Here is a 56,581-nt window from a genome sequence, read left to right as displayed (position 1 = left end):
GGCCAGAAGCCGATGAACTGCACGCCCAGCGGCGCGATGTGATCGTGCAGCATACCCAGCGCGTCGAGGAACCACTCGCCGTAACCGAGCTGATCGCCCATGCCGTACATGGCGACGATCTTGCCTTTCAGATCCAGCGCCGGCAGCTGCGGCCAGATCGCTTCCCAGTCTTCCTGCAGTTCGCCGAAATCCCAGGTCGGGATGCCGAGGATGAGAATGGAATAGTCCTCCATCAGCTTGGGCGAGACGTCTTTCAGGTTGTGCAGGTCGACCAGGTCTTCACCCAGAATCTCACGGATTTTTTCTGCCGCCATCTCGGTGTAGCAGGTGCTGGAGCCGTAAAACAGACCAATCTTCATGTGTAAACCGTTACGTTGCTGTTTAGAGAATTGCAGCGAGTATACCTGATTTGCGTCGGCTTAAGGCATAATGGCGCGGGTGGAAATGCAACGAAGAGAGGACCGCGTGCAACAGCAAGACAATGCGCTGATTGAACAATTCCTGGATGCGCTGTGGCTTGAGCGCAATCTGGCGGAAAATACGCTGGCCTCCTACCGGCTGGATTTGCAGGCCCTGGGCGCCTGGCTTGGCCAGCAAAACACCGATTTGCTGCAGGCTCAGGCCTTGGATCTGCAGGCGTTTCTCGCCGAGCGGGTGGACGGTGGCTACAAGGCCACCAGCTCTGCGCGCTTGCTGAGCGCCATGCGTCGCCTGTTTCAGTATCTGTACCGCGAAAAGCTGCGCGCCGACGATCCCACCGCACAGCTGGCTTCCCCGAAGCTGCCGCAGCGTTTGCCGAAGGATCTGAGCGAGGCGCAGGTCGATGCGCTGTTGCAGGCGCCCTGCGTCGATCAGCCGCTGGAGCTGCGCGACAAGGCAATGCTCGAGGTGTTGTACGCGACCGGGCTGCGGGTCTCTGAGCTGGTGGGGTTGAACATCAGCGATGTCAGCCTGCGTCAGGGCGTGGTGCGGGTGATCGGCAAGGGCAACAAGGAGCGGCTGGTGCCGCTGGGCGAAGAAGCGGTCTACTGGATCGAAAATTATCTGGAGCACGGGCGCCCGTGGCTGGTCAACGGCCAGACGCTGGATGTGCTGTTCCCCAGCAACCGGTGTCAGCAAATGACCCGACAGACGTTCTGGCATCGCATCAAACACTATGCCATCCTTGCGGGCATCGACAGCGAGCGTCTGTCGCCGCACGTGTTGCGGCACGCGTTCGCCACCCATTTGCTGAACCATGGGGCCGATCTCCGTGTCGTACAGATGTTGTTAGGCCACAGCGATCTCTCGACCACGCAAATTTATACTCATGTAGCGACCGAACGACTGAAACAGCTACATCAACAGCATCACCCGCGCGCCTGAGCGGCGGGTTCGAAAGGATTGGAACAATGAAAAAAGGTTTAATGCTGCTCTCTCTGCTGGTGGCTTCGGTGGCCGGCGCCGCCCATGCCGATGACGCGGCGATCAAAAAAGCGCTCGCCAGCCTGGGCATTCAGCAGGCGGACGTGCAGCCTTCGCCGGTCAACGGCCTGAAAACCGTGCTGACCGACAGCGGCGTGCTGTACGCCTCCGAAGACGGCAAGCACATCCTGCAGGGCCCGCTGTTCGACGTCAGCGGCAAAGAGCCGGTCAACGTGACCAACCAACTGCTGAGCACCAAGATGGAAGCGCTGAAAGATCAGATGATCGTTTACAAAGCGCCGAAAGAGAAACACGTGATCACCGTGTTCACCGATATCACCTGCGGTTACTGTCACAAACTGCATCAGCAGATGAAAGAGTACAACGATCTGGGCATTACCGTGCGTTACCTGGCGTTCCCGCGCCAGGGGCTGGCTTCCCAGGCTGAAAAAGACATGCAGTCGATCTGGTGCACCGCCGACAAGGCCAAGGCGTTCGACGCCGCCATGAAGGGCGACGCCGTTTCTCCGGCGACCTGCAAAACCGACATCAGCAAGCATTACGAGCTGGGCGTGCAGTTCGGCATTCAGGGCACGCCGGCCATCATCCTGGAAAACGGCATGATGATCCCGGGCTATCAGGGGCCGAAAGAGATGGCCGCCATGCTGGACGCGCATCAGGCCGCCACCAAAGCCGGTGGTTAATCGCCGGTGAGTATCAAAACGCAACTACGCCGCCGCCCGACGGCGGACGACACGCATCTGCCTGCCAGTTTGCCGCCGCTTCTGCGTCGGCTTTACGCCCTGCGCGGCGTGCAGGCTGAGCAAGAGCTGGAGCGCGGCGTCAAAGGCATGCTGCCCTGGCAACAGCTGGACGGCATCGACGACGCCGTCAGCCTGTTGCAGCAAGCGCTGGCCGACGGTCGCCGAATCATGGTGGTGGGCGATTTCGACGCCGACGGCGCCACCAGCACCGCGCTGACGGTGCTGGCGCTGCGCAGCATGGGCGGCGCAGCCGTCGATTATCTGGTGCCTAACCGTTTCGAAGACGGTTACGGCCTGAGCCCCGAAGTGGTGGAGCAGGCGGCGGCGCGCGGTGCAGAACTCATTGTTACCGTCGATAACGGCATCTCCTCCCACGCCGGCGTCGACGTGGCGCACGCCAAAGGCATGCAGGTGCTGGTGACCGATCACCACCTGCCGGGCGAGACCCTGCCGGCGGCTGAAGCGATCGTTAACCCCAACCTGCGCGGCTGCGCCTTCCCGTCCAAATCGCTGGCGGGGGTAGGCGTGGCGTTCTACCTGATGCTGGCGCTGCGCGCCCGGCTGCGGGACAGCGGCTGGTTCGAGCAGCGCGCGCTGGCGATGCCGAATCTGGCGGAACTGCTGGATCTGGTGGCGCTCGGCACCGTGGCCGACGTGGTGCCGCTGGACGCCAACAACCGCATTCTGGTGTATCAGGGATTAAACCGCATCCGTGCCAGCAAATGCCGACCGGGCATCCGCGCGCTGCTCGAAGTGGCCAACCGCGACGCCCGCCAACTGGCGGCCAACGATCTCGGTTTCGCCCTCGGCCCGCGGCTCAACGCCGCCGGCAGGCTGGACGACATGTCGATCGGTGTGGCGCTGCTGCTGAGCGACGACATCGCCCAGGCGCGCATGCTGGCCAACGATCTCGATGCGCTGAACCAGACGCGACGCGAGATAGAGCAGGGCATGCAGGTGGAAGCCCTGCAGCTGTGCGATCAGCTGGAGCGCACCAGCACCGAGCTGCCTTACGGGTTGGCGATGTATCATCCGGAATGGCATCAGGGCGTGGTGGGCATCCTCGCTTCGCGCATCAAAGAGCGTTTCCACCGTCCGGTGATCGCTTTCGCGCCGGCGGGCGACGGCATCCTGAAAGGCTCCGGCCGTTCGGTGCCCGGCTTGCACATGCGCGACGCGCTGGAGCGGCTGGATATGCTGAACCCCGGGCTGATGATGAAGTTCGGCGGTCACGCGATGGCGGCCGGGCTGTCGCTGGAAGAGGCTAAATTCGACGAGTTCCGCCAGCGTTTCGGCGAGCTGGTGGGCGAATGGCTCGATCCGGCGATGTTGGAAGGGGTGATCTGGTCCGATGGCGAACTGGCGATGCAGGAGCTGTCGTTGACGACGGCGGAGCTGCTGCGCGAGGGCGGCCCGTGGGGCCAGGCGTTCCCGGAACCGACCTTCGACGGCAAGTTCCGCATCCTGCAGCAGCGGCTGGTGGGTGAGAAACACCTGAAGCTGATGGTGGAACCGCTTGGCGGCGGCCCGTTGCTCGACGGCATCGCGTTCAACGTGGACACCACGCTGTGGCCGGACAGCAGCGTGCGCGAAGTGGAACTGGCCTACAAACTCGACGTCAACGAGTTTCGCGGCAACCGCAACGTGCAACTGCTGATCCAGCACCTTTGGCCGCGCTGAGGCGAAACTGAACACAACTCGGGGATTGGGCTCTCCAATCCCCGGCATCCTTCCCGATCGCCACAAAAACTGACCAACTCGCTATAAACTGCCGCCCGGATCCGTTAGAATTAGCGGTTCCAATGGCATTCCGCCATCGACGACATCAACGTAAAAGAACGCAAAACCATGTTTGAAATTAACCCGGTAAAAAACCGAATTCAGGACCTGTCCGAGCGGACTGCGGTTCTTAGGGGGTATCTTTGACTATGATGCCAAGAAGGAACGCCTAGAAGAAGTCAACGCCGAGCTGGAGCAGCCGGACGTTTGGAACGAACCGGAGCGCGCACAGGCGCTCGGCAAAGAGCGCGCCGCGCTGGAAGCCATCGTTGAAACCATCGATCACCTGCAGCAGGGCAGCGAAGACGTCAGCGGTCTGCTGGAGCTGGCGGTGGAAGCCGACGATGAAGAGACCTTCAACGAAGCGGTCGCCGAACTCGATCAACTGATCGCCAAGCTCGAGCAGCTGGAATTCCGCCGCATGTTCTCTGGCGAATACGACAGCGCCGACTGCTATCTGGACATTCAGGCCGGCTCCGGCGGCACCGAAGCGCAAGACTGGGCCAGCATGCTGCTGCGCATGTACCTGCGCTGGGCCGAAGCCAAGGGCTTCAAGACCGAAGTGATCGAAGAGTCCGACGGCGACGTTGCGGGCCTGAAATCGGCCACCATCAAGATCATCGGCGACTACGCGTTCGGCTGGTTGCGCACTGAAACCGGCGTTCACCGCCTGGTGCGCAAGAGCCCGTTCGACTCCGGCGGCCGTCGCCACACCTCGTTCAGTTCGGTGTTCATCTACCCGGAAGTGGACGACGATATCGACATAGATATCAACCCGGCGGATCTGCGCATCGACGTGTACCGCGCCTCCGGTGCGGGCGGTCAGCACGTCAACAAAACCGAATCCGCCGTACGTATTACTCACCTGCCAACCAACATCGTGGTGCAGTGCCAGAACGATCGTTCTCAGCATAAGAACAAGGATCAAGCGTTTAAACAGCTGCGAGCCAAGCTGTACGAGTTTGAGATGCAAAAGAAAAATGCTGATAAACAGGCGATGGAAGACAACAAGTCCGACATCGGCTGGGGCAGCCAAATCCGTTCTTACGTGCTGGATGACTCCCGCATCAAGGATTTGCGCACCAACGTCGAAACGCGTAACACGCAGGCCGTACTGGATGGCGACCTGGATAAATTCATTGAGGCAAGTTTGAAAGCCGGGTTATGAGGAATAGAAATGTCTGAACAACAAGTACAGGGCGCCGATCAGGCGCTGGATCTCAATAACGAGCTGCAGTCCCGCCGCGAGAAACTGGCCGGCCTGCGTGAGAACGGCATTGCGTTCCCGAACGACTTCCGTCGCGACTCCACCTCCGACAAACTGCACGCCGCGTACGGCGATAAAGACAACGAAGAGCTGGAAGCGCTGGGCGTAGAAGTGACCGTCGCCGGCCGCATGATGACCCGCCGCATTATGGGCAAGGCATCCTTCGTTACGCTGCAGGACGTGGGCGGCCGCATTCAGCTGTACGTCGCGCGCGACGATCTGGCTGAAGGCGTGTACAACGAGCAGTTCAAGAAGTGGGACCTGGGCGATATCCTCGGCGCGCGCGGCAAGCTGTTCAAAACCAAGACCGGCGAACTGTCGATCCACTGCACCGAACTGCGTCTGCTGACCAAAGCGTTGCGTCCGCTGCCGGACAAATTCCACGGCCTGGCGGATCAGGAAACCCGTTACCGCCAGCGTTACCTGGATCTGATCGCCAACGAAGAGTCGCGCAACACCTTCAAGGTGCGTTCTCAGGTGATGTCGGCTATCCGTAACTTCATGGTGGAACGCGGCTTCATGGAAGTCGAAACCCCGATGATGCAGGTGATCCCGGGCGGCGCGTCGGCGCGTCCGTTCATCACCCACCACAATGCGCTGGATATCGACATGTACCTGCGCATTGCGCCGGAACTGTATCTGAAGCGTCTGGTGGTCGGCGGCTTTGAGCGCGTGTTCGAAATCAACCGCAACTTCCGCAACGAAGGCGTTTCTCCGCGTCATAATCCAGAGTTCACCATGATGGAACTCTATATGGCTTACGCGGATTACAAAGACCTGATCGAGCTGACCGAGACGCTGTTCCGCACCTTGACCGAGAAAGTGCTGGGCACCTCTCAGGTGCAGTACGGCGACGAAGTGTTCGACTTCGGCAAGCCGTTCGAGAAGCTGACCATGACCGAGGCGATCAAGAAATACCGTCCGGAAACCGATCTGGCTGACCTGGCCGACATGGGCAAAGCGGTGGCCATCGCGGAATCCATCGGCATCAAGGTTGAGAAGAGCTGGGGCCTGGGCCGCGTCGTGACCGAGATCTTCGAAGAAGTGGCGGAAAGCCATCTGATTCAGCCGACCTTCATCACCGAGTACCCGGCTGAAGTGTCGCCGCTGGCGCGCCGCAACGACGTGAACCCGGAAATCACCGACCGCTTCGAGTTCTTCATCGGCGGCCGTGAAATCGGCAACGGCTTCTCCGAGCTGAACGACGCCGAAGACCAGGCGCAGCGCTTCGCCGATCAGGTGAACGCCAAAGACGCCGGCGACGACGAAGCGATGTTCTACGACGAAGACTACGTCACCGCGCTGGAGCACGGCCTGCCGCCGACCGCCGGTCTGGGCATCGGCATCGACCGCATGGTGATGCTGTTCACCAACAGCCACACCATCCGCGACGTGATTCTGTTCCCGGCGATGCGCCCGCAGAAATAATCGCGTTTAGCGTGCAACAACCGGTGCGGGCAACTGCGCCGGTTTTTTTTCGTCTGCAGGACTTAACCGCTTAAAACATCGACAGTTACGCGCCATCTCCGCTTGCCCGCCGCCGATAACCGGTTATAATGCCTGTCGCACACCGATGCGGGTGTAGTTCAATGGTAGAACGGCAGCTTCCCAAGCTGCATACGAGGGTTCGATTCCCTTCACCCGCTCCAGTACCCCCTCATAAAAGCATCCTGATTCTCCAAAACGTTACCCCAACCCAATCCTTTGCACATGTAAGCATTATTTCTGGTCGCCCGCCATCCCACCCGCATCATCAGCGCCGCAGGGAGGAAGGCAGGGCAAAAAAATGCCGCCCCTGGGGACGGCATGTCGGCATTCAGCGCACCAGATGCAAGAAATGCAGATGCTTTTCGTACTGGTCGAGAATATCGTTGATCAACTGCTCCTGATTCCAGCCCATGACATCGTAGTTCTGGCCGCCTTCTTTCAGGTAGATCTCCGCGCGATAATATTTGTGCTGCTCGGCTTGCTGTTCATCATTATCCAGCCCGGCCAGGGCGAAGGTCGGCGAGCTGTAGCCGCGCAGTCTGACTTCATAGATAAAGTTAAGCTCATCGCCTAAATCAACCTCGAAACGAATGCGATCTTCCGCGCCGGTGTTGATACTGCTGAGCGTGCCTTGCTTACTCAGCTCCTCCTGCACCAGCGTCATGGCCGACTGGATGACTTCGTCCATAAAGCGCTTAACCAGCGAGCGCTTTGGCAAATAAGCGATATTACGCAGCCTGCGCTGCCAGGGGATAGGATTGCGGGCGGCGGTAGGGGCGATGGTGGCCATATTCTGGCTGTCGCGCTTGGTCAGATCGCGACGCAGCGCCTTAAGCAAACCGTAAATGGATATCAGCAAGATGGCCGAGAAAGGCAGCGCGCTGGCGATGGTGACGGTTTGCAGCGCGCTGAGCCCCCCGGCGATCAGCAAGGCGATGGCGACGATGCCCATCAGCGACGCCCAGAAAATGCGTTGCCATACCGGCGTGTTGCTGGAGCCGCCCGAAGCCAGCGTATCCACGACCATGGCGCCGGAGTCGGCGGACGTGACAAAAAAGACGATAACCATCGCCATGGCGATAAACGAAAGTACGCTGGAGAATGGGAAATGCTCCAGGAAGTTAAACAACGCCAAGGCCACGTCTTGTTGTACCGTAGCGGCGAGATCTGTCGCGCCCTTTTCCATGATGAGGTAAATGGCGCTGTTGCCGAACACGGTCATCCACATGAGGGTGAAGCCGGCCGGGACGAACAGCACGCCCGTGACAAATTCGCGGATGGTTCGGCCGCGGGAAACCCGTGCGATGAACATCCCGACGAAAGGCGACCAGGAGAGCCACCACCCCCAGTAGAGCAGCGTCCATCCGCCTAGCCAGTTGCTGGATTTGGGTTCATAGGCATACAGGTTGAAGGTTTTGCTGACCAGCTCGGACAGATAGCCGCCGGTATTTTCCACAAAGGATTTCAACAGCAAAACGGTTGGCCCCAACAGCAAGACCAAGGCCAGGAGCAACAGCGCCAGGCTGAGGTTCAGCTCCGACAGAAAGCGTATGCCCTTCTCCAGCCCGGAAACCACGGAAATGGTGGCCAGCCCGGTAATCACCACGATTAATATCACCTGAACGGTTTCGTTGATTGGCACGCCAAACAGGTGGTTAAGCCCGGCGTTGACCTGCAATACGCCATAACCCAGCGAGGTCGCGACCCCGAATACGGTGCCGATGACGGCGAAGATATCGACGGCGTGGCCGATAGGGCCATAAATGCGATCGCCGATGATCGGATAAAGCGCGGAGCGCAGGGTCAACGGCAGGCCATGCCGATAGCTGAAGAAGGCCAGAATCAACGCCACGATGGCGTAGATCGCCCAGGCATGCAGCCCCCAGTGGAAAAAGGTCAGGCGCATGGCCTGTTTGGCCGCCTCGATGCTCTCGGGCGTGCCGACCGGCGGCGAGAGATAGTGCATAACCGGTTCTGCCACGCCGAAGAACATCAGACCAATGCCCATCCCCGCCGAAAACAGCATGGCAAACCAGGAGTGATAGCGAAAATCGGGTTGCGCATGATCGGGGCCAAGTTTGATGTCGCCGTAACGAGAAAGCCCCAGAAACGTCACGCTGAGCAATATGAGCGCCACGGCCAAAATATAAAACCAGCTGGCGTTGGTGAAGATTTGTTGCTGCAGAAGCTTGAAGTTTTTGTCAGCGACGTCGGGGAAAAAGGCGGCGAAGGCGACCAGAAGAAAAATGAGGACTGCAGAGGTGAAGAATACCGCTTTGTTGATATGGCTTTGCGGCTTATTTAAGGAGGTGTCTTTCTCACTCATAAATTGATTTATTCCATTTGTTTGATTATCGCCCTGAATGGAGGAAAGGTGGTGACTGTAATATCGTAGCAAAATAGTCGGGCTGGCGCAGGAGGCCGACGCCGCTCTATAGAGCGGAATTACCGCTGTCTCTACGCGGTAATTCCGAATAATTCACGTTGCCGTTAGTTAAATAAAAAGGCCAATAACCCCGTCACCTTATTCTTATTTTCCCATCCCTCCAATTTCATGCAGGCATTAACGTGTTCTTTTCTGCGCATTTCATTGCGGTCCGAAGGAAAAACGACGCCGTGAGTATTGGGGATATCCGCGCCGTTGATATTCATGGAGGAGAATACAGGCGAGCGGGTGTCTAAAGACAGGCTCACGGGATAGCGTTGTTCGGCTTCTTGTCGGCAGCTTGCTCTGGCGGCTTCAAGGGGTGTCGGAGCCGCCGTTTGCGCTTCCCACTTTTCCGGCGTGGCGCAGGAAGACATCATCAACGCGGCGGTGATAACGGCATATTTTCTCAACGTTAAAATCCCTTTTCAAAAAAATCCCGCCTATTCTACCCAACCCCTCAAACAGGGGGAGCGTTATTCACGTTTAACGCCTCCGGCGAGACGCACGGCTATTCATGCGGTGTGGCCCGCCGGAAAACCGGGCAGGCCGTTATGGCGCATTAACCGAGGGTCTCCTTGGCGAGTATTTCAAACAGCGTATCGATCTCATCAAGGGTGTTGTAGTGCATCATGCCGATGCGCAGCACGCCGCCGTCCTGCAGCCCCAGTTGCTGAATCAGGCCCAGCGCATAGAAATGTCCGCTACCGGCGCAGATGTTGTGGTGCCCCAGCCGTCGGGCGATCGCGTCGGGCGCCTGGCCGCTGAAGGTCAGGGCGAAGGTCGGCGTGCGGCGTGCGCTGTCCGCCTGCGGATTGCCGTAGAGCCGCACGCCGTCGAGTTGCTGCAGCCGTTGCAAAAAGTGGCGGCACAGCGCCTCTTCATGCCGGTGGTAGGCGGCGAAGCTCTCCTGCAAGCGCTGCCTTAACGGCGCGTCGGGCGTGCCCCACTGCGCCAAATACTCGATAGCGGCCGCGACGCCGGCCAGCGCTTCGAAGCTCTGCGTGCCGGTCTCGAAACGGCCGGGGCCGACGTCAGTGGCCGGCTCGACTTTGTACGGCCGCAGGCGCTGCAGCCACTGCGGTGCGATGTAGGCCATGCCGACGTGCGGGCCAAAGAATTTGTAGGCGGAGCACACCAGGAAGTCACATCCCAACGCCTGCACGTCGATCAGGTTATGCGGCGCGTAATGAACGGCGTCGACATACACCTGCGCGCCCACCCGATGCGCGGCTTCAACGATGGTTTTGATATCGACGATGCTGCCGGTGACGTTGGACGCGTAGCTGACCGCCACCAGACGCGTGTTGGCGTTGATGCGCGCGCACACTTTTGCCGCGTCGAGAGAACAATCGGCGCTCTCCAGCGCTATCTGATGCACCACGGCGCCTTTGTCGGCGGCGGCCTGCTGCCAGCTGGAGACGTTGGCGTAGTGATCCAGCGCGGTGACGATGACCTCATCGCCGTCCCGCCAATCGCGACTGATGATGCGGCTGAGATGAAAGGTCAGCGTGGTCATGTTCATGCCGAAGACGATGTTGTCGGGCGACGGCGCATTTAACAAGGCGCGCACCGATTCGCGCGCCTGACTCATCACCTCGCCGGTAACCCGGCTGGAGAAGTAGTGCCCGCCCAGGTTGGCGTTGTACTTCCCCAGGTAGTCGGTCATTTTTTCCAGCACGCCCCGGGAAACTTGCGCACCGCCGGGGCCGTCGAAAAAGATCGCCGGTTTGCCGTCGATCTGCCGGGACAGGGCGCTGAACTGGCGTCGGGCGAGCTCGGGGGTAAAGGTCATGCTTTCTCTCCCCGAGCGGTGAGGACGAAGAGATCCAGATAGCCTTCTTCATTCGGGCTTACGGTATTGATCGGCGTGGCGTTGTGCCACAGTTTACTGTCCGCCAACAGCACGGCTTCACCGTCGGCCAGCGCTTTTTTGAAGAAAGGATCGTGGCGGCTGTCGTCGTACAGCATGATTTCGCCGCCGACGATATTGTGGCGGTGAATGGCGATCATCGCGATATGGTCGAAACCGTCCTGGTGAATGCCTTCCGGCGCCACCAGCGTATCTTTTTGGATGGCGACCACGCGCATCTGGTGGATCTCTATTTCGGCGCCTTCCGGCAGTTCGTTGTTTTCGGCAAACAGGTTGCACATTTCCGCCATGCCGGCGCTCTGCAGCACGGCGCTGTCGATAGGCTCGAAGCGGCGCACCACGTTGCCCTGGAAATGGTTGATCTGATCCGACTGCATGAAGGTGCGCGGCCCTACTTCGGCGATGTTGGGGTTGAGGTATTTCACGACGGAATAACGGCGCAGGCGATATTTGCCGTCGGCATGTTGCGTGTGGGGCAAGGAAGAAAATGAGGGCATCAGCTCTTGGGTGGCTTGCGGGCTTAGTACAGTCATACTTATTACGTTTTCGTGTTTCTGTAACATAATCACCTCTAATAATAATAATTTCTGATGTTGTAGGGGGTAATTCGATTGAATTGTAGACGACTCTATAACCAACGCAATGTGGGGTTGGCGAGGTGTGATGGCGGTCGTAAAGTGGGGTGAACGCGAAGAGATAAAGTGGCGAAAAGTCGGCTGGTGCGGCGGTGAAACGGTGCGGCATCTTGCCCGCACCGGCAGGTATCAAGCGATGGGCGCGCGGCCCTCGTGTTCAGAATGTCTCGAAATAAAGCTCGCGCAACAGCCAGGAGATTTCGTTATTGGTGCGGTTCAGGACGTCTATTCTGTGAACCCCTATCGCTTCTGCGCGCAGGTCGAGCAGCAGGTTGCGAATCTGCCGGAATAACGGAGTTTGCGGGTTGGGTTTGGCCAACTGCTGTCCACACAGTTTGATACCGGCGTCGCAGCCGGTGGCGATGTCCGTCAGGCAGCACGGGCAAGCGGTTTTTTGGCGCGCCATATTGCGGCATTGTTGCCCGATTACCTGGTTGAAGTGGCGTAATTGCAGGCAGACTTCCCGCGAGTTCAACGGTTTGGAATGGGTTGTCATCGGTTTCAGCTCCCTTGTCTTCGCCTATATTGGCACTTACCGATGAAGATAACCACGGACAAGCTGAGGGGGTATCGCCTTGTTTTGTTTGCAAATGGGGAGGGGATGGCGGCCCGCCGTCGGCGGGCCGTTACGATCAGGCGCGTTTAAACAGATTCGCCGCCTGGAACAGGGCAAAGGAACTGACCAGCATCTCGATGCCGACGATCGCCGTCACCAGCGTCACCGACGCCGCCGGGCCTGAGCCGATCAGCATCCAGGCGATGATCAAATCGAGCACGCCGATGACGAACTGCAGCCAGTTGCCCGGCAGGCCGCGGCGCATATAGCCTGCCGCCAGGCGCGCGATGCCGCCGAGCGCAAACAGCACGGCGAGGTAGACGGCCAGCGCCAGAATGCCCGCCAGCGGGCTGGTGATGAACACATAGCCGATAATCAGGTAGGCTACGCCCAGCAAAATGCCGCCGATCATCGGCCAGGTATTCTGCGCCCGGTTGGCTATCATGGCGATAATCAGCCCGGCGCCGCTCAACAGCAGCAGGACGCCCACCACGATGCTCAGCGCTGCGCCGGAGGCGAAAGGATTCACCAGGCACAGTATGCCGCCCGCCAGCAGCAGGAAGGCGATGATCAGCAGGGTGGTGCGTTGCTTTTTGAGCAGCTCTTCGCTCAGGAGGGGCAGATTATTGCGGTCGAGGTTCAACATGACAGTACTCCATTTCGTCGTTGGGTAATTAATCAGTCATCCTTACCTGTTTAGCATAGACCGTCTGGGGGTTTTTGACTGACCCGGCGCAAATGTTACACTGTGCGGCTGACGCGTATCAGAACCGAAAGACGATTGGGGACAGGATTTGAGCACAGGAAGCAAGCTGGCAAGGTGGCGCCGCATCGCGGTGTGTCTGACATTGGGGCTGCTGTTGGCCGGGTGTTCGGGTAAAAACACCTACAACCGCGACTACGACAAACTGCCGAAGGGCAGCTACACCGGCAAGTCCTACACCGTCAAACGGGGCGATACGCTGTACTACATCGCCTGGATCACCGACAGCGAAGTCGGCGATCTGGCCAGAATCAACAAGATACGCCCGCCCTATAATCTGGAAGTGGGGCAAAAACTACGGCTGAGCGGCGGCGCGCCGACCAAAACCGCCGCTACGCGCCGTAAAACATCCTCGTCTTCCGCCGCGATCGCCAAGCAAACGCCGCCGCCGGGCGCCGCACGTTGCTGGCGCTGGCCGACCAGCGGCCGGATCGTGCAGGCGTACTCCAATGCCGATGGCGGTAACAAGGGCATCGACATCGCCGGTAAACGCGGCCAGCCGATCTATGCTTCCGCCAAGGGCAAAGTGGTGTACGTCGGCAACCAACTGCGCGGCTACGGCAACCTGATCATGATTAAGCACGGCGAAGACTTTATTACCGCCTATGCGCACAACGACACCACGCTGGTGCGCAATGGCCAGGATGTGAAAGCGGGGCAGAAGATCGGCACCATGGGCAGCACCGGCACCGATTCTGTGTTCCTGCATTTCCAGATCCGCTACCGCGCCACCGCGCTCGATCCGCAGCGCTATCTGCCGCCGCAGGGATCGTCGCCGTCCTGTTAACGTCAATCCGGCTCCTTGCGGGGCCGGATGTCAGCTATTTCAGCGGCAGATAAAGATCGGTCACCAGTTCATATTCCGCTACCTCGTGCACGAAGTTGTGGTAGTGGAAATAGAGCGGAAAGTCGCGCAGCTCCTCGCCGCTGGCCGGCAACCACTCGCTGTAGAGATAGCGGGCGCTTTCCGAGAGCCCATCCAGCGATCCGAGATGGCGCAGCACCGCGCAGCGTCCGGCCGGCAGCATGCTGTTCACCACGCCGAAGGCGTTGTCCTCCGGGATCGGCGCCGTGACCTCCCCGCAGAGGTAGAAGCGGAAGTCCTGCGCTTCGGTGGTGGCCGGATCGTGCGGCGCGATGCCGTACGTGCGGCTGCTTCTGACCGGCGACAGGCCGCTGGTTTTACGCCACTCGATAAAGCGCGCGGCGGTTTCATTGACCAGCGCGGACGGGCCGCGATGTTCGAGCATCGCCACCGGCGTGGCCGGGCAGTCGACAATGTCTACCTTCATGGGGTGTTTCCTTCTGTGTTTCGGTTCGGGAAAGCGCTGCTGCCAATCGATCCAGGCCGGCTGTTTGCGAAACTGGCTCGGCGTTTGGCTGAACGCCTGTTTGAAGGCGCGGCTGAAGGACTCCGGGTTTTGAAAGCCGGCGTCCAGCGCGATGTCAATCACCGGCTCCAGCGGGTTATACGCCAGGCGGTAAGAGGCGCGTTTAAGCCTCATCCACTGGATATAACGCCACACCGAGATGCCGCAATACGCGCTAAACTGGCGTTGAAAGTGAAAGCGCGAAAAATGGGCCACTTCGCTCAGCTTGTCGACGGTAAGCGCCTCGTCCAGGTGGCGGTCGATATAGTCAAAGACCTGCGCAAAGCGCTTTGCATACGTCTGGGTCATGTGATTGTCTCCTCCATGCCTGAACTTTGCCCGAGTCGCCGCCGCCTCTCCTGACGGATGATGCTGAGTTGCCATCGCAGGAAAACGGAATGGCTGCGGCGTTCGCCGCCGGCCAGGCCAAACTCATAACCCCCGCGCGGCCATGCGCCGCGAGCCCGACCGAGAAGATGAATATTACATGATGGATCGTTCCCGCTTGCTGAAATTCCTGCTGCCCTATCTGTGGCCGAAAGACAACCCGCGGCTGCGGGGGTATCTGGTGGTGGCCTTCGTGTTCATGGTGGCGGCCAAGGTCAGCACCACGCTGGTGCCGCTGGCCTACAAAGCGATGGTCGATGCGCTGAGCGGCGAGACGGCGAAAATGCTGGCGGTGCCGTTGGGGCTGATTATCGCCTACGGCGTGGCGCGGGTGGGCGGCGCGCTGTTTGAGGAGCTGCGCAACGTGATGTTTATCCACGTCAGCCAGAACGCCACGCGCCTGCTGGGCGTGCGGGTGTTCCGCCAGCTGCATGCGCTGAGCCTGCGCTTCCATCTGGAGCGCCAGACCGGCGGGCTGTCGCTATCCATCGAGCGCGGCACCCAGGCGGTGTCCACGGTGCTGTCGCGGCTGCTGTTCTCCATCGTGCCGATCCTGTTCGAACTGACGCTGGTCACGGCAATCATGTGGCATATGTTGAACGGCTGGTTTGCGCTGGCGATCCTGACCACGGTCGGCTGCTACATCCTGTTTACCGTGCTGGCGGTGAGCTGGCGCACCCGTTTTCGCCGCGAGCTCAACAAGGCCAACGCCGACGCCAACAGCAAATCCATCGACAGTCTGCTGAACTATGAGACCGTGAAGTACTTCGGCAATGAAGAGTTCGAGGCCGAGCGTTTCGACCTGTCGCGGCGGCTGTACGAATACGCCGCCATCAAGAACCAATTCAGTTTTACCGCGATCAACCTGGGGCAAACCGCCATTATCTCGATCGGGCTGATCGTGATGATGGCCATGGCGGCGCAAGGCATTACCCAGGGGACGATGACGGTCGGCGACTTCGTGCTGGTTAACGCCTACCTGCTGCAGCTGTATCAGCCGCTGAACTTCTTCGGCTTTATTTATTCCGAGGTGCGCCAGGCGCTGATCGACATGGAGAACATGTTCGATTTGCTGCAGGAAAAGCGTGAGATCGTCGATAGCCCGGATGCGCAGCCGCTGCGCCTCGACCGCGGCGAAGTGCGGTTCGACGCGGTCAGCTTCGGTTACGACACGCGCCGGCCAATCCTCAAGCAGGTGAGCTTTACCATTCCGGCGGGCCACACGGTGGCGGTGGTCGGCGCCTCCGGCGCGGGCAAGTCCACGCTGTCGCGCCTGCTGTTTCGCTTTTACGACGTGCAGGGCGGCGCCATTACCCTCGACGGCCAGGACATTCGCCAACTGACCCAGGCCAGTCTGCGGCAGGCGATCGGCATCGTGCCGCAGGATACGGTGCTGTTCAACGATACGCTGCGTTACAACATCGGTTACGGCAAAACCGGCTCCAGCGATGAAGAAATCGAGCGGGCGGCGCGGCTGGCGCATATCCATGATTTTATCGTCGGTCTGCCTGACGGTTACGACACCCGGGTGGGTGAGCGCGGGCTGAAGCTGTCGGGCGGTGAAAAGCAGCGGGTGGCGATCGCGCGCACCATCCTGAAAAATCCGGCCATCCTGGTGTTCGACGAGGCGACCAGCGCGCTGGATACCCAGACCGAGCGCGAAATCCAGGGGCACCTGCGCGAGGTGAGCCGCAACCACACCACGCTGGTGATCGCCCATCGGCTCTCCACCGTGGTGGACGCCGATGAGATCATCGTGCTGGAGGCGGGGGAGATCGTCGAGCGCGGGGGGCATGAGGCGCTGTTGGCGGTGAACGGCCGCTACGCCGCCATGTGGCAAACCCAGTACAGCGAAGAGCAGGAACCGCGCTGACGCTGCCGTTCACACCATCGATGGCGCGGCCTTGAGCCGTTGTATCACGTAGTCGCAGGCGATGCGGTAATCCTGCTGCAGATCGGTGTCATCCCCGGCCAGGCTGCCGCGCAGCCAGAGCCCATCGATCATCGCCGCTAGCCCGCGCGCCGCGTCGCGCGCCTGCTGCAGCGGCAGCTCGCGGCGGAACTGGCTGCATATATTGGAATAGAGCCGCCGATCGTTGGCGCGCTGCAGGCGGCGCAGCACCGGCTGGTGCATGCTGGCGGCCCAGAAGTCGAGCCAGGCGCGCATGGAAATGGCGTTGGTTTGACTGGGGTGGAAGTTGCCCTGAATGATGGCGCACAGCTGCGACTGGCTGTCGCTCGCCGCCTGAGCGCGGCACTCGGCCACCGCGTCGCGCAGATCGCGCAGGATCTTGCGCATGGTCGCGCTCAACAATCCCTCCTTATCGCCAAAATAGTGGCTGACGATGCCGGTCGACAGCCCGGCTTCTTTCGCCACCTGCGACAGGGTGACGCCGGCCAACCCCACCACGCTGATGGTTTCGAAGGCGGCGTTAATCAACTGCTCCTTGCGCTGCTCAGGAATGTCTCTGCGGTACATATTTTCCCCAACTGATAGGCAAATCACACTTTGAATTTGATTGATTGAACGGTCAATCAATACTCTATATGCTGCGAAAATGTCAAATAAATGACGATAAAATGTTAATTAAAAGTTGCATTTAAATCGTCTGTCTTTCGCATCATGGAAGCCTGCCAATGACAATAAAAACTCCTCCATCGCTTGACGAAGAACCTGTCAGATTGAATGTCCCGGTATTTTTCGGCTCAGCCGCGGTGATCTTGCTGCTGGGGGCGCTGATTGTGCTGTTTCCCGCCGCCAGCAAACAGTGGCTGAATGTCGCGCAAAGTTGGGTGGCCGACGTGTTCGGCTGGTATTACATGCTGTTGATGGTCGCCTGTATGGTGTTCGTGTTCTGGCTGGCGCTGTCGCGCTTTGGCCATATTCGCCTCAGCCAGGATGATGAGCCGCCGCAGTTTAGCTATCCCTCCTGGGTGGCGATGCTGTTCTCGTCGGGCATCGGCATTGCGCTGGTGTATTACGGCGCCTATGAGCCGTTGGATCACTTCCTGTCGCCACCGGAAGGCGACGGCGGCAGCGTACAGGCGGCGCGGCAGGCGATGGCGCTGACCTTTTTACACTGGGGGCTGCACGGTTGGGCGCTGTATGCGTTGATCGCCACCGCGCTTGCCTATTTCGCCTATTGTCGCGGTTTGCCGCTGGCGCTGCGTTCCGCGCTGTACCCGATCTTCGGCGAGCGCATCCACGGCGGCGTCGGCCATCTGGTGGACAGCTTCGGCATTCTGGTGACGGTTATCTCGATGGTGACCAACCTGGGGATCGGCGCGCTGTTGGTGAACTCGGGGCTGTTCTACCTGTTCGATATCCCGCAAAGCACCGGCGTGCTGCTGGCGCTGATCGTGGTGATGATGGTGGTGGCCACGCTGGCGGCGGTCACCGGCGTCGAGAAGGGCATTGCCATGCTGTCGAACATCAACGTCGGCTTCCTGTGCCTGCTGTTGCTGTTCGTGTTTCTGGCCGGCCCGACGCTGAACCTGCTCAACGGCATGTTGCAGAACATTGGGGATTATCTGACCTCGCTCGTCAGTCGCAGCTTCGATATGTATCTGTACGGCAAGGCGCGCCAGTGGCAGGGCGCCTGGACACTGTTCTATTGGGCCTGGTGGGTGGCGTGGGCGCCGTTTGTCGGGCTGTTTATCGCGCGTATTTCCAAAGGCCGTACCATCCGCGAACTGATCTTCGGCGTGTTGTTGATCCCGCTGGGGTTCACGCTGGCTTGGCTGTCGATCTTCGGCAATACCGCCATCAGTCTGGTGCTGGAGGGCGGGCAAGCGATTCTGGGGCAGGTGGCGCAAAGCGATCCGCCGATGGCGGTGTTCAAGCTGTTCGAATACCTGCCCTATACCCAGCTGACCGCCGGTTTTGTGGTGGTGATAAGCTTCGTGCTGTTCCTGACGCCGGTCGATTCCGGCACGCTGATGATAGCGAATCTGTCCTGCCAGGGGGGTTCCGCCCACGATGACGCGCCGGCCTGGCTCCGGGTGTTCTGGGCGGCGGTCACCACGCTGGTGTGCGCCGGGCTGCTGTACGCCGGCAGTTTCAGCGCGATGCAGACTGCCGTGGTGCTGTGCGGCTTGCCTTTCTCGGCGGTGATCGTGCTGTACATGCTCAGCCTGCGCAAGGATCTGCGCGGCTACGCCATGAAGCCGGCGCTCCCCTGAGGCGGCTTATTCGTCCGCGCGCGGCCGATGATGCACGTATTCGATAATCGTGCCATCCGGCAGGCGCGCATTGAAACAGGCGCCGGTGGGCACTTCCACCGGGCCAAAGAAGATATCGGCGCCGGCGGCCTGTAGCCGCTGGTGGTAGGGATAAATGTCATCGACCAGCAACGTGCCGACGGTGCTGCGAAAAGGACGCAGGTTTTCTTCCGAGCCTTCCAGGATCAGAAATGGCCCCACCGCCGCCAGCACCAGCCGATGCTCGGGGAAGTTGAAACGCATATCCGCTTCCACGCCGTGCAGCTGCTCGTAAAACGCGATGGCGCGGTCAATCTCGCCTTCGTTGACGTAGACCCGGATCAGCACGCGCGGCTCGCGCAGCGATGAAGAGTCGGCGGTTTTGCGCCAAAAGCCTGCTTCTGTCAGTTTTGCCGTCATTGCTCATTCCTCATGGTGGCTCGTTTCCTTGTCATCATGCCGCCGTTTGACGGCAGGGATTAGACCGAGTTGTTATGAACCAGCAGCGGCGGAAATAAAAAAGCCCCGGTAACGGGGCAAAGTCCAGCTCAGGTCGGAATAGCGGGCTAAAGCGGGCGTCAGGCGCGATGGAATTCCGGCAACACCAGTTGGCCGATCTCCTGCATCGTCTCTTCCAGCGGCCGCTGGTTGCGGCGAAAATGCAGGCCGATGTGATTGACCCCGGCGTCACGCATGGCGCTCAGTTCCTGAATCAATCCATTGCGGCCGCTCTTGATGCCGAAGCGATGGCGCTGAATCGGCGCGTCGGCGTTATCGGTGAGGTCGAGATGAATAAAGCTGACGTAGGGCTTGTCACCGGCTACGTTGCGCCAGAGTTTGACCCGCGAAACGTGGTCCGCAGGCGTGCCGGGATACGACAGCCAGCCATCCATATTTTTCCCCACCCACTCGGGCGTTTGTTGCGCCAGCCCGGCGACCAGCAGCGGCGGCGGCGGCGTGGCCGGCAGCAGGCGCAGTCCCGGTTGCAGCGCGCTGTCGGCTTCCCCTTTGAGAATGCCGACGCTGGCGCGGAAGCTTTCACCGCGCGCGGCGTAATCGGCGCCGAACAGCGGGTACTCCACGGGGCGATCGCCGCTGGCGACGCCGAGCAACAGACGATCGCCGCTCAGCGTTTGCAGCGTGGAAGCCGCTTTGCGCACCAGCCACGGCTGCCGCAGCGGCAGCACCACGGCCGCGGTACCGAGCAGAATATTGCGCGTCAGGCTGGACAGGTAGCCGAGGTAGGTAAAGGTCTCAAACACCTGCGCGGCGTCGCCGAAGTCCGGATCATACAGCGGCACGTCGCGAACCCAGGCGGCGCGAAAGCCGAGCTCATCGGCCAGCTTGATGCGCGCAGCGTGTTCGCTCATGTCCGGCACGCCGAACGGCCGCCCGTCCTGCTGGCGTTTCAGCTGCCCGCTGGTGGACCAATCGTTGTCCAGCGGCAACTCGATGCCGATGGAAAGCGGCTCCCGGGTTAATTTTTCGATGCTCATGTGTCACTCCGTCTCAGGCCTTGCGGCGCGGTGTCGAACGATGGCACGAAGTGTTGCATGGCGCTTAATTGAGATAAACAGCCCTAATCGCAATAGATAATTGCTGTTGCGAGCATAATTGCTTTGCAGGATACGGCATATTTGTCGTGATTTACGTCACGCTCTGCGCTTTTGTTATTGTCCAGATGGGGTTATATAACCCCGCCGTTGGCCTTTCCCTCGTAAGAGTTAGTTTTTTCTGCGGCCTTAAAATAAAACGAGATGATTCAATAGATAAAAATGGCTCTGAAGCGCGTGCGGGGATCATTCAATGCCGATGAAAAATTAATAAGCCTGAAGCGTCATCGATGGGATTATTCGCAAATAACGTGCAAACAGGCTTTTTTTAATCGCAAGAAAGTACCGGACATTATTTTATATTTATCAATAACAGAAGGATAAATAACCTGAAGGTGATAATGCGATATTGAAATAGTACCCGTTCAGAATTTCATTTGTCTCTCGAAGAGCGCCGGTTGACAGACCGCCGGCTTGCGATAATTTTATGTCATTAACATGTTAATGAGTTGTTGTCGTGACGGAGGGCCAATTTCTCTCTTGGCCGAGCGCTTAACACACTTATGCCATGGCGGGTCGCCATTCATAAGTTAACTTATGGACAAATGACGCTATGAATACATCGCCAGCGGCACGCAGAGCATTAAGTGAAGAGAACCGGTTGCTGATTATTTTGTTTTTCGTGTTCGGCTGCGTGTTCGTCGATCGTCTGACCATCTCGTTTCTGTTTCCGATGATTGCCGCCGACCTCAAGCTCAGCAACGTGCATCTCGGCACGCTGTCGGCGGTGTTGGCGCTAACCTGGGCACTGTCCGGCGCCGGGTTGGGGGCGATAGCCGATCGTTTTAATATCCGTAAACCGATGCTGATCCTGTCGATCCTGGTGTTTTCGCTGTTCTCCGCACTGTCGGGGCTGGTCAGCGGGTTTGCCATGCTCTTGATCTTCCGGGCGCTGATGGGGATTGCTGAGGGGCCGGTATTGCCGATCGCGCAATCGTTGATGGTGGAAAGATCGCAGCCGCAGCGCCGCGGTTTCAACATGGGATTGATCCAGGGCGCGGCGCCGGGGCTGTTGGGTGGCATCATCGCGCCGCCGCTGATCATCTATCTGGCGCAGAAGTGGGGATGGAGCATGGCGTTTCACCTGACCGCCGTGCCGGGCATCATTCTGGCGTGGCTGATCTATCGCTATGTGAACGGCAAAAAGGATCCCGCTTTCAGCGCCGCGCCGGCGGCGGGTAAGCCGGCGGGCAAGGCCGCTTACGGCGAGCTGTTCAAAATCAAGAACGTGGCGCTGTGCATTCTGATCTCCTGCGTGTTCGTCACCTGGTTCATGATCATCATTACCTTCACCCCTAACTTTTTGGTGACCGACCGTGGCTTCGGTGAAGGCACGATGGGCGGCATCATGAGCGCCATCGGCGCCGCCTGGGTCTTCTGGGGCGTGGCGGTACCGGCGATCTCCGATCGCCTTGGGCGCAAACCGACGCTGATTTTCTTTTCGCTGCTGGCGGTGTGCTGCCCGCTGTTCCTGAGCTACGTCGCCAATCCGTGGCTGCTGGGCGTGCTGGTGTTCCTGTCTTATACCGGCCTTGGCTGTTTCACGCTGTTTATGGCCACCATCCCGTCGGAAACGGTGTCGCCGGCGCGCATCGCCACCGCGTTGGGGCTGGTGATGGGGATCGGCGAGGTGATTGGCGGCTGCCTGGCGCCGTTTATCGCCGGGCTGATCGCCGATCGCTACGGCCTGGTTAGCGTAATGTGGCTGGCGGCCGCCGGTGCCGTGTGCGCCGGGGTACTGAGTTGTTTTCTCGATGAAACCGCCCCTGCCGTGGTGAACCGCCGAGCGGTGAAGCCGGCGGGCGTCGCCGACGTTTGAGACGAGTTTTATCCCATTCAATCAAGGAGAGCGAAGATGTCAGCAGAATCATCCGTACTGAATCAAAATGCCGAGCCGGACTGGAAGAATTACGACGATTTCGCGCGCGGCATCGATACCAACCGGTTGCCGGGCTCTCAGGACTGGCGCGGCAAAACGCTGCAGATCGCCTTTGAAGACGGCGGGGACATCACGCTGCGTTTCAGCGCCGACCGGCAACGGGTGCTGTGGGCCTGGGGAGGGGAGAGCGGTGAGGACGCTTACGAAGAGGTGCAAACCTCCGCCGCGCGCTATTTCTTCAATATTCCGCTGCAGTCGCCGGGCAACGAATGCCTGACGCTGGTGCTCAACCGCGACAGCGGCCGGGCGCTGCTGGTGCGCAGCACGCTGTTGCCCGAACAAACGGTGGAAAAGGGATCCCGCCTCAAGCAAAGCTTCCACGTTGGGCTGATTGCCGGCGTCACGCCGGGCGGCATCGCGCCGCATCTGACCCGCGAGCTGATCGGTTATCGCACGCTGAACGTTTACAGCCCCAACCATTACTACGAGCACTTCTACGTCAACACCGAGCGTTATGCCTGGCAAAACCTGCGCGGCGAGCAGTTCGGGCACGGCGACATGGATTACGCCACTTACTACAAGTTTGAGGACGAGATGTTCCTGTTCACCTTCCGGGAAAAGATTATCCCGGTGTGCTCGGTGTTCTTCTTCGACTTTATCTCCGGGCGCTGCACCGGCACCTTCCTCGGGTTGGACGCCGCCGGCCGGGTTCTGGTGTCACCGGCCGGGGCCTTCATCAGCAAGATGAGCTACAACGTCTACCCGGAGGGCGTGCAGCCGCTGTGAGTCAGGCGTTTCTGACCAGCGATCCGGCGTTGATCTCCGCAATGGTTTTCGCGCCGGTGAGCGTCATGGCGACGCGCATCTCTTTGTCGATCAGATCCAGCAAGTTAGCCACCCCGGCTTCGCCGGCCGCCGCCAGCGCATAGACGAAGGCGCGCCCCAGCAGCACGCTGTCGGCGCCCAGCGCGATCATGCGCACCACGTCCAGGCCGCTGCGGATGCCGGAATCGGCCAGTAAGGTAATGTCGCCTTTCACCGCGTCGGCGATCGCCGGCATGGCGCGCGCGGTCGACAGCACGCCGTCCAGCTGGCGGCCGCCGTGGTTGGAGACGATGATGCCGTCGGCGCCGAAGCGCACTGCGTCTTTGGCGTCTTCCGGATCCAGAATGCCTTTGATGATCATCGGGCCGTCCCAGAATTCGCGGATCCACTCCAGATCTTTCCAGGAAATCGACGGATCGAAGTTGGCGCCCAGCCAGCCGATGTAGTCTTCCAGGCTGGTCGGTTTGCCGCGGTAGGCCGAGACGTTGCCCAGATCGTGCGGCTTGCCGAACAGGCCGACATCCCAGGCCCACTGCGGATGGGTAAACGCCTGCAGCACGCGGCGCAGGGCGGCGTTGGGGCCGCTCATCCCCGAGTGGGCGTCGCGGTAACGGGCGCCGGGCACCGGCATGTCGACGGTGAACACCAGCGTTTTCACGCCGGCGGCTTTGGCGCGCTCCAGCGCGTTGCGCATAAAGCCGCGGTCTTTCAACACGTAGAGCTGGAACCACATCGGCCGATCGATCGCCGGGGCCACCTCTTCGATGGGGCAGACCGACACGGTGGACAGCGTGAACGGAATGCCTTTTTTGGCCGCGGCGCGCGCGGCCTGCACTTCGCCGCGGCGGGCGTACATGCCGGTCAGCCCCACCGGCCCCAGCGCCACCGGCATCGCCAGCTGCTCGCCGAACAGCGTGGTCTCCAGGCTGAGTTCGGACATATTGCGCAGCACGCGCTGGCGCAAGGCAATATCGGCCAGATCTGCGGTATTGCGCTTCAGCGTATGCTCCGCGTAGGCCCCGCCGTCGATGTAGTGAAACAGAAACGGCGGCAGTTTGGCCTGGGCGGCGGCCCGGTAGTCGGTTGACGCGGAGATGATCATAGTGTTTACCTTCTTGTCTTCTTGCAAATAACGGGTTGTCAGTCAGAGCGAGAGGATCGCCGCCATAGCGGCCGCGATCCCACCGTACGCCAGCATCGGCAGCGCGGTCTTTCTGATGATTTTGCCTTCGGCGTTGCCGATCCCCAGGATCGAACAGACCGCGATAATGTTGTTCAGGCATACCATGTTGCCCATGGCGCCGCCGACGGACTGCAAGGCCAGCGTCAGATTGACGTCGAGGCCGCTGCTCTGGGCGATCGATTGCTGAATGCCGCCGAACGTCAGGTTCGAAACGGTGTTGGAACCGGAGAAGAACGAGCCCAGCGCGCCGAGGAACGAAGAGAACAGCAGCCAGCTGTCGCCGGTCATCGCCGCCAACGCTTTCCCGATCAGGATCACCGGCGCGTTGTCGCCGCCCAGCATCATCAGATTGACCATGACCAGCGCGCCGAACAGGGCGATAAAGGGGCGCGTGATGCGCCCGCCGGTTTCGCTGAACATTTGCCGCACCTGGCCGCCATTCAGACGGAACAGCGGAATGCACAACACCACCACCAGCAGGAACGGGATCAGCGCCGGGACATACAGCGTTTTGTAGCCGGCCGCGGCGGAGGTGCCCAGCACCTGCCGCAGTTCGACGATCAGCGCTTGGCTGATGCGCAGCTCCCCGAGCCAGCCGAGGTTTTCCTGCCACAGCAGCGTGGTGGTGTTAAGCAGCGCCTTGAGGCCCAACTGGTGAATGCGCGTCACTATCAGGATAGCAATCAGCAGTAGGGTCGGCGTCATCGCCTTGACCACCTGCATGAACGGCACCGCCTGCGCGGCGCTCTGCGGTTTTTCCACGCTGGCGAGGCCAATGCCGCCGCGCGCCAGCAGCACCGACAGCGCCAGGCCGAGAGCGCCGCCGACCAGCGCCGGGAACTCATAGTTCACCTGCGCCAGCAGCAGATAGGGGACGGTGCAGCTCAGCACGCTGAGCAAGATAAACGGCAGGTTGCGGCGAATATCCTGCCAGGAAACGATAAAGCGCAGCGCAAGCAGAGGAATGACGAAGCCGGCGACAACGTGGATCAGCGCGGTTTGCCGGCCGATCTCCAGCAGGCTGGCGTCCGACAGGCCGAGGTTGGCGAAGCCGAACCAGGTGGGGGTGCCCACGGCGCCGAAGGAGACCGGTACCGAGTTCATCACCAGCGTCAGCAGGGCGACGCGCAGCGGGTTGAAGCCCAGCCCGACCAGAATCGGCGCGGCGATGGCGGCCGGGGTGCCGAAGCCGCTGGCGCCCTCGATCATAAAGGCGAACGCCCAGCCGATAATCATTAGTTGGGCCACCGGGTTGGGGCTAACGGTTTCCAACCAGCGGCGCACCACGTTTTCCGCACCGCTTATCTGCATCAGTTTGTTGAGCAGAATGGCGCCGGCAATGATGGTGATCGGCGTCAGCGTCGAGACCAGCGCGGTGATGATATTGGCATGCAGCAGCCGCAGTGAGGCATCGAACCACCAGAGCTGCAGGGCATATACCACGGCGGCCGTCAGCGGCAGGGCCAGATAAGAGGGCACACCATTCCTTTTGGTCATCATCCATATCAGCAGGACGATCGGCGCAATACTGAAAAGCAGGGGCATAAGATCCTCAGGGTTATTATTTTTATGGGCAGAGATATGTAACTGAAAGGTTAATTACCGCAACATTTTCATTCTAATCACAACGTTGGCGATGATGCCACGCGATAATTTTTTAACATCGGCGAATGGCGCCGGCGACGGGAAAAATGTCGGCTGTTGAGGCTGAATTAAATTGATTTAAAATCAATTGGATGGGTTTTTATGTTGTGTAATGAATGCGCTGGATCACATTAATTAGGCGTTAATGTTCACGAGTTCATGTCCAAAAATGCGGTAATCCACGCGGTACTTTACGACGCGTGGAAATAATCAGGAGTGGAAACTTAAAAGTAGTGACTGATATTTTGATAGGAACCGATGATATGTTCGATCAGCAGGCGAGTTTTTAACGGCAGATTGCGGGTATAAGGGTAGACGGCGTAAATGCCCAATACCTTGCCGCAGTGGCCGGCCAGGATCTCCGTCAGTTTGCCGTCCTGCAAATCTTCGTACACCATGCAGCGCGGCACCATGGCGATGCCGTGGCCGCCGATCACCGCTTTGCGGATCGCCCGCGCATTGTTGGCCGACAGGTTGCCGTCAACCTGCAGCTCGTAGATTTCGTTGCGCCCTGGCCGCTTCATCAGCCAGTTGGCGGTGCCGCTCTCTTGATAGGTATAGGTCAGGCAGTTGTGGCTAAGCAGATCGTCGGGATTGCGCGGCTCCGGGTGGTTCTCCAGATAGCCCGGCGAGCAGACGATCACCCAGCGGGAATCGAAGATCGGCCGCGCAATCAGGCTGGAGTCCGGCATGGTGCCGGTACGGATCGCCAGATCGATGCCTTCTTCCACCAGATCGACGAAGCGGTTTTCCAGCCGCATCTCGACCTTCAGGCTGGGGTGCTGGGCGCAAAACTCCGCCACGCTTTCACTCAGCAGCAGCTCACCCGAAATGGTCGGCACCGACATACGAATGGTGCCGGTCAGCTCTTCGCTCTTTTCGCTGACGGCGTACAGCGCTTCCTGCACTTTGGCGCCGATCTCCTTGGCCTGCTGGTAGAGCGCCTGGCCGCTTTCGGTCAGCGTCAGGCTGCGGGTGGTGCGGTACATCAGCCGGGCGCCGAGCGATTTTTCCAACCGCCCGATGCGTTTGCTGACCACCGAACTGGTAATGCCGGCGCTCTCCGCCGCCTTGCTGAACGAGCCGCAGTCGACAATCAGGGCAAACAGAATCAAGTCGTTGGCGTATTCGTGAGTCGCGAGCATGGGCATCCTAAGAGTGAGAGTCCTGTTGCCCAGTGTAAGTCCGGCGCGGCAGGAAGCAATCTTTTCAGCCTGTTTCCAGCACCGGTTAACTGGTCGGATCTGAAATTTTCTTGGTTAATTACCTCTTAAACTGAGAATTATCCTTCAAATAAATCGTGGCTATTCCGGGGGTGAAATTAACTTCCATGTTTTTATAAGCAATTAAATTAGAATAATCCTTATATCAAACGTTACTTATTCCACTAAGCCTGCGGTGTAGTGTAAATAATTGTATTGATCTGCTTGTGTGAGAGGGCTATTCTTTTTCCCGCAGCGCTCTCATTGTTATCAATTAAATGTTTTTCAATGTATTGAAGAATTACTCTGTCTTGCAGGCAGAGTGATGGGTAGTGTGTTTATATTTTAATATATATAAGGATATTGTAATGAAGAAAATCAACCTGTCTGAAGCGGAAAACATCGTCGGCGGTACTTTTGTGTGTACCAAGGAATTTGCCTGGGTGGGCGGTGGCAATAACCGCACTTGCCAACTGGTGACCACCTGTGCCGATAAGTTTGGCGGCGTGAAAAAAACCTATCATCCGGCGCCGGTGGCGAGCTGCCCTTCCACGCCGACAATCCCGAGCTGATGCGAGCTGAACGCTTGCAGTTAGGTTAGTGATGGACAGGCGGGGCGCTTGCGCGCACCGCCTGATAACGGAGATGAATTCCTTTTTTATCGCTGAACCGTCAATCTCCCTTTCTGATTTATAACGCTCATGCTCAAGTGAGCATTTATTTATGCGCAGGATGCGTCTGCTATGTATAAACGTCCTTTGCTGTTTTTTAGTTACACGCTCGTCATTATTTTCGCCTCTTCTTTTTTGACCGCGCTTTATTTCCAGTATTACGTTATGGCCTCGCCGGCGGCGGAAAGCCTGAGTTTTATCTCTCCGGAAAAAATAGAGCAAAGCCCATTGCAAGATGATAACGCCATTGTCGAAGTCTTCTCTTACGCCTGCCACTATTGTGAAGTTAACGAAAGCGGCGTGGCCGAGCTGGAAAAACGCTTACCGGCGGGAGCCAAATTGGTGCGCCTGCATTTCAGCGACGACGATCACGCCGGCATGGCGGCCTTTGCGCCCCTCTTCGCCACCCTGACGGTCATGGGGATCGAGGCGCAGCATCGTCCCGCCGCTTACCGCGCCATTATCAAAGAAAACCTCAATCTGGCGGATGAAAAGCAGCTCAGCGCCTGGTTGGTGGCCAACGGCATCGACGAGGCCGCCTATCAGCGGACCAGAGATTCAGAGCGGGTCAAGGAACTGTTGGCGTATATGACGGCGGTAAGCCGCTATTACCAGGTCAACGCGACCCCCAGCTTTATCGTCAATCGCAAATGGCTGGCGTTGCAAGACCGTGAGTTTTCCGCTTTCAGCCAGCAACTGCTGTCGCTGTTGCAGCACGATAAGCCGCTGGCCCCCTGATGCGCCTGCTCGCGGTTCGGGGCTTTCTGGCCTGGCGTAACGGCCTGGACGCCGTGGCGCGTCTCTCGGCTGTCCGCACCGGGGTGAGCCGGAGTCTGACGTGCGCTCTGCTGCGGCGCGTGGATTATCGCCTGTGGCTAAAGATGCAGAGGCGGTTGAGGTGGGGTCTGCAGCAACGCCGTTTTCGCCACCGGCAAGCGGTCGCTGAGGCGAATCGCCAAAGCCTGTTGGGCGACGGCAGGCTGGACTTCGCCTGGCTGATGCAGCGGCGACAATGGCTGGATTTGGCGGCGATCCAGGCCCGCAACGCCGCGTTGATGGAGCATTTGGCGCAGTGCACCTCACAGCTTAATCAGGTGGTGGAGCCGCTGCATCGCGCCGGGGTGCCGGTGTTGTTGGCGCCGATGCACACGGTTTCCGATGTGCTGGCGACTCTGGTCGGCGCGGGCGTTTATCCCGGGCGGGCAACGGTGATCGTTTCCGGCGACGCACAGACGTTAGCGCGGCGAGCGCCTGAGGGGGAATGGCGGCAGCGGCTCGACTATTGCTCGATTCACGACGATCCCCGGCATATTGCCGGCACCTTGTCGCAGGCGCTGCTGGAGGCGACGGAGCATCGGCGCAACATCATCCTCTTCCCGGACATCACGCCGGATTACACCTTGAACAGCACCCGGGACACCTCGGCCAAACTGGCTTGCCGTTTGTTCAACCGGCCAGCGCATTTGCATAGCGGCATCGTTCGATTATCCCGAGCGATGCGGGCTCGAGTGGTGTGCTATTCGCTTTATTACGATCGCGGCGTTCGCATTCACATAGAAGAACCGATTGCCACAGAGCTGGTCGGCCGCGCCGTGCCGGAGATCGTCGAGCGCACCCTGTGGCGACATGCGGATGATTGGTTGCTGTGGCATTCGCACTCTTTATTTTTTATCAACGAATAAGTCAGGGATATCACTACGCATGGAAAACACCCTCCCTACGCCGGTCTTGCAGAGCGAAATCAATGAGTGCGGGCTGGCCTGCATCGCCATGTTGGCGGAAACGCAGGGCGTTCGCGCGCCATTGACGGAACTGCGTGAGCGTTACCCCGCTTCGCAACACGGCACTTCGCTGGCGACGCTGTGCGCCATTTTAGGGGAGCTGGCGTTGCCGGCTTATCCGGTGGCGTTCGAGCACCGGGATCTGGCGGCGCTGCCTTTACCGGCGATTCTGCATTACGGCGCGGGCCACTATGTACTGCTGGCATATCGTCAGGGCGGTTACGTGTGCGTAATGAATCCGGCGTTGGGGCAACAGCTGCTGCCTTACGCCGCCCTGAAGGCGGAAATCAGCGGCTACGCATTGGTGCTCGATCGCGATGATTTACCGTCCACCACCCCCGCCGTGCGGAGCCACCGACGCGGTGCTTTCGCCAGTTTAAGCCTGAAGGATACCGCCGGCATCGCCGGCATTTATCGCCTGGCGGCGATGACGTTTCTTATCTCGCTGACGCTGTTCATCATGCCGATGATGGTCGCCAGCGCGATCAATCAGGTGTTCGCCATGGCCGGTGAGGTCGCGTTTCCTTACGCCTACTATCTGCTGGCGTTTGTGGCATCCACGGCGCTGGCCCTGATGGCGCGCATCATCACCGAGCGTTTTATCAAAAACTTCGTGTTGCTGCACGGCGCCGCCGGGTTTTCCCGCCTGCTGGAAAATTCGCTGAATTTCTTCAGCAAGCGCGCGCCCGGCGAGATTTTCAGTCGTTTCAACAGCTGGCAGATGGCCGCCGGCCAGAAAATCGAGCTGGATAACGGCCTGCGCACCGACTGGATCATCGGTGCTATCGCGCTGGCAGTAATGGGCTATTTGAGCCCGATGTTGGCGCTGGTGCCGATTGCCGGCGTACTGCTGATGGGGGCGATCAGCGTTTGGGCTATTTATCGCGATCGCCACTTCACCCAGCAGCTGCAGGTGAGAGGGGCGGCGCAGAATGATTTTATTCTGGAAACCATTCAGGGGTTTTCGACCATCAAGTCCGCCGGGCTCGCCGGCCAGCGGCAAGAGGGCTTTGCCGAGCATGCACGTTCGCTGTTCAACTGCCTGCAGCGGCAAAAAGTCTATGAGCAGGTCAAGGGCAGCATTTATCAACTGATTGGCAGCCTGGAAATGGTGGTGTTCATGCTGCTGGCGCTGCCGCTGCTAAAGGGGGGCGAACTCAGTCTGGGGGCATTCTTCGCCTACAGCTTTCTGCGCGAAATTTTTACCTCTTACACCAGCAAGATCTTTTTTGCCGTCCTGCAGAAAAACCAACTGCACGTGATCGATGAGCGTGCGCGGGATCTGTTTCCTGCCGTATCTCTGCGTACCGGGTCTGGCGACGAAAGCGTGAACCATTTTGATGTGCAGTTGGCGTATCGGGGAGTGAGCTTTGCGTACGACGCCGGCCAACCGGTTTTGCGCGACCTGTCGCTGACGCTGGAACGGGGCGAGTGTATCGCCATCTGCGGCGGTTCCGGCGCGGGCAAGAGCACCTTGCTGAAGGTGCTCGCCTGTCTGTTGACGCCGCAGCGGGGGGAACTGACGCTGGATGGCCGCGTGCTGGCTAACGCCGCCGCGCAGCGGCTGTTCTTCCTGCAAAGCCAGGAGGACATTCTGTTCAATGCCTCGGTGTTGCAAAACGTCACGCTGTTCGCCCCGTCGGCGCCAGGCCAGCAGAGACAAGTGGAACAGGCGCTATGCAGTTTGGGGCTGGCGGATGCGGTGGCGCAACTGCCCGGAGGCGTAAACGCTCTGGTGAGAGAGAGCCATGCCGGGCTGTCGCTGGGGCAACGGCAGCGTCTGTTGCTGGCGCGTGCCATGTACAGCCGTTGTCCGGTGTTGGTGCTGGATGAACCGACGGCGAATCTGGATGAAAAAACCGCTGCGGCGGTGATGTCGGCTTTGGTAGCGCATTGCCGCGAGAAGGGGAAAACCCTGGTGACCGTGACGCATAACCCGCGGCTGCTGCCGTTGTTTGATCGGGTGCTGCATTTGTCGCAGGGCCGGTTGTTGGCCGCCGTCGACACCAGGATGAATGACTGTGCTGAGGTGGAGTGACGTGCCCGGAAAGAAACGCTGGCGGCGTGTAGCACTGGTGGCGATCGTGTTGGGGGGGCTGGCCGGCGGGCTGTTAGGGTTGAATCGGGCGCCTGACGCATCACCGCCGCAGACGGCGCGCGTCGATCGCGGCGACATCGAAAAAAGCGTGTTGGCTACCGGCATTTTGAAACCGGCCCGGCAGGTGAACGTTGGCGCGCAGGTCAACGGCCAACTGAAAAAACTGTATGTCAAACCGGGGGACAGAGTGGCTCAGGGCCAGCTGTTGGCCGAGATAGATCCGACGTTGCAACTTAACGAACTGCGCAAGTCGCAGGCCGAATTACGCAGCGCGCAGGCGCAGAAATTGGCGAGTCAGGCGCAGCTCAAGCAGTACCAACTGGAGTTGACGCGGCAAAGGGCGTTGGCGCGAGATCGTGCCGGCGTGGCCAGCGATTTGGAAAAAGCGCAGGCGCAGCACGACGCGCAACTGGCGCAGTTGAAAGTGAACGAGTCGCAGATCGTTCAGGCCGAAGTCGCGCAGGAAACGGCGAGAGCCAACCTGGCTTTTACCCGTATTACCGCGCCTATCGACGGCGAAGTGCTGGGTATCGTCACTCAGGAAGGGCAAACCATCGTCTCATCGCAAAGCGCACCGACCATTTTGGTGATGGCAGACGTGGATACGATGATGGTGCATACCCGCATATCGGAAAATGACATCTTGCAGGTGAGGGCGGGGCAGCCGCTGTGGTTTTATGTCGCCGCCGATCCCCGCCGCCGATATGAGGGGGTCATGGGTGCGATACAGCAAGCGCCGGCAGAAGCGCTGGAAGCCGATCCGCTGGGCAGAAATTCAAGCCAGCAAACGGCGGCGGTGTATTACAACGGCGTATTTGCCGTCGCTAACGGCGAACGTCGATTACGCACCGCGATGACGGCGCAGGTATTCATCATTACCGAACGCGCCACGGGGGTGGTGCGGCTGCCGATGGCGGCATTGGGAGAGGCTCTGGATGGCGAGCGCTATCAGATCAGAGTGTTGGAAGGCCAGCGGGTTGTCGCGCGCAGCGTGCGCATCGGGAAGCGCGATCGCCGCTATGCGGAAGTGTTGGAAGGCGTGAGAGTGGGTGAGCAAGTGCTGCTGGAACACCAGCCAGATACGGAGGGTGAGCATGTCAGCTAGCACGGATCCCATTATCGTTTTGGAGAACGTTTCGCGCGAGTTTCAAGCCGGAGAGCAGAAAATCACGGTCCTCAAACGCGTTTCCCTGAGCATTCAGCGGGGAGAAATGGTCGCTATCGTCGGCGCCTCCGGCTCCGGAAAATCGACGTTGATGAATATTATCGGTTGTCTGGACAAGCCTTCTCAGGGGGATGTGTACATCAACGGGGTGGCGATTGAGCAAGCCGACGGCAATCGCCTGGCGCGGCTCCGCAGTCGGCATATCGGCTTTATTTTCCAGCGCTATCATCTGATGCCCTATCTGACGGCCGGTGAGAACGTGGCGATCCCTGCATTGTATACCGCCATGCCGGCCGCCGAGCGCCGCCTGCGGGCCGCGCATTTGTTGGCTCGCCTCGGGTTGGCACAGCGCGGTGGCCATCGTCCGGCGCAGCTTTCCGGTGGGCAGCAACAGCGGGTCAGTATAGCCCGAGCTCTTATGAACGGCGCGGAAATCATTTTGGCCGATGAACCTACCGGCGCATTGGATAGCGCCAGCGGTCAGGCGCTGATGGCCATTTTGCATGAGCTGAACGCTGTCGGACACACCGTGGTCATCGTGACGCACGATCGGCGGATCGCCGAGCAGGCGCAGCGGATCATTGAGATCGGCGACGGCGAGATCGTGGCGGATCGTCGCCACGATGCCGCCCGACAGCGTTTTGCGTTCGAGAGGCCGCTGGCGTTGGCTGCGCCGCTGAAACACATGAGCCCTTGGGCGGCGCTGCGAGAGGCGCTCGGCATGGCTTGGCGGGCATTATTAGGGCATCGGGTCCGGGCATTATTATCGATGCTCGGCATCATCATCGGCATTGCGGCGGTCGTTTCCGCTATCGCCATCGGTGAAGGCACACGCCAAAGCATCCTCAGGGAAATCAGCCAGCTCGGCTCCAGCACGTTGGACATTCGTCCCGGATTGGGATGGGAAAAAACGCGTCCCGATTTTGCGCGTTCGCTGAGTGCGCGGGATGCAGCGCTGCTGGCGGCCTTGCCTTATGTCGACAGCGTTTCGCCGGTCATCAGCACTCAACTGTCGGCCGTGCGCGAAGGCAAGCAGGTGCCGCTCGCCGTGATGGGCGTCGGCGAAGGGTATTTCCGCACGCAGGGCATTCGGCTGCTTTCCGGTGGCCTGTTTACTGCGCAGGATCTGAGTGACCGCGCACCGGTGGCGGTGATCGATCCCTTGCTGCAACAGGCTCTGTTTTCTTCCCGGCAAGATCCGGTGGGCGCGGTTTTGCTGATCGCGGGTGTGCCTTATCGGGTGATCGGCGTCGCGCAGCGCCGCGGCGCCCAATACGCCGGTTCTCAACCGCTTGCCTGGCTGCCCCATACCTCCCTGACTGGCCGCATCGCCGGCGATATGCCGCTGGAATCGATTGTGATGCGAGTGAATGAAAAATTGACGTTGGAAGCGGCAAGGCGGGATGTGACCCGGCGTTTGACCGTAGAACATGGCCGGCGGGATTTTTTCACGCTGACCGACGATCAGCTGACGCAATCCATTCAGCGTGCCTCCGACTCCATGCGATTGCTGATTACCGCGATTGCCGCCATCTCGCTGCTGGTCGGTGGGGTGGGGGTGATGAACATCATGTTGGTTTCGGTGACGGAACGAACCCATGAGATCGGCATTCGATTGGCGGTGGGGGCCGCTGAGAAAGACATTATGCGGCAATTTTTGATTGAGGCGGTGGTGATCTGCAGCCTGGGGGGCGTGTTGGGGATCGCCTGCGCCGCGCTGGTTAAAGGGATTCTGAGCGGCTTGGCGCCGCAGGTGACGATGATCTTTACCTGGCCGCCATTGCTGCTGGCCTGCGGGTTCTCGGCGTTGATCGGCGTCGGGTTCGGCTTCTTTCCAGCCCGTGCCGCCGCGCGCCTGCAGCCGGTGGAGGCGTTGGCGCGAGAATGAACCGACTTTTGATTTATGGACTGGTCATGCTGTCTTTGAGCGCTTGCGGAGGGCGGCCGATCGACGCCACGGCGCCACCGTCGTTGCCGCAGCAGTGGCGCGTGGTCGATGAACGTTCCGGTTCATTGCGGGCAGGCGTCGCCTGGTGGGAAAACTTCAATGATCCGCAGCTTTCCTCGCTGATCGATGGCGTGCTCATCGCGAATCAGGATCTGGCGCTGGCTGGATTGCAGTGGCGTGAGGCGATGTTGGAGGCCGGGTTGGTAGCCGACAATGCGACCCCCGACCTGGCCGCCAGCCTGAGTGGCCGCAATACCAAGGCATTGCGCGGCGCGGCGCGGCCGCAAGAAAGTTACCGCGCAGGGCTGTCACTGAGTTATGAACTGGATTTATGGGGCAAGCTGGCGCGCATTCGCGAGCAGGCTCAGTGGCTGGCCGTCGCTTCGGAGTTGGATCGGCGCAATACCGCGTTGACTTTGATCGGCGCTACCGCTCGCGGGTATTGGCAGATCGCCGATTTGAATCAGCAAGTCACCCATCAGCAACAGGCGGTGGCGTTCGCGCGTGAGACTGTACGGCTGGTGGCGGCACGTCACACCGCCGGCGACGTCGGCCGATTCGAGTTGTTGCAGGCGGAGCAAAACCTATTGGCGCGTGAGAATCAACGGGATGAACTGGTACGGCAGCGGGAAGACGCTCGCAACTCGCTGGCGCTGTTGTTCGGCCGTTCACCCTTGCTGCGATACAGCGAAAGGCGAGCGCTACCGATCAACGAGGTGCCCATTGCGCCACGTCTGCCGGCGGCGGTGATGGCGCGACGGCCGGATGTGCAGGCGGCGGAGCGGCGCCTGCGGGCGGCGCTGGCCGGTGCGGAGGCCGCTACATTGCGTTTTTATCCGGCGCTGAGTCTGGATGCCGCACTGGATGCCGGCAGCGGGCTTTTCCGCCAATGGTTCAGTGAACCTTCGCGCTCGCTGGGCGCGACGTTGACGCTGCCGTTCATCGAGTGGCGCAAGATGCGCTTGTCCAGCGACAAAGCGACGTTGCAGGTGCAGCGCGCGGAGATTCAATTTCGCGATGCGGTTTACCGCGCGCTGGCAGAGGTAGACAGCGCCATGCGGGAACGTCTGGAAGCGCAGCGGCAAATCGGCAATCAGCAGCGGCATCTGGCGATGGGGCGACAAGCCGTGGCATTGGCCCGCCATCAATATCAGGCCGGTTCCGTCGCGCTGCAAACGTTGCTGGACGCGCAAGAGGCGGTGTTAGCCAGCGAGAATTCACTGTCGGCACTGCAATATCGCTACCTGAACGCCACGATGCAGCTCTGGCTGGCGCTGGGCGGCAACGAGGCTTTCGCATCCGGGCAAGGGGAGTAAGCATGGACAAAGAACGGAATACAAGACGCGTGGTGGTCACCGGTTACGGCGCCGTCACCGCGCTGGGTGGCAACGCGCCGCAAAACTGGCAGGCGATCATGGCCAACCGTTTGGCCTATCGCTATCACGATAAATCGGCGGCGGGGATCCACGCGCGCTTTTTTGCTTTGCTGGAGGCCGAACCGGCGTTGGAAGGCGTTGCCGCGCGGGTAAGCCGCCGTCTGCCCAGATTCGCCAGGCTGGCGCTGGCCGCCGCCACGGAAGCGATCGACATGGCGTTTTCATCTGGCCACGTGAGGCCCGGGCATTTTTATTCGTCGTTGGACTGCGGGGTGATTATCGGCAGCGGCTGGGGCGGCCAGGATGAGATCATGCAAAACAATGCGGACTATCTGCAATCCGGCATGGGGCAGCTGTTTGGCTGTTTTCACGCAATGCCCAATATTGCGACCGCCATATGCGGCCAACATTGGCAGTTACGGGGTTATCAAAGTTCGCCGGCGGCGGCCTGTGCGACCGGCGGCATCGCGATTGGCGATGCGTTTGAGGTGATCCGCAGCGGCCGCGCTTCAATGATGTTGGCCGGCGCGTCGGAATCACTGAGCGGCAATGGCGCGATATGGAACATCGACGCGTTGCGTTTGCTGAGTCGGGAGCAAAAGGATATCACCAAGGCCAGTTGCCCGTTCAGCCGGGAGCGCAGTGGCTTCGTGTTGGCGGAAGGGGCCGCCGTGTTGTGTCTTGAGGAGCGAGAGGCGGCTTTAGCGCGCGGCGCGACAATACTGGGGGAGGTCAAGGGATACGGCAACTTTTCAGACGCTTTTGACCTCACCGCACCGGCGGAGGATCCGCAGGCCAAGGTGAAAACCATTCGATGGGCTCTGGAACAGGCGGGGCTAGGCAATCATGAAATCGACTATATCAATGCGCATGGCACGTCGACGGCGCAAAGCGATGTGAACGAAACCGTTGCGATCAAGGCGGCGCTGGGGCGCGATGCTTATCGCACGCCGATTTCCAGCACGAAATCCTATACCGGGCACTTGCTCGCCGCATCCGGCAGCTTTGAGGCGATCGTCTGCCTACAGGCATTGCAGCAGCAAATGATGCCGGCAACCTGCCATTTGCACGAGAGCGATCCCGAATGCGATCTTGATTATATTCGCGAGGGGCATCGTCGCGGTCGTTTGCGCAATGTCATGAGTCTCAACTTCGGTTTCGGCGGTGCTAATGCGGCGCTGGTATTTGGTTATCACAATGAATAACGGTAGGGCCTATGGAAAAGTATCATCGATTGTATGAGGCGATTTGCGGCCTGTTGTATGAAGCCAAAGGATTGGACAGAACGCTGCTGTCGGCCGATATGCCGCTGCAACAGTTGGGGTTGGACAGCCTGGATTATATGGAGTTGATGCTGCTGGTTAGGCGTGAGTTCGGCATTACGCTCAATGCGGAAATGTTTATCGAACGGCCTGACCTGACCCTTGGCGAGCTGTGTCACGTTATGACCAGTCAATAATTCTCCCCCCAGGCGGCCGTGTGATGCGGTCAGGCCTGGGTTATTCCCCATCGTGACTTTATTTCCTCCTGCCCTGATTTTTCCTCTTATCGATTCACATAAAGATTAAAACTTATCGGTTTGGTTAAGATACGTTCGCGCCGGCGGATTTATTTCGTTTTTTTACGAGCCGTATAACGCTTTGAAACCCATGGCGCCTCGCGATTTTATTAGGATTTTTCTTTGTTTTGTCGGTTTGTTTGCCAATTTCAGCGCATGTGTGAAATGGAAGTATTAACGCAAACTAAAGTGAATCGGGAAGTATGCCGTCCTTATTATTTCTGATGGTGGCAGTTGAGCTGCGGTTTTGATTAATGAGGGGGCCTCAAGGGAGGCGCTGAAGGGGGGATTAATCCCTGTACACTGTTCGCGTTTGGCAAATCCGTTATACTCCGCGCTGGATGCAGGAACCTATCCATAGCCAGGGGAAACCCTGAGTGTCCATTGTGGTGATGTAAAAGGAAAATGACAGCCACATTTTTCCGATCAAAGTAATAGAGGTTGTATGTCTAATCGTAAACATCTGACGCCTTCTGAAGTGGAGAGACTGCTTGAGGTCACGCTGCATGGAAAGAATCCAGAACGCGATTATTGTCTGATTTATATGTGTTTTATTCATGGTTGCCGCGCCAGCGAAATTGGGGGATGGCGTTTGTCGGACATCGATCTGGAAGGCGGCAACATTTATGTTCATCGCTTGAAGAATGGTTTTTCCACGGTGCATCCGCTTTATCTGCGAGAAAGGCAATGTTTGCGGCGTTGGCTGGATAAACGCCGGCAACACCGTTGGGCCGATCAGGAATGGTTATTTCTTTCCAATCGGGGCGGGCGTTTGTCGCGCCAACGTATTTACGGCCTGCTTCGTCATTACAGTAAGGTGGCGAAACTGGAGATTAACGCCCATCCGCATATGCTGCGGCATGGTTGCGGATTTGCGTTGGCGGACCGAGGTATCGATACCCGATTAATTCAGGATTACCTCGGGCACCGAAATATTCAGAATACAGTGATTTATACCGCCAGCAATGCACAGCGCTTTAAAGAAATTTGGTAAGCGCGATTTAATAGAGTAACGGCAAGGAGTCACTTTGAACTAAACTGAAACATACTGTAAGGACGCGTAAAAACAATGTCAATATTCCTACGCTCACTTTGTCTGACAAAGGAGAATTTTATTTAAAAACATATAGTTGAGTTAATGTTTCATTTCTTCCGCACTCCAGCCATCTAAGCAAAATCCTAATCAAATAAAAGTCAGTTTAAATCAATCGGCCAATCCCTTGGTTTTTTGGTCTGATTTGAGGTTATTTTGTTTTCTATTTGGCTTTAAATTCTGTCTTTTATTTGTTTTTTGGTTTTAAAAACCAAAGGAGTCACTTTAGTTCAAAATGAATCGTTTGGGTGAATAAGCCTTAGGCCATCAATAAGTTTGGTCAAGGGTATTTGCTCTTCGTGGAACTAAATAAAAGGGAATGACATTAAGGATATGTCGGAAATAAAACCATGCATATTTTGCATAATTTTAAGGAAAGTAGGATGAAAAAGAATCTGCTGGCTGTAGCTGTTTTGACCGCGTCTGCATTTACCACCTCCGTATTTGCCGCTGATGGCAAGCTGAATATCACCGGTAGCATCACCGATCAGTCGTGCACCGTCGATCCGGACTCCCAAAACAAGCAGGTCGCTCTGGGTAAGATCGCCAAAGATGCGTTTATTCAATCTAATACTGCAGGTGCCAAGGCATTCAACCTGGTGTTAAAAAACTGCCCGGCGACTGTCACCGGCGCCACCGTGCGTTTTGACGGCACTCAAGTTCAGGGCCAGTCCGGGTTGTTGAAGCTGACTGACGCCGCCGATGTTGCTGGTGGCGTTGGCGTACAGTTGCTGGATGATGCCAGCAATGTGCTCAATATCGGCAACGATTCCCGCGTATATACGCTGGCAGAGAACAAAGACAACGTTCTGGGCTTTGTGGCGCGTTATTACGCTTACGATACCGTTTCCGTCGGTAGCGCGAACGCCACCGCCAACTTCACTATCGCCTATCAGTAAATTCACGCCGTTATATCGGCGTGAGCGTTAGAAAAATGGGCCAGAGGCTGTGTCTCTGGCTCTTTATTCATCGGGGAAGATAACAAAATGAAAGCGGGATATTTTGCGCTGACGGCAGCGTTATTGATGGCGCTTTGGGCTCCGGCTCAGGCCGGCGTGATCGTGGGCGGGACACGGCTGATATACGACGGAGGTAAAAAAGAGTCCGCTCTGAATATCAATAATCCGGATGCGGTGCCTTATTTGATCCAGTCCTGGGTCGATGCTCAAGAGGGGGAAAGCGCTAAAGCGCCGTTTATCATCACCCCACCGTTGTTTCGCTTGGACGGCGGCCAAAATAACCTGCTGCGCGTAGTGCGTGCGGGCGGCAATTTGCCGACGGACAGAGAATCGCTGTATTGGCTGAATGTGAAGTCTATTCCTTCGGTAGAAAAGAAAGAAAACACGCTGCAAATTGCGATCAAGACCCGCATCAAGCTGATTTATCGTCCCCAGGGACTGGCCGGCAATCCGGAAGAAGCGGCCGGCAAAGTAACGTGGCGGCGCAGCGGCGATCGGCTGCAGGTGACCAACCCTTCACCCTATTACCTCACCTTTTTTAATTTGAAGCTGAACGGCAGTGCCATTACCGGCAACACCATGGTTGCGCCGCAAGCTACCGCCAGTTTTCCGTTACCGACGGCGAAGGGTGGGGGAGGCAGCCTGAGCTGGCAAATCATCAACGACTATGGCGGAACCGGCCAGACCTATACCGGCACGTTATAGCCGGGCCGCGATGCGTGTTTTTTGGCCCCGGAGTAACGCTGGGGCCAGCGTTCGGCTTACCTGAATTTTAGGCGGCTGAGCCAATCGGGACAGGGAGTTAAAAGGATGAATAACCCGAATAGCATTGGTTTACCAGGGACACGATCGATTTTGGCCGGTTTGATGTCTTGCCAGGTGGCGCTGCTTTATCCAATCGGTGCAGCGCATGCACGTGATTACTTCAACCCGGCGCTGTTGGAGATTGACAACCCGGCGCTGCGCGGCGCCGATCTCTCCGTATTTGAGGAAAACAACAGCCAGGCGCCCGGCACTTATCGGGTCGATCTTTACCTTAACGGCGAACAGGTTGACAGTCTCGACGTCGAGTTCCGGCTGATGCCGACGGCTGGCGGAAAGCAAGCGCTGCAGCCTTGTTTCAGCGCGGAAAAATTGGCCGAATTGGGGGTGAGAGTCTCCATGTTCCCGGCGATCGCGGCGGAGGAGCGCTGCGTCAATCTGGCGCAGGCCATTCCTCAGGCTTCGACGGTGTTCCAGTTTAATCAGCTGAGATTGAATCTGAGCATTCCGCAAGCGGCATTGAACTTAAATGCGCGCGATTATGTTTCTCCGGATAAATGGGACTCCGGCATACCGGCGTTGTTGGTCAATTACAACTTCAGCGGCGCCAATAGCCAAACACGCGGCAGCGAACGGCAGAACAACAATAACTATTACCTCAATTTACGCTCGGGCATCAACTGGGGCGCCTGGCGTTTGCGTAACTATTCCATCTGGAATCACTACACCGGCGGCGCTTCATCCTGGCGTTCAATCAATACCTATCTGCAGCGCGATATTGTTGCGTTGCAAAGCCGCCTGACTCTGGGCGACAGCACAACGTCCAGCGAGGTGTTCGACAGCGTACAGTTCCGCGGCGGGCAATTGGCTTCTGAAGATGACATTCTGCCGGACAGTATGAAGGGCTACTCGCCGGTGGTGCGCGGGATTGCGCGCACTAACGCGCAAATCGTGATCCGGCAAAACGGCTACGTGATTTATCAAAGTTATGTGCCGCCGGGTGCGTTTGAAATTACCGATCTGTACCCCACGGGCGGCAGCGGCGATCTGAACGTCAGCGTGCGCGAGGCTGACGGGCAGGAGCAACATTTCGTGGTGCCTTATGCCGTGGTGCCGGTATTGCAGCGTGAAGGGCGTTTCAAATACAGCCTGACCAGCGGGAAATACCGTTCATACAGCGGCGGCGTTGATGAACGTCCGTTCAGCCAGGCCACCGGCATCTACGGTTTGCCGTGGGGGGCCACGTTGTACGGCGGCGTGCAAGCCGCCAGTAAGTACCAGTCTCTGGCGCTGGGGTGGGGGCAGAACATGGGGGCGGTGGGGGCGCTGTCCGCTGATGTCACTCAGGCATGGACCAAGCAGGAAACTCGGCCGAAAGAGCAAGGGCAATCATGGCGCCTGCGTTACGGCAAAAACTTCATTGAAACCGGCACTAACTTCAGCTTGGCCAGCTACCGCTATTCCACGCGTGGTTTTTATAGCCTGCAAGAGGCGCTGGAGAGTTACGGCGGCAACAGCGCGATCTATAACGATCACAAAAAGAGCCGTGCCGAGTTGACGATGAGCCAGAGCCTGTGGGATCTGGGAGGAACGCTGTCGCTCAGCCTGTTTAACGAAGACTACTGGAATGACAATCGTCGTTCGCAGTCGGTCAGCCTCAGCTACAACAACAGTTGGGAAGCTGTCAGTTACGGACTGAATTACACCTTCAGCCAGAACGGGTATGACAACAACGGCAACCGCAGCAATATTCGCGACCATATCGTGGCCTTCAACGTCAGCGTGCCGCTCAGCAAATGGCTGCCTGGCAGCTACGCCACCTACAACATGAACGCCAGCCGCAACGGCGCCACCAGCAACAATCTTGGGTTGAGCGGCACCGCTTTGCCGGGCAACAACCTGAACTACAGCATCAGCCAGGGCTACACCGGCAGGGGCGTGGGGGCGAACGGTAATATTCAGGCGGACTACAAAGGCGCCCTCGCCGAGTGGAACCTGGGGTATGGCTACGATCGCCATCGCCAACAGGTGAGCTACGGCGTGCAGGGCGGTGTTCTGGTGCACCAAAACGGCGTCACGCTGTCGCAGCCGCTGGGCGATACGGTGGCATTAGTGCAGGCGCCCGGCGCTTCAGGGGTGGATGTTTTGAACCAGACCGGGGTCAGCACCGACTGGCGCGGCTATGCGGTTGTGCCTTACCTGACGCCTTATCGGCGCAATATCGTCGGCCTGGACGGCGAGTCTTTCGCCGAGGATGTCGATATGACCTTGAGCAGCCAAACGGTGATCCCAACCCGTGGCGCCGTGGTGCGTGCCAGCTTCAATCCGGATGTCGGTGCCCGCGTGTTGCTGACATTACTGACGCGCAGTGGCAATCCGGTGCCGTTCGGCGCCACCGTCAGCAATCTCAATAGCCCCTCTGATAATGCCGGCATTGTCGGTGACGGCGGGCAGGTTTATTTGGCCGGCATGGCGGAGAGTGGCCGGCTGCAGGTTAAGTGGGGCAATGACGCGGCTCAGCAGTGTCAGGCTAACTATCAATTGGCTAATCAGCCAGAGAGCGGCGGAATACGTCTCGTTAACGGACTGTGTTTATAAGGTGCAGACAATGGCGACAGGAATATCGATTCAACGCAGGGCGATCGCCGGTGGGCTGCTGGCGTGCGCAATACTGGCTGTACAGCAGGCGCAGGCGGCGCCAGGGCAGTGTACGCCGATATCAGGAACGCACGGCTTTTCATTTGCCTTTTCCCCAAGCTTAAGCGACCCATCGCAAAACGTGACGGGGCGGATTATCAAGAACGCGGATAAGAACGCATGGAACTTGCCCGGTTCGTATTATGTGAAATGCGAATGTACCGCTCGCACGGCTTCTTACATCACCGCCAAAATGCTGTTGACCAACCCGGTATTTCAGGAGGGCGGATTGACGTATTACGCGTTGAACGAATATCTGGGCGTCGCCAGCGAGGTCTTCGTGGCGGGGCAGCGCAATGAATACCTTGCTGCACCCTTTACCAATGAGACTAACCGTAAGACCAGCATGGATGGCGATGATGAATCCTGCGCCCGTTCGCCCTACAACAGCGGCGCGCGTGGGCGCATTCACCTGTATTTCCGTCGGCCCTTCGTTGGCGTGACGGCGATCCCGAATACCCGACTGGTGGAAACGTATGTATCGGTAGTGAGTGGCGTGAAAAGCGATACGCCGGTTTCCACCATCTCTATGAGCGGTACCGTCACCGTGCCGCAGAGTTGCGAGATCAGTCCCCAGACGGTGGTGATCGACTTTGGCGATATCGTCAGCACCCATTTCCAAACGAAAGGCGCGATGCCACCTCGTTTCACACCGGAAGAGAGAACGCTGACGCTGTCTTGTCGCAATATTTCCGAGGGCGTCAAAGTCAGTCTGTCATTTCGCGGCGAGGCCGACGGCAACATGCCGGAGGCGCTGAAGACCAGCAACCGCGACATCGGCGTGATGATTAAGGATATGCAGGGCAATGTGATTCGGCCGCAGAGCGGGCGCTTGCCCATCGATGACTTCAACTATCCCGACCAAAGCGGCAGTTCGCGGATCAGCGTATATCCGATCAATACCACCGGGCAAGCCCCTTCAGTGGGGCAGTTTAATGCCACGGCAACCATTCAGGCCGAAATCCAATAAACGGATATTTCAACGGCAGCGGGCTGACGGGCCCCTGCGTTTAACGACAAGGAGCAGATTATGGTGAAAATGTGTAATCGTTTTGGCTGCAACCTGGCGCTGACCGGCGCGTTGCTTTTGACCGTACCGGCGGCGCTCGCGGTATCGAAAATAGTGATTAGCGGCAACATTAAAGCCGCCCCCTGCGAAATCGACGGTGCGAACGGCACTGTGTCCGTCAATTTGGGAGACGATATTTCCGCTGCTACCCTGGCGACGTCCGGGGCTTTCAGCCCCTGGATAGAGTTTCCTCTGACGTTAAAAAACTGCCCAAGCACCACCACCTCTGTCGTCGCGACCTTCAGCGGGACGCCCGCCGAGGAAAGCGCCAGCTTGTACAAGAGCAACGGCGGCTCTCGTCGGGTGCAAATTGAGTTGCAGAATAGCCAAGGGGCCAACCTGGGCAATGGCAAGAGCATGACGCAACTGGTGGATCGCGCGACGAATAATGCCAGATTCGATTTACGTGCGCGGGCATACAGCACCCATGGCGGATCGACGCCAGGTTCAATAGACGGCGCTCTGCAGGTCACTTTTGTCTATCAGTAGGCAATGGGACAAAAGGACCGGCGTGGGCGGAAGGTTAACGACAGAGTTAAGGTGATGATATGAAAATCAATTATCCCAATGGAATGGCCTTGGCGGCGGGCAATGAAGCGGCGGGTGCCGTGGCTGTCATGGAACCCTGCGCCATGACGGCTCTGGGGATGAGAAACCGGTTGATTGAATCCTGTGGTCTCCAACCTGGCAACATTCGGCAGGTGGCAAATCTGGTGGAACTGAGAGCCTTATTGACTGAGCATCCGCATCGTTTATTGGTGATGGAGCTGTGTGGTCAATCAGAGTCGGTATTGGAGGGATTCAAGCTGATCGCTGAGGTGCGGGAAAACTCGCCGGACACCGCGATTGTCATCTGTACGGCATTGGATGAACCGAGGCTGTTGCGGCAGCTCATCGCTTCCGGTATTCGCGGCCTGATGCTGAAGCAGGAACCGGCTATTGCATTGACCCACTGTGTTCAGCAAGTCCTGACAGGCAGTTGCAGCTTCAGCCACCGGGTACGCCAACGTCAATTGCATGAGGCTGGCGCCGATAAACCGCTGACGGCGAAGGAACTGGATGTGTTGACCCAACTGTTTTCCGGTAAGAGCGTGACCAGCGTGGCGCTGACCATGTGCCGTGATATCCGCACCGTCAGCACCCATAAACGCAATGCGATGTTGAAGCTGGGGTTTCACAGCGATGGGGAACTGTATCTTCAGGGGAAATGGATGGCTGCGCAAGGTTCATCCTTGGTTCGCTAGGCAAGCGCACGAGGTCTCGTGGGCAAGCAAGCATAGGAGCAGATTATGCATTTATGGCGTCAGCAACCGCTGAACATAGCATTAATGGACAGATGTCCATTGACGCTGGAAGGGTTGGCCAGTTTTTTAAAAACGCTGCCAACCCAGGTAAAAGTCGTCGTAAAGGAAACCAGCGTACGTGCGGTGGTGGATAGCGTGGTCTATCAGCAGGCCGACGTGCTGATTACCGAACTGGACGGTGAAGATGAGACGCCCGCTAAGGGCAGGGAAGCGTTGCTGGCCCTGTGCACGCAACTGCCCGAATTACGGGTGATTGCCTATACCCGTTGCCGTAATGCAGAAGAGTTAGGGCGATTGTTGCCTCAGCCCAATGTCAGCATCGTCGCCAGAGATGACGCTTTACCGCTGGTGGCGGAGTTTTTTAATCGGGTCTTGCTTGGGGAGCGAGTGTTGAGCCCACAGATAGGGACTTTTCTGGCCCCCTCGGTTAGCGCAGATGAGGTGGCCACTCGGAAGCTGACTCGCTGCGAGACTGATGTGTTGGCCTTTTTGTTCAACGGCATGAGCCTGCGGCAAATTGCCGAATTGCAACGCCGCAGCATCAAGACGATCAGCGCGCATAAATGCAGCGCCATGCGCAAACTGCAGGTGAAGAATGACAGCGAACTATTTTCATTGCACGGCAATATTACGCGACAATTTGGCGGGAAGTGGTCAAAGGGGACTTAATCGTTAATGGTAGGGTATAAGCCGGTAGCATAGGCGTTGAAAAAACAATCAAACAAGTGTTCCCCTGGGCGGGTGGATGAAAGCAGCTCGGCGTTGGAATAGTGCTGAATTAGACCGTTGTTGGCGTGCCGGGCTGCATTTTCCCATCCGATATTTTTACCTTACTCGATGCGCATGTTAAAAGAAGATGAGCGCCTGCATCGTTATTTCCATCGTAAGATTAAATGCTGATCGTGCGGAATCGCTCTACATTGGTTGCGGTGTAGATCACCGTATTCTGGATATTTTTGTGCCCTAAATAATCCTGAATCAAGCGCGTATCGACCCCGTTATCTGCAAGCGCGTAACCGCAGGAGTGTCGCAGCATGTGAGGATGAACCTGAACGCTAATGCCGGCCATTTCACCGTACATTCTCATTAGGCGATACAGTTGCTGACGTGAAATTTGCCCGCCGTGGCGCGACAGAAATAACCATGGGGAATTGGCGTCAGGATAGTTCGCCCGCTGGGCCAGCCAGTTTAACAGCGCCTGTCGTTCTCGCGGCTGAATGGGGTGTTGAACGGAAAAACCGTTCTTTAGCCGAGATATATGGATCCGATGGGAGGTAAGATCAATATCTTGCAGGCGTAATGATCGCAGTTCGCTCACCCGCAAGCCGTGAATGAAGCACATTAATAGTAAACAACGATCTCGAATGCTATTTTTACCCTCATGCACGGCGGCAATCAGTTGTTCAATTTCAATCTGGCTAAGGAATTTCCTTTTTTTCATTTTCCTTTCCTGCGTATCTGGTACTGGCGATTTCCATCATGAAGTTTTATTAAAGCATTGGAACATAATAGGCGGCAAAGGAAATAAATAATTTTATTTGCTAATGCATGGGTTTATTTTATCTTTTTCTTTTTGTTATTTTTTTAGTGAATGAATTTTGATTTTATAGATCTATTTTTTTAGCGGCTTATTTAATTGGCGAATATTTAGCGCCCAGAGTGAACCATGCTGCGAATTGGCCGCCGGCAGGCGGCAACGCCTCTCCCCCGACCAGTGCTTGATAAGCTGTGATGAGAATTCGTCTTGATCTCATTCTCGCGCCGCTTACAATGCCTGCCAGATCGCGATTTCAGAGGTTTGTTCATGGAACTGCTACGGGTGGTTTATCGGCAGTATCGTTGGCCATTTCTGGCGGTTATGGCATTGACCATGGCCAGCGCCGGTTTAGGCATCGGTATCATTGCTTTTATCAATCAATATCTGATGGACGCCAGCGGCAACCCATTGGCCGTGTTGCCGATGTTTCTCGCCCTGCTGGCATTGTTGATAGCGGTCACGTTGGGTTCGCAACTGGCGCTGACCACATTGGGCCATTACTTCGTCTATCGATTGCGTGGGCAACTGGTGAAGCGCATTCTGGATACCGAGATCGAGCGCCTCGAACAGTTAGGCAGCGCCTCATTGCTGGCCAGTCTGTCCAGTGACATCCGCAATATCACCATCGCCTTCGTGCGCTTGCCCGAATTGGTGCAAGGGGTGATTTTGACCCTGGGGGCAGCGGCCTATCTGGGGTGGTTATCGCCGAAAATGCTGGCGGTCACGGCGGTTTGGGTGGCGGTGACCGTGGTGGGTAGCGGCTGCCTGGTGTCACGGGTTTATCGCCATATGGCCAGTTTGCGCGAGTCAGAAGAGCGTCTCTATCATCGTTATGAATCGGTGATTGACGGCCGTAAGGAACTGACGTTGAACCGCAAACGGGCGCAGGCGTTATACGAGCAGGCCTATCAGCCCGACGCGCAAGCCTATCGCTACCATATCATTCGCGCCGATACCTTCCATTTGAGTGCGCTCAACTGGTCTAACATCATGATGTTAGGGGCGATCGGGCTGGTGTTCTTTATGGCCAACAGTTTGGGATGGGCGGACTCGACGGTGGCCGCGACCTACTCGCTGACGCTGCTGTTCTTGCGCACGCCCTTACTGCAGGCCGTGGGGGCGTTTCCGACGCTGGTCGGCGCCGAAGTGGCCTTCAACAAGCTGAAAGCGCTGCGTCTGGCCGAGTATCAGCCGGGGTTTCCAGCCGCCGTTGGCCGTTCCTGGCAGACGCTGGAGCTGCGCGACGTGGTTTTTCACTATGCAGATGCGGAACAACAGCCCGGTTTTACCGTCGGGCCGCTTAATCTGACGCTGCGGCGCGGTGAGCTGGTGTTTCTTATCGGCGGCAACGGCAGCGGCAAGTCAACGCTGGCGATGCTGTTGACCGGATTGTATCGGCCGGTAAGCGGGCACATCGTTCTGGATGGTGTCGCACAGACCGCGGCGGATATGCCGGACTATCGCCGGCTGTTTTCAGCGATTTTCACCGATTTTCATCAGTTCGATCGTTTACAAGGACCGGAAGGCGGCGAACCTGATACGGCGCTGGTCGCGCATTGGCTTGAACGGTTGAATATGAAAAGCAAATTGCAGTTCGACGGCGCCAGAGTGACCAACCCGCAACTGTCGCAGGGGCAGCGCAAACGTCTGGCCCTGTTGCTGGCGGTGGCGGAACAACGCGATATTTTGCTGTTGGATGAATGGGCCGCTGATCAGGATCCGCAGTTCCGGCGCATTTTCTATCGCGAACTGTTGCCGGCGCTGCGCGCGTTAGGCAAAACGGTGTTCGCCATCAGCCATGACGATCACTATTTCGAACACGCCGATCGGTTGCTGGAGATGCGCTCAGGCCATTTACGCGAGTTGACCGGCAGCGAGCGTGAACACGCCAGCCGGGATTCCGTCAGCAGAATCGGTTAACTTACGCCGGCCCGTGCCAGACCAAAACGGGCCGGCGCTTCTCCCGCGCATTATTTCAGTGCGTCGCTTCATTTTCTCTCGCTCCTCCAATGCTGTCTGCTGCCGATTTGGCTTACGACCAGTCAAATAATTGATGTTTGAATTATTTACCGGTGGTTTAATTTTGACCTTTAAAGGTGTGGCACACTGCGCATTCGTTCGCCTATCAAAACACGTTCTCGCCTGCCGATAACAGTGATATCCACGGTGCCGTTCTTACTAAGGCGGTAATGCAGGTCTATGGCTAGCAGCTGTTTTTTAAATATCCATAGGAAAAAACGACTTTATCGATCGTTAAAACAGATCGATAATTGGTTTTTGAATGGTTTAATCTATTGGTTGAGGGCGCTGTGGTGAGCAAGGATGGATCTGATATCAAACGTAGAGCATGGCTGTGTGTGTTTATCGGTAGCGGGCTGTTCTGGCTGCTAACCGCTGCCGTGATTTACTGGTTACTGAGTTAGCAGGTTAAGCAGGAAGACGATTCGTGAACAAGAAGCAGGCTAAAAACCGTGAGGGCGTTCAGCGTCGCGCGCAGTCAAAAATTCCGCCTTCATGGGGGCTGAGCGATGAGCAGCGCGCCTTTATTGAAGATTTATGGCAGGATACCGCTCCCGAAGCGGCGCGGCCCATCGTTCAGCGACGTTAGCCGATCACGCGGCTGCGGCCGGCCAGCGCGCCGAACAGCATTTGCAAGACGGTCAGGCATAGCAGAGCGATCAACGGCCAGCGCCAGCCTTCCGTCAGATCGTGCAACAGGCCGAATAAGGTGGGCCCCAGCGCCGCCAACAGATAACCGACGGATTGCGCCATGCCCGACAGCAGCGTCGCCTGATGATGATGCTGACTGCGCAATCCAAAGAACGACAGCGCCAGCACCAGCGAACTCCCCGCTCCCAACCCGGCAAACGTCAGCCACACCAGTGAACTGGCGGGTTGCACCAATAATCCCCCGACGCCGATAAAGATCAGCAGAGAACTGCCCAGCGCTATCGCCCGCTGATCGCGCGCCCGCGGCAAAATCACCACCATGACAAAGTTGGCGACGATCGCCACCACCTGATAAACGAACAGCTCGAAGCCCGCCTGCTGGGCTGAGGCGCCGTGGCTGACGGCAAAGGCGCTGAACCAGCCGATAATGGTGTAGAAGGCGATCGATTGCAGCCCCATGAACATCGCCACTTGCCAGCCCAGCGCGCTGCCCCAGGGAGAGCGATAGCGTTGCGGCTCTGCCGATTGTGGCTCTTTGGCTGCGGGTGTGGCTGTGCGCCGCAGCTGCGGCAACCAGATCAACAGCGCCAACAGCGCAGGTAATCCCCAGCACAGCAAGGAGAAGCGCCAGCCGAGATCGGCCAGGGAAGCCAGCGGTACCGCCAGACCGGAGGCGATGGCGGCGACCAGTGACATCACCGCCGCATAGGCCGCTATCATCGCGGCGGCGCGATGAGGAAAATCTCTTTTCACCAGCGTTGGCAGCACCACATTGGCGAAGGCGATGGCGGCGCCGATCAGAACGCTTCCCAGCCACAGCATGGCGTCTTGCGGCAGGGAACGCAGCGCGATGCCGCAAACCAGCAGTGCGAGGGCGAAGCCCAGGGTGCGTTCGATTCCGAAGCGTTTCGCCAGCGCCGGGGTGAGTGGCGAGAGGACGGCGAACAGGATCAGCGGCAGCGAGTTGATCAGGCCGGCGGCGGTGGCGGACAACGCCAGCTGTTGCTGAATCTGTTCCAGCAGCGGGCCGACGCTGGTGAGGGCGGCACGCAGGTTAGCCGCGATCAGCATGATGCCAACGATCAGCAGAGCAGGGCGATGCAAACGGCGACGCGGGGTCGCGATGGATGATGATGAAGATGAAGCGGGTTGCGGCATGAGTTCCTCGCACCAGGGCATGCAGACAATCAGCGCTGCATGGCGTGATGCGTTGATTGACGTTAACGCTTACGTACCGACAAGGAGCCGATATCTGATCGCAAGTGTAGGGAAGATGGCTCGTGCTGACAAGGGGATGGCCCGGCGGGATGGAGAGGGCTGACCCCCACCGGCCGCAGGATAATTACCATTATGTGATCCTGATCACTTAGCGAACTAAAAGTCATAGTGCAGGACGGGGTCTGCAGCGCTTTCACTTCTGCCGCCGCCGGTGCGGCTGCTCTCCGGCGCTCATGCTCGTCATGGCATTTCATTTTTCTCCCATTCCATTTTTTGGCTTTTCGATTCGTTTCGATTCGAAAGGTTTTTTGGCGGTTTTTTTGCTAAAACGGGGCTGTAAGCCCGATCACAATTTCATTGCTTTCGCTTTGCTGTAATGCCAGCGCAGTAGAGCGAAAGCCATCTTCTCCCCGGCGATACCGGAAACCTGAGGACCGCAGCTCATGCCAGTGAATACCGCAAAGCGACGTGAACACATCATCGATCTGTTATGCGAGCACGGCAGCGTGCGTGTGGAACAGCTCAGCAAACAGTTTGCAGTATCCACGGTGACGATCCGCAACGATCTGCGCTTTCTGGAACGAAAAGGGTGTGCGCTGCGCGCTTACGGCGGCGCAATGCTCAATCAGCAATTCGCTTTCGATCGGCCGCTGCGGGACAAAGGGCGGTTGAATCGCGATGTCAAAACGCTGATCGCCAACGCGGCGGCCGGCTATGTGCGCGACGGCGAGGCGCTGATCCTCGATTCCGGTTCAACCACCGCGCAGATTGTGCCGTTCCTGAAGGGGCGGCGCGATCTGGTGGTGATGACCAACGCGCTGAACATTGCCTATGAGCTTTCGGGAAACGACGGGGTGGAAGTCATGGTGCTGGGGGGCAGCGTGCGCCGCAACTCTTACTCGCTCTACGGTCCGGCTGCCGAGCAGCAATTGCGTCAGTACCGCTTCGACAAGCTGTTTTTGGGCGTCGACGGGTTCGATCTGAGCGCCGGCATCACCACGCCTCACCCCGGTGAAGCGCACCTCAATCGCGTGATGTGCGAGGTGGCGCGCGAGATTATCGCGGTGGCGGATGCCAGCAAATTCGGTCGCAAGAGCTTTTGCATGATTCGCGAAGCCGGACAAATCCATCGGCTGATCACTGACAGCCGTCTTCCGGACGATTACGAGCGGGCGTTAACCGAGCTGGGCGTGGAGGTCATCATCGCCGATCGGTAGCACGGCGCCTGCATGGGGGCTTCATGCAGCAGTTGTTACAGCTTGTCGAGCAGCACAAGGCCGGTATGCCGGTCGGGATTTTTTCCGTCTGTTCCGCCCATCCCTGGGTTCTGGAGGCCGCGCTGCGGCAGGCTAAAAGCCGCGGCACGCCGGTGTTGGTGGAAGCGACCTCCAACCAGGTCAATCAGTTCGGCGGCTATACCGGCCAAACGGCGGCCCAGTTCCGCGATGCGCTTTGGCGTCTGGCGGATGAGGTTGGCCTGGCGCGCGAGCGCGTGTGGCTGGGCGGCGATCATCTGGGGCCGAACGCCTGGCAGGATCGCCCGGCTCAGGAAGCGATGGCGCTGGCGGAAACGTTGATCGACGATTACGTTCGCGCCGGATTTCGCAAAATTCATCTCGATTGTTCCATGTCGTGCGCCGGCGATCCCTCGCCCCTGGGGGATGCGGCGGTCGCCGAGCGTGCGGCACGCCTGTGCGCGGTGGCGGAACGCGCCTGGGCGCAGAGCGGCGGCGAAGCGCCGGTCTATGTGATCGGCACCGAGGTGCCGGTGCCGGGCGGCGCGCAGGAGGCGTTGGCGGGCCTGCAGGTCACCGCGCCGCAGGCGGTGGCGCAAACGCTGGAAATGCACCGTATCGCCTGGCAAAAAGCCGAGCTGAACGATGCCTGGCAGCGAACCATTGCGCTGGTGGTACAGCCGGGCGTCGAGTTCGATCACCACAGCGTCGAACGTTATCAGCCGCAGCGCGCCGACGCATTGAGCCATTTCATCGAACGGCAGCCGGGCATGATCTATGAAGCGCACTCTACGGATTACCAACCGCCGCAGGCCTATCGCCAGTTGGTGCGCGATCACTTCGCCATCCTGAAGGTGGGGCCGGCGCTGACCTTTGCGCTGCGAGAAGCGCTGTTCGCTCTCGATCGCATCGAGCGTGAATGGCTGGGGGAACGCCAGTCGTCGCAGCTGCGCGCCACGCTGGAGCAGGTGATGCGCGAGCAGCCGCAGCAGTGGAGCCGCTACTACCACGGTACGCCGCACCAGCAGTATCTCGATCGCCACTACAGCCTGAGCGATCGGGTGCGTTACTACTGGCCGCAGCCGCAGGTGCAGCAGGCGGTCGACGGTTTGCTGGACAACCTGCGCCGCAGCCCGGCGCCGTTGGCGCTGCTCAGCCAGTACCTGCCGGATCAGGCGCGGGCGCTGAACGCCGGCGAATTGAGCGCCGATCCGCAGGAGTGGGTGCTGCATAAAGTGACGCAGGTACTCGACGATTACCACGCCGCCTGTTACCCGGAGGGCCGCTAGCATGCCGAACATTTTAATGACCCGCATCGACAATCGCCTGGTGCACGGCCAGGTGGGCGTGACCTGGACCAATACCCTCGGCGCCAACCTGGTGGTGGTGGCCAACGACGAGGCCGCCGCCGATCCGGTGCAGCAGAACCTGATGGACATGGTGGTGGCGGAAGGGGTGCAGACCCGTTATTTCACGCTGCAGAAAACCATTGACGTGATCCACAAGGCGGCGGATCGGCAGAAGATCTTTCTGGTGTGCAAAACGCCGCAGGACGTGTTGACGCTGGTGCGCGGCGGGGTGCCGATCCGTTTCGTCAACGTCGGCAATATGCACTTCGCCGAGGGGAAGCGGCAGGTGCACAAAACGGTGTCGCTGGACGACGGCGACGTGGCCGCGTTCCGCGCGCTGGCGGAACTGGGCGTGGAGTGCGAAGTGCGACGGGTGCCGGATGAAGCGGGTGAGGCGATCGGCAAACTGCTCTTTTGAGCCAGGGGGAAAGCATGTTGACGGATGCGTTATTGATTGCGCTGTTGGCCGGGCTGGCGGGGGTTGACCTGTTCGACGGTCTGACCCACTTCCACCGGCCGGTAGTGATGGGGCCGCTGGTGGGGCTGATTTTGGGCGATGTCTATACCGGGTTGCTGGTGGGTGGCACGCTGGAGCTGGTGTGGATGGGGATGGTGCCGTTGGCGGGAGCCCAACCGCCTAACGTGGTGATCGGCGGGGTGATCGGCACCGCGTTCGCCATTCTGACCAAGGCCGACCCGAAAGTGGCGATCGGCGTGGCGGTACCGTTCTCGATTGCGGTGCAGGGCTGCATTACGCTGCTGTTTACGCTGTTCTCGCCGATGATGCACCGCTGCGATCGCATGGTGAAGGAGCTGAACTGGCGCGGCATCGAACGGGTGAACTATCTCGGCATCAGCATCCTGTTCATCTTCTATTTCGTGGTGGCATTCCTGCCGATTTACTTCGGCGCCGATGCGGCCAGCGCCATGGTGCAGAAGGCGCCAGGCTGGCTGCTGGACGGGTTGGCGGTGGCGGGCGGCATGATGCCGGCGATCGGTTTCTCGCTGCTGATGAAGGTGATGATGAAAAAAACCTACGTAGCCTATTTTATCCTCGGTTTCATCTCGGTCACGTTTCTCAAGCTGCCGATCCTGGCGGTGGCGCTGGGCGCCCTGGCGATCGCTTTGATTGATTTCTTCAACACGCAACGCGGCGCGGCAGAGGCGACGGCCCGGCCCGCTCCGCAGGAGGACGCCGAAGATGGCATTTAACGATTCCGACGATCTGCTGGCGCAAAAGGCCGAGCAGCGTATGGCGCAGGCGCTGGCCACCAGCCAGGTGGAGCAGGACGACTATCTGGACAGCCGGCCCGCCGAAGCGCTGACGCGCGGCGACATCAATCGCATGGCCTGGCGTTCGCTGCTGCTGCAGGCGTCGTTCAACTACGAGCGCATGCAGGCGGGCGGCTGGCTGTATCAGCTGATCCCCGCGCTGCGCAAGATCCACCGCAACCCGCAGGATCTGGCCAACTCGATGAAGATGCACATGGAATTTATCAACGTGCATCCGTTCGACGTCACCTTCCTGTCCGGCCTGGTGCTGGCGATGGAGCAGAACAAGGAAAAGATCTCCACCATTCGCGCGGTGAAAGTGGCGCTGATGGGGCCGCTTGGCGGTATCGGCGACGCGCTGTTTTGGCTGACGCTGTTGCCAATCTGCGCCGGCATAGGCGCTTCGCTGGCATTGGAGGGCAGCCTGTTCGGGCCGATCGTCTTCCTGCTGCTGTTCAACCTGTTCCACTTCGGCCTGCGTTTTGGGCTGGCGCACTACGGCTATCAGGCCGGCACCAGCGCGCTGGCGCTGCTGAAGACCCATACCCGGCGCATTTCTCACGCCGCTTCCATTGTCGGCATGACGGTGATCGGCGCGCTGGTGGCCTCGTACGTGCACCTGTCCACGCCGCTGGTGATGCATGCCGGCAAGGCCAGCGTGGCGCTGCAGACCGACGTGCTGGACAAGTTGATGCCCAACTTGCTGCCGCTGTGCTTCACGCTGCTCATTTTCTTCCTGATGAAGCGCGGATTCTCGCCGGTGAAGCTGATTGGCGTCACGGTAGCGATCGGCGTGGCGGGCAAATTTATCGGCATTTTATGAGGAGCGGGATATGCCAGGCATTGTGATTACCGGCCACGGCGGCTTTGCCTCCGGGCTGCTGCAGGCGGTGGAACAGGTGGTGGGGCCGCAGCGACATTGCGCGGCGGTCGATTTCCCCGAACAGATGAGCACCGCGCAGCTCAGGGACGCCTTACGCTCGGCGCTGGTCGCGGTGGCGCAGCCGGACGGCGTGGTGTTCCTGACCGACATGCTCGGCGGTTCGCCGTTTCGCAGCGCCTGTGAACTGGCGGATGCGCGGGGTGATTGCGAAGTGCTGACCGGCGTCAACATGCAGCTGGCGGCGGAAATGATGCTGGAACGTGACGGACTGAGCCTGGATGAATTTCGCGAGGTGGCGCTGGCGTGCGGTAAACGCGGCCTGACCAGCCTGTGGCATGAACGCCGCCGAGTGAAGTGCGAAGACGCGCAGGCCGACGGCATCTGAACGAAAACCGGGCGCGGGCGCGCCCGGCTACGTGAGTTAGGCCGGCAACGGGCTCAGCGCCAGACGCGCCGGTTGGTCTTCGCCGCGGCTGAAGCGCCAGCAGGTCTGGTGGTATTTCGCCACGCTGTTGCGGTGCGCCACGCTGACCAGCGTCACGTCCGGCAGTTCATCCACCAGCAGGCAGTACATCAGTTGCTCGGTTTCGTCGTCCAGCGCGCTGGTGGCCTCGTCGAGGAACAGGATGCTCGGGCGAATCAACAGGGCGCGGGCGAAGGCTAGCCGCTGTTGCTCGCC

General features: G+C 58.7%; 53 protein-coding genes and 1 tRNA gene (2 of these 54 cut by a window edge). 37 read left to right on the top strand and 17 right to left on the bottom strand.

Annotated features, from left to right (window positions below; translation table 11 throughout):
- Positions 1-359, bottom strand: the 5' portion of a protein-coding gene (fldB, locus tag ACP3TA_RS01255; protein ID WP_033635825.1) for a flavodoxin FldB. It extends 160 nt beyond the left edge of the window; 359 of the gene's 519 nt are visible here — the first part of the coding sequence; the start codon lies at positions 357-359; its stop codon lies off the left edge, out of view.
- 106 nt (positions 360-465) lie between these two features.
- On the opposite strand from fldB, the gene xerD reads away from it, so the two are divergent.
- The 6 genes from xerD (at position 466) to ACP3TA_RS01225 (ending at position 6,863) form a co-directional block, all read left to right on the top strand.
- Positions 466-1,365 (top strand): site-specific tyrosine recombinase XerD, encoded by a 900-nt coding sequence (gene xerD, locus ACP3TA_RS01250; RefSeq protein ID WP_033644935.1) that lies wholly within the window; start codon positions 466-468, stop codon positions 1,363-1,365.
- 26 nt (positions 1,366-1,391) lie between these two features.
- Entirely contained in the window at positions 1,392-2,108 is a 717-nt protein-coding gene (gene dsbC, locus ACP3TA_RS01245) for a bifunctional protein-disulfide isomerase/oxidoreductase DsbC (RefSeq protein ID WP_042785306.1), read from the top strand.
- A 6-nt stretch (positions 2,109-2,114) separates the two neighbouring features.
- Positions 2,115-3,848, top strand: coding sequence for a single-stranded-DNA-specific exonuclease RecJ (gene recJ, locus ACP3TA_RS01240; RefSeq protein WP_426784484.1), 1,734 nt, complete (start codon positions 2,115-2,117; stop codon positions 3,846-3,848).
- A gap of 168 nt (positions 3,849-4,016) precedes the next feature.
- Positions 4,017-5,115, top strand: a protein-coding gene (gene prfB / locus ACP3TA_RS01235; RefSeq protein ID WP_099783420.1) for a peptide chain release factor 2 whose coding sequence is annotated in 2 segments (ribosomal slippage) — positions 4,017-4,091 and positions 4,093-5,115 — 1,098 coding nt in all. Because the reading frame shifts where the segments join, the coding sequence is not laid out codon by codon here.
- Between the two features lie 9 nt (positions 5,116-5,124).
- Positions 5,125-6,642 carry a lysine--tRNA ligase gene (gene lysS, locus ACP3TA_RS01230; protein WP_004931697.1) on the top strand — a complete coding sequence of 506 codons (1,518 nt, stop codon included), beginning with the start codon at positions 5,125-5,127 and terminating at the stop codon, positions 6,640-6,642.
- 147 nt (positions 6,643-6,789) lie between these two features.
- Positions 6,790-6,863: transfer RNA gene (locus tag ACP3TA_RS01225), tRNA-Gly, on the top strand.
- 167 nt (positions 6,864-7,030) lie between these two features.
- Here ACP3TA_RS01225 and ACP3TA_RS01220 read toward each other — a convergent pair.
- From ACP3TA_RS01220 to ACP3TA_RS01195, 6 genes are all read right to left on the bottom strand, one after another.
- On the bottom strand, positions 7,031-9,028 hold the full coding sequence (locus ACP3TA_RS01220; protein ID WP_033644786.1) for a BCCT family transporter: 1,998 nt from the start codon (positions 9,026-9,028) through the stop codon (positions 7,031-7,033).
- A 164-nt stretch (positions 9,029-9,192) separates the two neighbouring features.
- The gene (locus ACP3TA_RS01215; protein ID WP_052752701.1) at positions 9,193-9,540 is read right to left on the bottom strand and encodes a hypothetical protein; all 348 of its coding nucleotides are present in this window, start codon (positions 9,538-9,540) and stop codon (positions 9,193-9,195) included.
- A gap of 149 nt (positions 9,541-9,689) precedes the next feature.
- On the bottom strand, positions 9,690-10,922 hold the full coding sequence (locus ACP3TA_RS01210) for a cysteine desulfurase-like protein (RefSeq protein ID WP_129993611.1): 1,233 nt from the start codon (positions 10,920-10,922) through the stop codon (positions 9,690-9,692).
- Entirely contained in the window at positions 10,919-11,533 is a 615-nt protein-coding gene (locus tag ACP3TA_RS01205) for a 2OG-Fe dioxygenase family protein (protein WP_223524591.1), read from the bottom strand. The genes ACP3TA_RS01210 and ACP3TA_RS01205 overlap by 4 nt, the downstream gene beginning before the upstream one ends.
- Positions 11,534-11,792: 259 nt before the next feature.
- Entirely contained in the window at positions 11,793-12,131 is a 339-nt protein-coding gene (locus ACP3TA_RS01200) for a hypothetical protein (protein WP_033644790.1), read from the bottom strand.
- 136 nt (positions 12,132-12,267) lie between these two features.
- Positions 12,268-12,837 (bottom strand): HdeD family acid-resistance protein, encoded by a 570-nt coding sequence (locus ACP3TA_RS01195; protein WP_004931723.1) that lies wholly within the window; start codon positions 12,835-12,837, stop codon positions 12,268-12,270.
- Positions 12,838-12,985: 148 nt separating this feature from the next.
- Between ACP3TA_RS01195 and actS the strand changes: the two genes are divergently transcribed.
- Positions 12,986-13,741: an amidase activator ActS gene (actS, locus tag ACP3TA_RS01190; RefSeq protein ID WP_033644792.1), complete on the top strand. Its 756-nt coding sequence runs from the start codon at positions 12,986-12,988 to the stop codon at positions 13,739-13,741.
- A gap of 34 nt (positions 13,742-13,775) precedes the next feature.
- Here the strand turns inward: actS and ACP3TA_RS01185 are convergent, their stop codons facing one another.
- Positions 13,776-14,633: an AraC family transcriptional regulator gene (locus ACP3TA_RS01185; protein WP_033652160.1), complete on the bottom strand. Its 858-nt coding sequence runs from the start codon at positions 14,631-14,633 to the stop codon at positions 13,776-13,778.
- Between the two features lie 181 nt (positions 14,634-14,814).
- Between ACP3TA_RS01185 and ACP3TA_RS01180 the strand changes: the two genes are divergently transcribed.
- Positions 14,815-16,584: an ABCB family ABC transporter ATP-binding protein/permease gene (locus tag ACP3TA_RS01180; protein WP_426784639.1), complete on the top strand. Its 1,770-nt coding sequence runs from the start codon at positions 14,815-14,817 to the stop codon at positions 16,582-16,584.
- A 9-nt stretch (positions 16,585-16,593) separates the two neighbouring features.
- On the opposite strand, the gene betI is transcribed toward ACP3TA_RS01180, so the two are convergent.
- A complete protein-coding gene (gene betI / locus ACP3TA_RS01175; protein ID WP_033644794.1) occupies positions 16,594-17,190 on the bottom strand; it encodes a transcriptional regulator BetI in 597 nt (198 codons plus the stop codon).
- A 158-nt stretch (positions 17,191-17,348) separates the two neighbouring features.
- Here betI and ACP3TA_RS01170 point away from each other — a divergent pair, with 158 nt between their 5' ends.
- Positions 17,349-18,893, top strand: coding sequence for a BCCT family transporter (locus ACP3TA_RS01170; protein WP_042785300.1), 1,545 nt, complete (start codon positions 17,349-17,351; stop codon positions 18,891-18,893).
- 6 nt (positions 18,894-18,899) lie between these two features.
- Here the strand turns inward: ACP3TA_RS01170 and ACP3TA_RS01165 are convergent, their stop codons facing one another.
- Together ACP3TA_RS01165 and ACP3TA_RS01160 are read right to left on the bottom strand one after the other, a co-directional pair.
- Positions 18,900-19,331, bottom strand: coding sequence for a VOC family protein (locus ACP3TA_RS01165; protein ID WP_426784483.1), 432 nt, complete (start codon positions 19,329-19,331; stop codon positions 18,900-18,902).
- A gap of 158 nt (positions 19,332-19,489) precedes the next feature.
- Positions 19,490-20,407, bottom strand: a complete 918-nt coding sequence (locus ACP3TA_RS01160) for a TIGR03571 family LLM class oxidoreductase (protein WP_046687746.1) — start codon at positions 20,405-20,407, stop codon at positions 19,490-19,492.
- Between the two features lie 670 nt (positions 20,408-21,077).
- Here ACP3TA_RS01160 and ACP3TA_RS01155 point away from each other — a divergent pair.
- Complete coding sequence (locus ACP3TA_RS01155; RefSeq protein ID WP_046687745.1) at positions 21,078-22,343, top strand: MFS transporter; 1,266 nt, start codon at positions 21,078-21,080, stop codon at positions 22,341-22,343.
- 36 nt (positions 22,344-22,379) lie between these two features.
- Positions 22,380-23,189, top strand: a complete 810-nt coding sequence (locus ACP3TA_RS01150; RefSeq protein ID WP_122004651.1) for a MoaF C-terminal domain-containing protein — start codon at positions 22,380-22,382, stop codon at positions 23,187-23,189.
- 1 nt (position 23,190) lies between these two features.
- Here ACP3TA_RS01150 and lldD read toward each other — a convergent pair whose 3' ends face one another.
- The 3 genes from lldD to ACP3TA_RS01135 form a co-directional block, all read right to left on the bottom strand.
- Positions 23,191-24,330 (bottom strand): FMN-dependent L-lactate dehydrogenase LldD, encoded by a 1,140-nt coding sequence (gene lldD, locus ACP3TA_RS01145; protein ID WP_033632193.1) that lies wholly within the window; start codon positions 24,328-24,330, stop codon positions 23,191-23,193.
- A gap of 42 nt (positions 24,331-24,372) precedes the next feature.
- Positions 24,373-25,956, bottom strand: coding sequence for an L-lactate permease (locus ACP3TA_RS01140; protein ID WP_426784482.1), 1,584 nt, complete (start codon positions 25,954-25,956; stop codon positions 24,373-24,375).
- A gap of 323 nt (positions 25,957-26,279) precedes the next feature.
- Complete coding sequence (locus ACP3TA_RS01135) at positions 26,280-27,200, bottom strand: LysR family transcriptional regulator (protein WP_033652155.1); 921 nt, start codon at positions 27,198-27,200, stop codon at positions 26,280-26,282.
- A 425-nt stretch (positions 27,201-27,625) separates the two neighbouring features.
- On the opposite strand from ACP3TA_RS01135, the gene ACP3TA_RS01130 reads away from it, so the two are divergent.
- The 17 genes from ACP3TA_RS01130 (at position 27,626) to ACP3TA_RS01050 (ending at position 46,407) form a co-directional block, all read left to right on the top strand.
- Positions 27,626-27,829, top strand: coding sequence for a DUF4762 family protein (locus tag ACP3TA_RS01130; protein WP_042785296.1), 204 nt, complete (start codon positions 27,626-27,628; stop codon positions 27,827-27,829).
- Between the two features lie 171 nt (positions 27,830-28,000).
- The gene (locus ACP3TA_RS01125; RefSeq protein ID WP_129993607.1) at positions 28,001-28,666 is read left to right on the top strand and encodes a DsbA family protein; all 666 of its coding nucleotides are present in this window, start codon (positions 28,001-28,003) and stop codon (positions 28,664-28,666) included.
- Positions 28,666-29,610, top strand: a complete 945-nt coding sequence (locus tag ACP3TA_RS01120; protein WP_101453766.1) for an ABC transporter — start codon at positions 28,666-28,668, stop codon at positions 29,608-29,610. Before ACP3TA_RS01125 ends, ACP3TA_RS01120 begins: the two co-directional genes overlap by 1 nt.
- A gap of 19 nt (positions 29,611-29,629) precedes the next feature.
- Positions 29,630-31,747, top strand: coding sequence for a peptidase domain-containing ABC transporter (locus ACP3TA_RS01115; protein WP_426784481.1), 2,118 nt, complete (start codon positions 29,630-29,632; stop codon positions 31,745-31,747).
- 70 nt (positions 31,748-31,817) lie between these two features.
- Positions 31,818-32,912, top strand: a complete 1,095-nt coding sequence (locus ACP3TA_RS01110) for an efflux RND transporter periplasmic adaptor subunit (RefSeq protein WP_226773025.1) — start codon at positions 31,818-31,820, stop codon at positions 32,910-32,912.
- Complete coding sequence (locus tag ACP3TA_RS01105) at positions 32,902-34,860, top strand: ABC transporter permease (RefSeq protein ID WP_206196288.1); 1,959 nt, start codon at positions 32,902-32,904, stop codon at positions 34,858-34,860. The genes ACP3TA_RS01110 and ACP3TA_RS01105 overlap by 11 nt, the downstream gene beginning before the upstream one ends.
- Positions 34,861-34,886: 26 nt before the next feature.
- On the top strand, positions 34,887-36,236 hold the full coding sequence (locus ACP3TA_RS01100) for an efflux transporter outer membrane subunit (protein ID WP_206196287.1): 1,350 nt from the start codon (positions 34,887-34,889) through the stop codon (positions 36,234-36,236).
- A gap of 2 nt (positions 36,237-36,238) precedes the next feature.
- Entirely contained in the window at positions 36,239-37,501 is a 1,263-nt protein-coding gene (locus ACP3TA_RS01095) for a beta-ketoacyl-[acyl-carrier-protein] synthase family protein (RefSeq protein ID WP_206196286.1), read from the top strand.
- Between the two features lie 11 nt (positions 37,502-37,512).
- Positions 37,513-37,755 (top strand): acyl carrier protein, encoded by a 243-nt coding sequence (locus ACP3TA_RS01090; RefSeq protein WP_033644937.1) that lies wholly within the window; start codon positions 37,513-37,515, stop codon positions 37,753-37,755.
- Between the two features lie 544 nt (positions 37,756-38,299).
- A complete protein-coding gene (locus ACP3TA_RS01085) occupies positions 38,300-38,848 on the top strand; it encodes a tyrosine-type DNA invertase (protein WP_033644811.1) in 549 nt (182 codons plus the stop codon).
- A 482-nt stretch (positions 38,849-39,330) separates the two neighbouring features.
- Positions 39,331-39,846 (top strand): fimbrial protein, encoded by a 516-nt coding sequence (locus ACP3TA_RS01080; protein ID WP_033652146.1) that lies wholly within the window; start codon positions 39,331-39,333, stop codon positions 39,844-39,846.
- Positions 39,847-39,933: 87 nt separating this feature from the next.
- Entirely contained in the window at positions 39,934-40,611 is a 678-nt protein-coding gene (locus ACP3TA_RS01075) for a fimbrial biogenesis chaperone (RefSeq protein ID WP_046687742.1), read from the top strand.
- A gap of 105 nt (positions 40,612-40,716) precedes the next feature.
- On the top strand, positions 40,717-43,266 hold the full coding sequence (locus ACP3TA_RS01070) for a fimbria/pilus outer membrane usher protein (protein WP_096242565.1): 2,550 nt from the start codon (positions 40,717-40,719) through the stop codon (positions 43,264-43,266).
- Between the two features lie 10 nt (positions 43,267-43,276).
- A complete protein-coding gene (locus ACP3TA_RS01065; RefSeq protein ID WP_046687740.1) occupies positions 43,277-44,335 on the top strand; it encodes a fimbrial protein in 1,059 nt (352 codons plus the stop codon).
- A gap of 60 nt (positions 44,336-44,395) precedes the next feature.
- Positions 44,396-44,923: a fimbrial protein gene (locus ACP3TA_RS01060; RefSeq protein WP_089197388.1), complete on the top strand. Its 528-nt coding sequence runs from the start codon at positions 44,396-44,398 to the stop codon at positions 44,921-44,923.
- A gap of 59 nt (positions 44,924-44,982) precedes the next feature.
- Positions 44,983-45,678 (top strand): response regulator transcription factor, encoded by a 696-nt coding sequence (locus tag ACP3TA_RS01055; RefSeq protein WP_042785287.1) that lies wholly within the window; start codon positions 44,983-44,985, stop codon positions 45,676-45,678.
- A gap of 45 nt (positions 45,679-45,723) precedes the next feature.
- Entirely contained in the window at positions 45,724-46,407 is a 684-nt protein-coding gene (locus tag ACP3TA_RS01050) for a response regulator transcription factor (RefSeq protein ID WP_033644816.1), read from the top strand.
- Positions 46,408-46,627: 220 nt separating this feature from the next.
- Here the strand turns inward: ACP3TA_RS01050 and ACP3TA_RS01045 are convergent, their stop codons facing one another.
- Positions 46,628-47,179 carry a tyrosine-type DNA invertase gene (locus tag ACP3TA_RS01045; protein ID WP_033644817.1) on the bottom strand — a complete coding sequence of 184 codons (552 nt, stop codon included), beginning with the start codon at positions 47,177-47,179 and terminating at the stop codon, positions 46,628-46,630.
- A gap of 363 nt (positions 47,180-47,542) precedes the next feature.
- Here ACP3TA_RS01045 and ACP3TA_RS01040 point away from each other — a divergent pair, with 363 nt between their 5' ends.
- From ACP3TA_RS01040 to ACP3TA_RS01030, 3 genes are all read left to right on the top strand, one after another.
- A complete protein-coding gene (locus ACP3TA_RS01040) occupies positions 47,543-49,195 on the top strand; it encodes a multidrug ABC transporter permease/ATP-binding protein (RefSeq protein WP_033644941.1) in 1,653 nt (550 codons plus the stop codon).
- A gap of 389 nt (positions 49,196-49,584) precedes the next feature.
- Positions 49,585-49,698: a YmiA family putative membrane protein gene (locus ACP3TA_RS01035; RefSeq protein ID WP_049232362.1), complete on the top strand. Its 114-nt coding sequence runs from the start codon at positions 49,585-49,587 to the stop codon at positions 49,696-49,698.
- 23 nt (positions 49,699-49,721) lie between these two features.
- Positions 49,722-49,883, top strand: a complete 162-nt coding sequence (locus tag ACP3TA_RS01030; protein WP_162997249.1) for a hypothetical protein — start codon at positions 49,722-49,724, stop codon at positions 49,881-49,883.
- On the opposite strand, the gene ACP3TA_RS01025 is transcribed toward ACP3TA_RS01030, so the two are convergent.
- Entirely contained in the window at positions 49,880-51,103 is a 1,224-nt protein-coding gene (locus ACP3TA_RS01025) for a CynX/NimT family MFS transporter (RefSeq protein WP_047573842.1), read from the bottom strand. The genes ACP3TA_RS01030 and ACP3TA_RS01025 overlap by 4 nt on opposite strands.
- 503 nt (positions 51,104-51,606) lie before the next feature.
- Between ACP3TA_RS01025 and agaR the strand changes: the two genes are divergently transcribed.
- The 6 genes from agaR to agaF are packed head-to-tail and all read left to right on the top strand — an operon-like array spanning position 51,607 to position 56,287.
- The gene (agaR, locus tag ACP3TA_RS01020) at positions 51,607-52,380 is read left to right on the top strand and encodes a transcriptional repressor AgaR (RefSeq protein WP_033644822.1); all 774 of its coding nucleotides are present in this window, start codon (positions 51,607-51,609) and stop codon (positions 52,378-52,380) included.
- A gap of 23 nt (positions 52,381-52,403) precedes the next feature.
- Positions 52,404-53,687: a D-tagatose-bisphosphate aldolase, class II, non-catalytic subunit gene (locus ACP3TA_RS01015; protein WP_206196285.1), complete on the top strand. Its 1,284-nt coding sequence runs from the start codon at positions 52,404-52,406 to the stop codon at positions 53,685-53,687.
- Between the two features lies 1 nt (position 53,688).
- The gene (gene agaV / locus ACP3TA_RS01010) at positions 53,689-54,165 is read left to right on the top strand and encodes a PTS N-acetylgalactosamine transporter subunit IIB (RefSeq protein ID WP_004931808.1); all 477 of its coding nucleotides are present in this window, start codon (positions 53,689-53,691) and stop codon (positions 54,163-54,165) included.
- 14 nt (positions 54,166-54,179) lie between these two features.
- Positions 54,180-54,959, top strand: a complete 780-nt coding sequence (gene agaW, locus ACP3TA_RS01005) for a PTS N-acetylgalactosamine transporter subunit IIC (RefSeq protein ID WP_019455697.1) — start codon at positions 54,180-54,182, stop codon at positions 54,957-54,959.
- Positions 54,949-55,842 carry a PTS system mannose/fructose/sorbose family transporter subunit IID gene (locus ACP3TA_RS01000; RefSeq protein WP_033644827.1) on the top strand — a complete coding sequence of 298 codons (894 nt, stop codon included), beginning with the start codon at positions 54,949-54,951 and terminating at the stop codon, positions 55,840-55,842. The genes agaW and ACP3TA_RS01000 overlap by 11 nt, the downstream gene beginning before the upstream one ends.
- Positions 55,843-55,852: 10 nt before the next feature.
- Positions 55,853-56,287: a PTS galactosamine/N-acetylgalactosamine transporter subunit IIA gene (gene agaF, locus ACP3TA_RS00995; protein ID WP_033644830.1), complete on the top strand. Its 435-nt coding sequence runs from the start codon at positions 55,853-55,855 to the stop codon at positions 56,285-56,287.
- 36 nt (positions 56,288-56,323) lie between these two features.
- Here the strand turns inward: agaF and ACP3TA_RS00990 are convergent, their stop codons facing one another.
- Positions 56,324-56,581: the final stretch of an ABC transporter ATP-binding protein/permease gene (locus ACP3TA_RS00990; protein ID WP_046687736.1), read on the bottom strand. It continues 1,470 nt past the right edge of the window; 258 of the gene's 1,728 nt are visible here — the last part of the coding sequence; its start codon lies beyond the right edge, outside the window — the gene reads right to left on this strand; its stop codon occupies positions 56,324-56,326.

The organism is Serratia sp. 2C06, assembly GCF_050037615.1.
Taxonomy (GTDB): Bacteria; Pseudomonadota; Gammaproteobacteria; order Enterobacterales; family Enterobacteriaceae; genus Serratia; species Serratia ureilytica.
Note: the sequence above shows the minus strand (reverse complement) of the source record. Positions and strands in the feature narration are given on the sequence as shown.

Bases quoted from the DNA above. Each gene is read 5' to 3' on its own strand.
- dsbC (WP_042785306.1), top strand. From the start codon at position 1,392: ATGAAAAAAGGTTTAATGCTGCTCTCTCTGCTGGTGGCTTCGGTGGCC.
- lysS (WP_004931697.1), top strand. From the start codon at position 5,125: ATGTCTGAACAACAAGTACAGGGCGCCGATCAGGCGCTGGATCTCAAT.
- ACP3TA_RS01220 (WP_033644786.1), bottom strand. From the start codon at position 9,028: ATGAGTGAGAAAGACACCTCCTTAAATAAGCCGCAAAGCCATATCAAC.
- ACP3TA_RS01210 (WP_129993611.1), bottom strand. From the start codon at position 10,922: ATGACCTTTACCCCCGAGCTCGCCCGACGCCAGTTCAGCGCCCTGTCC.
- ACP3TA_RS01205 (WP_223524591.1), bottom strand. From the start codon at position 11,533: ATGACTGTACTAAGCCCGCAAGCCACCCAAGAGCTGATGCCCTCATTT.
- ACP3TA_RS01200 (WP_033644790.1), bottom strand. From the start codon at position 12,131: ATGACAACCCATTCCAAACCGTTGAACTCGCGGGAAGTCTGCCTGCAA.
- ACP3TA_RS01195 (WP_004931723.1), bottom strand. From the start codon at position 12,837: ATGTTGAACCTCGACCGCAATAATCTGCCCCTCCTGAGCGAAGAGCTG.
- ACP3TA_RS01185 (WP_033652160.1), bottom strand. From the start codon at position 14,633: ATGACCCAGACGTATGCAAAGCGCTTTGCGCAGGTCTTTGACTATATC.
- ACP3TA_RS01180 (WP_426784639.1), top strand. From the start codon at position 14,815: ATGGATCGTTCCCGCTTGCTGAAATTCCTGCTGCCCTATCTGTGGCCG.
- betI (WP_033644794.1), bottom strand. From the start codon at position 17,190: ATGTACCGCAGAGACATTCCTGAGCAGCGCAAGGAGCAGTTGATTAAC.
- ACP3TA_RS01170 (WP_042785300.1), top strand. From the start codon at position 17,349: ATGACAATAAAAACTCCTCCATCGCTTGACGAAGAACCTGTCAGATTG.
- ACP3TA_RS01165 (WP_426784483.1), bottom strand. From the start codon at position 19,331: ATGACGGCAAAACTGACAGAAGCAGGCTTTTGGCGCAAAACCGCCGAC.
- ACP3TA_RS01160 (WP_046687746.1), bottom strand. From the start codon at position 20,407: ATGAGCATCGAAAAATTAACCCGGGAGCCGCTTTCCATCGGCATCGAG.
- ACP3TA_RS01155 (WP_046687745.1), top strand. From the start codon at position 21,078: ATGAATACATCGCCAGCGGCACGCAGAGCATTAAGTGAAGAGAACCGG.
- ACP3TA_RS01150 (WP_122004651.1), top strand. From the start codon at position 22,380: ATGTCAGCAGAATCATCCGTACTGAATCAAAATGCCGAGCCGGACTGG.
- lldD (WP_033632193.1), bottom strand. From the start codon at position 24,330: ATGATCATCTCCGCGTCAACCGACTACCGGGCCGCCGCCCAGGCCAAA.
- ACP3TA_RS01140 (WP_426784482.1), bottom strand. From the start codon at position 25,956: ATGCCCCTGCTTTTCAGTATTGCGCCGATCGTCCTGCTGATATGGATG.
- ACP3TA_RS01135 (WP_033652155.1), bottom strand. From the start codon at position 27,200: ATGCTCGCGACTCACGAATACGCCAACGACTTGATTCTGTTTGCCCTG.
- ACP3TA_RS01130 (WP_042785296.1), top strand. From the start codon at position 27,626: ATGAAGAAAATCAACCTGTCTGAAGCGGAAAACATCGTCGGCGGTACT.
- ACP3TA_RS01125 (WP_129993607.1), top strand. From the start codon at position 28,001: ATGTATAAACGTCCTTTGCTGTTTTTTAGTTACACGCTCGTCATTATT.
- ACP3TA_RS01120 (WP_101453766.1), top strand. From the start codon at position 28,666: ATGCGCCTGCTCGCGGTTCGGGGCTTTCTGGCCTGGCGTAACGGCCTG.
- ACP3TA_RS01115 (WP_426784481.1), top strand. From the start codon at position 29,630: ATGGAAAACACCCTCCCTACGCCGGTCTTGCAGAGCGAAATCAATGAG.
- ACP3TA_RS01105 (WP_206196288.1), top strand. From the start codon at position 32,902: ATGTCAGCTAGCACGGATCCCATTATCGTTTTGGAGAACGTTTCGCGC.
- ACP3TA_RS01100 (WP_206196287.1), top strand. From the start codon at position 34,887: ATGCTGTCTTTGAGCGCTTGCGGAGGGCGGCCGATCGACGCCACGGCG.
- ACP3TA_RS01095 (WP_206196286.1), top strand. From the start codon at position 36,239: ATGGACAAAGAACGGAATACAAGACGCGTGGTGGTCACCGGTTACGGC.
- ACP3TA_RS01090 (WP_033644937.1), top strand. From the start codon at position 37,513: ATGGAAAAGTATCATCGATTGTATGAGGCGATTTGCGGCCTGTTGTAT.
- ACP3TA_RS01085 (WP_033644811.1), top strand. From the start codon at position 38,300: ATGTCTAATCGTAAACATCTGACGCCTTCTGAAGTGGAGAGACTGCTT.
- ACP3TA_RS01080 (WP_033652146.1), top strand. From the start codon at position 39,331: ATGAAAAAGAATCTGCTGGCTGTAGCTGTTTTGACCGCGTCTGCATTT.
- ACP3TA_RS01075 (WP_046687742.1), top strand. From the start codon at position 39,934: ATGAAAGCGGGATATTTTGCGCTGACGGCAGCGTTATTGATGGCGCTT.
- ACP3TA_RS01070 (WP_096242565.1), top strand. From the start codon at position 40,717: ATGAATAACCCGAATAGCATTGGTTTACCAGGGACACGATCGATTTTG.
- ACP3TA_RS01065 (WP_046687740.1), top strand. From the start codon at position 43,277: ATGGCGACAGGAATATCGATTCAACGCAGGGCGATCGCCGGTGGGCTG.
- ACP3TA_RS01060 (WP_089197388.1), top strand. From the start codon at position 44,396: ATGGTGAAAATGTGTAATCGTTTTGGCTGCAACCTGGCGCTGACCGGC.
- ACP3TA_RS01055 (WP_042785287.1), top strand. From the start codon at position 44,983: ATGAAAATCAATTATCCCAATGGAATGGCCTTGGCGGCGGGCAATGAA.
- ACP3TA_RS01050 (WP_033644816.1), top strand. From the start codon at position 45,724: ATGCATTTATGGCGTCAGCAACCGCTGAACATAGCATTAATGGACAGA.
- ACP3TA_RS01045 (WP_033644817.1), bottom strand. From the start codon at position 47,179: ATGAAAAAAAGGAAATTCCTTAGCCAGATTGAAATTGAACAACTGATT.
- ACP3TA_RS01040 (WP_033644941.1), top strand. From the start codon at position 47,543: ATGGAACTGCTACGGGTGGTTTATCGGCAGTATCGTTGGCCATTTCTG.
- ACP3TA_RS01025 (WP_047573842.1), bottom strand. From the start codon at position 51,103: ATGCCGCAACCCGCTTCATCTTCATCATCATCCATCGCGACCCCGCGT.
- agaR (WP_033644822.1), top strand. From the start codon at position 51,607: ATGCCAGTGAATACCGCAAAGCGACGTGAACACATCATCGATCTGTTA.
- ACP3TA_RS01015 (WP_206196285.1), top strand. From the start codon at position 52,404: ATGCAGCAGTTGTTACAGCTTGTCGAGCAGCACAAGGCCGGTATGCCG.
- agaV (WP_004931808.1), top strand. From the start codon at position 53,689: ATGCCGAACATTTTAATGACCCGCATCGACAATCGCCTGGTGCACGGC.
- agaW (WP_019455697.1), top strand. From the start codon at position 54,180: ATGTTGACGGATGCGTTATTGATTGCGCTGTTGGCCGGGCTGGCGGGG.
- ACP3TA_RS01000 (WP_033644827.1), top strand. From the start codon at position 54,949: ATGGCATTTAACGATTCCGACGATCTGCTGGCGCAAAAGGCCGAGCAG.
- agaF (WP_033644830.1), top strand. From the start codon at position 55,853: ATGCCAGGCATTGTGATTACCGGCCACGGCGGCTTTGCCTCCGGGCTG.